Origin of the sequence: Collinsella sp. AM34-10 (genome assembly GCF_003469185.1) — a bacterium.
In the GTDB taxonomy this organism is placed as follows: domain Bacteria; phylum Actinomycetota; class Coriobacteriia; order Coriobacteriales; family Coriobacteriaceae; genus Collinsella.
The window spans coordinates 116,034-173,704 of the sequence record NZ_QSIL01000002.1 but is presented as its reverse complement, the minus strand read 5'-3'; the positions used below and the strand labels follow the sequence as shown (position 1 = coordinate 173,704).

The 57,671-nt window shown below is 60.6% G+C and carries 39 protein-coding genes (2 of these 39 cut by a window edge); 6 read left to right on the top strand and 33 right to left on the bottom strand.

Annotated features, from left to right (window positions below):
- From DW823_RS02895 to DW823_RS02860, 8 genes are all read right to left on the bottom strand, one after another.
- On the bottom strand, positions 1 to 436 hold the 5' portion of the coding sequence (locus DW823_RS02895; RefSeq protein ID WP_118080155.1) for an S-ribosylhomocysteine lyase. 53 nt of this gene lie to the left of the window's left edge; only the first 436 of its 489 coding nucleotides appear in the window; it begins with the start codon at positions 434 to 436; its stop codon lies off the left edge, out of view.
- A 164-nt stretch (positions 437 to 600) separates the two neighbouring features.
- Complete coding sequence (locus tag DW823_RS02890; RefSeq protein ID WP_199574324.1) at positions 601 to 2,091, bottom strand: glycerol kinase GlpK; 1,491 nt, start codon at positions 2,089 to 2,091, stop codon at positions 601 to 603.
- A 56-nt stretch (positions 2,092 to 2,147) separates the two neighbouring features.
- Entirely contained in the window at positions 2,148 to 3,089 is a 942-nt protein-coding gene (locus DW823_RS02885; RefSeq protein WP_118080150.1) for a transketolase family protein, read from the bottom strand.
- Complete coding sequence (locus DW823_RS02880) at positions 3,082 to 3,918, bottom strand: transketolase (RefSeq protein WP_199574322.1); 837 nt, start codon at positions 3,916 to 3,918, stop codon at positions 3,082 to 3,084. Before DW823_RS02880 ends, DW823_RS02885 begins: the two co-directional genes overlap by 8 nt.
- Before the next feature lie 2 nt (positions 3,919 to 3,920).
- Positions 3,921 to 5,321 (bottom strand): L-fucose/L-arabinose isomerase family protein, encoded by a 1,401-nt coding sequence (locus DW823_RS02875; RefSeq protein WP_118080148.1) that lies wholly within the window; start codon positions 5,319 to 5,321, stop codon positions 3,921 to 3,923.
- Positions 5,322 to 5,579: 258 nt separating this feature from the next.
- Positions 5,580 to 6,590, bottom strand: a complete 1,011-nt coding sequence (locus DW823_RS02870; protein ID WP_199409446.1) for a LacI family DNA-binding transcriptional regulator — start codon at positions 6,588 to 6,590, stop codon at positions 5,580 to 5,582.
- 227 nt (positions 6,591 to 6,817) lie between these two features.
- Positions 6,818 to 7,792 (bottom strand): nucleoside hydrolase, encoded by a 975-nt coding sequence (locus DW823_RS02865; RefSeq protein ID WP_118080145.1) that lies wholly within the window; start codon positions 7,790 to 7,792, stop codon positions 6,818 to 6,820.
- 30 nt (positions 7,793 to 7,822) lie between these two features.
- Positions 7,823 to 8,785: a ribokinase gene (locus DW823_RS02860; RefSeq protein ID WP_118080304.1), complete on the bottom strand. Its 963-nt coding sequence runs from the start codon at positions 8,783 to 8,785 to the stop codon at positions 7,823 to 7,825.
- 187 nt (positions 8,786 to 8,972) lie between these two features.
- Between DW823_RS02860 and DW823_RS02855 the strand changes: the two genes are divergently transcribed.
- On the top strand, positions 8,973 to 11,216 hold the full coding sequence (locus tag DW823_RS02855; RefSeq protein WP_118080142.1) for an acyltransferase family protein: 2,244 nt from the start codon (positions 8,973 to 8,975) through the stop codon (positions 11,214 to 11,216).
- Between the two features lie 544 nt (positions 11,217 to 11,760).
- On the opposite strand, the gene DW823_RS02850 is transcribed toward DW823_RS02855, so the two are convergent.
- The 8 genes from DW823_RS02850 to DW823_RS02815 form a co-directional block, all read right to left on the bottom strand.
- Positions 11,761 to 12,957, bottom strand: a complete 1,197-nt coding sequence (locus tag DW823_RS02850) for an Nramp family divalent metal transporter (protein ID WP_118080302.1) — start codon at positions 12,955 to 12,957, stop codon at positions 11,761 to 11,763.
- A gap of 74 nt (positions 12,958 to 13,031) precedes the next feature.
- On the bottom strand, positions 13,032 to 14,876 hold the full coding sequence (locus DW823_RS02845) for a magnesium transporter (RefSeq protein ID WP_118080140.1): 1,845 nt from the start codon (positions 14,874 to 14,876) through the stop codon (positions 13,032 to 13,034).
- A gap of 320 nt (positions 14,877 to 15,196) precedes the next feature.
- Positions 15,197 to 16,603: a polysaccharide deacetylase family protein gene (locus DW823_RS02840; protein WP_233542967.1), complete on the bottom strand. Its 1,407-nt coding sequence runs from the start codon at positions 16,601 to 16,603 to the stop codon at positions 15,197 to 15,199.
- Between the two features lie 72 nt (positions 16,604 to 16,675).
- A complete protein-coding gene (locus tag DW823_RS02835; RefSeq protein ID WP_118080138.1) occupies positions 16,676 to 17,431 on the bottom strand; it encodes a PRC-barrel domain containing protein in 756 nt (251 codons plus the stop codon).
- Positions 17,431 to 17,820 (bottom strand): YtxH domain-containing protein, encoded by a 390-nt coding sequence (locus DW823_RS02830; RefSeq protein ID WP_118080297.1) that lies wholly within the window; start codon positions 17,818 to 17,820, stop codon positions 17,431 to 17,433. Before DW823_RS02830 ends, DW823_RS02835 begins: the two co-directional genes overlap by 1 nt.
- 136 nt (positions 17,821 to 17,956) lie before the next feature.
- Positions 17,957 to 18,802: a hypothetical protein gene (locus DW823_RS09890; protein WP_233542966.1), complete on the bottom strand. Its 846-nt coding sequence runs from the start codon at positions 18,800 to 18,802 to the stop codon at positions 17,957 to 17,959.
- 24 nt (positions 18,803 to 18,826) lie between these two features.
- Positions 18,827 to 20,200, bottom strand: a complete 1,374-nt coding sequence (locus DW823_RS02820) for a hemolysin family protein (RefSeq protein ID WP_118080135.1) — start codon at positions 20,198 to 20,200, stop codon at positions 18,827 to 18,829.
- Between the two features lie 110 nt (positions 20,201 to 20,310).
- Positions 20,311 to 20,994, bottom strand: coding sequence for a hemolysin III family protein (locus DW823_RS02815; RefSeq protein ID WP_199574320.1), 684 nt, complete (start codon positions 20,992 to 20,994; stop codon positions 20,311 to 20,313).
- Between the two features lie 186 nt (positions 20,995 to 21,180).
- Between DW823_RS02815 and DW823_RS02810 the strand changes: the two genes are divergently transcribed.
- On the top strand, positions 21,181 to 22,146 hold the full coding sequence (locus tag DW823_RS02810) for an alpha/beta hydrolase (RefSeq protein WP_118080133.1): 966 nt from the start codon (positions 21,181 to 21,183) through the stop codon (positions 22,144 to 22,146).
- A 132-nt stretch (positions 22,147 to 22,278) separates the two neighbouring features.
- On the opposite strand, the gene DW823_RS02805 is transcribed toward DW823_RS02810, so the two are convergent.
- From DW823_RS02805 to DW823_RS02780, 6 genes are all read right to left on the bottom strand, one after another.
- Positions 22,279 to 23,484, bottom strand: coding sequence for a DUF362 domain-containing protein (locus tag DW823_RS02805; RefSeq protein ID WP_118080131.1), 1,206 nt, complete (start codon positions 23,482 to 23,484; stop codon positions 22,279 to 22,281).
- Between the two features lie 109 nt (positions 23,485 to 23,593).
- A complete protein-coding gene (locus tag DW823_RS02800) occupies positions 23,594 to 26,260 on the bottom strand; it encodes an ABC transporter permease (RefSeq protein ID WP_118080128.1) in 2,667 nt (888 codons plus the stop codon).
- Between the two features lie 8 nt (positions 26,261 to 26,268).
- On the bottom strand, positions 26,269 to 26,982 hold the full coding sequence (locus DW823_RS02795) for an ABC transporter ATP-binding protein (protein ID WP_118080126.1): 714 nt from the start codon (positions 26,980 to 26,982) through the stop codon (positions 26,269 to 26,271).
- 131 nt (positions 26,983 to 27,113) lie between these two features.
- Positions 27,114 to 28,319: an ABC transporter permease gene (locus tag DW823_RS02790; protein ID WP_118080124.1), complete on the bottom strand. Its 1,206-nt coding sequence runs from the start codon at positions 28,317 to 28,319 to the stop codon at positions 27,114 to 27,116.
- Positions 28,306 to 29,493, bottom strand: coding sequence for an ABC transporter permease (locus tag DW823_RS02785; protein ID WP_118080121.1), 1,188 nt, complete (start codon positions 29,491 to 29,493; stop codon positions 28,306 to 28,308). Before DW823_RS02785 ends, DW823_RS02790 begins: the two co-directional genes overlap by 14 nt.
- Before the next feature lie 9 nt (positions 29,494 to 29,502).
- A complete protein-coding gene (locus tag DW823_RS02780) occupies positions 29,503 to 30,441 on the bottom strand; it encodes an ABC transporter ATP-binding protein (RefSeq protein ID WP_118080118.1) in 939 nt (312 codons plus the stop codon).
- A gap of 265 nt (positions 30,442 to 30,706) precedes the next feature.
- On the opposite strand from DW823_RS02780, the gene DW823_RS02775 reads away from it, so the two are divergent.
- Both DW823_RS02775 and DW823_RS02770 read left to right on the top strand, forming a co-directional pair.
- Positions 30,707 to 31,786: a sensor histidine kinase gene (locus tag DW823_RS02775; RefSeq protein ID WP_158567250.1), complete on the top strand. Its 1,080-nt coding sequence runs from the start codon at positions 30,707 to 30,709 to the stop codon at positions 31,784 to 31,786.
- On the top strand, positions 31,783 to 32,412 hold the full coding sequence (locus tag DW823_RS02770; protein ID WP_118080114.1) for a response regulator transcription factor: 630 nt from the start codon (positions 31,783 to 31,785) through the stop codon (positions 32,410 to 32,412). The genes DW823_RS02775 and DW823_RS02770 overlap by 4 nt, the downstream gene beginning before the upstream one ends.
- Before the next feature lie 567 nt (positions 32,413 to 32,979).
- Here the strand turns inward: DW823_RS02770 and DW823_RS02760 are convergent.
- From DW823_RS02760 to bilR, 11 genes are all read right to left on the bottom strand, one after another.
- Positions 32,980 to 33,321 carry a 4Fe-4S dicluster domain-containing protein gene (locus DW823_RS02760; protein ID WP_118080109.1) on the bottom strand — a complete coding sequence of 114 codons (342 nt, stop codon included), beginning with the start codon at positions 33,319 to 33,321 and terminating at the stop codon, positions 32,980 to 32,982.
- A 7-nt stretch (positions 33,322 to 33,328) separates the two neighbouring features.
- Positions 33,329 to 34,417, bottom strand: a complete 1,089-nt coding sequence (locus DW823_RS02755) for a nickel-dependent hydrogenase large subunit (RefSeq protein WP_118080107.1) — start codon at positions 34,415 to 34,417, stop codon at positions 33,329 to 33,331.
- A 5-nt stretch (positions 34,418 to 34,422) separates the two neighbouring features.
- Positions 34,423 to 35,139 carry an NADH-quinone oxidoreductase subunit C gene (locus tag DW823_RS02750; protein WP_118080105.1) on the bottom strand — a complete coding sequence of 239 codons (717 nt, stop codon included), beginning with the start codon at positions 35,137 to 35,139 and terminating at the stop codon, positions 34,423 to 34,425.
- Positions 35,139 to 35,726 carry an NADH-quinone oxidoreductase subunit B family protein gene (locus tag DW823_RS02745; protein ID WP_117797346.1) on the bottom strand — a complete coding sequence of 196 codons (588 nt, stop codon included), beginning with the start codon at positions 35,724 to 35,726 and terminating at the stop codon, positions 35,139 to 35,141. The genes DW823_RS02750 and DW823_RS02745 overlap by 1 nt, the downstream gene beginning before the upstream one ends.
- 12 nt (positions 35,727 to 35,738) lie before the next feature.
- Positions 35,739 to 38,621: a proton-conducting transporter membrane subunit gene (locus DW823_RS02740; RefSeq protein WP_118080103.1), complete on the bottom strand. Its 2,883-nt coding sequence runs from the start codon at positions 38,619 to 38,621 to the stop codon at positions 35,739 to 35,741.
- A 180-nt stretch (positions 38,622 to 38,801) separates the two neighbouring features.
- The gene (locus tag DW823_RS02735; protein WP_117564058.1) at positions 38,802 to 39,197 is read right to left on the bottom strand and encodes a helix-turn-helix domain-containing protein; all 396 of its coding nucleotides are present in this window, start codon (positions 39,195 to 39,197) and stop codon (positions 38,802 to 38,804) included.
- A gap of 454 nt (positions 39,198 to 39,651) precedes the next feature.
- Complete coding sequence (locus tag DW823_RS02730) at positions 39,652 to 50,445, bottom strand: hypothetical protein (protein ID WP_118080100.1); 10,794 nt, start codon at positions 50,443 to 50,445, stop codon at positions 39,652 to 39,654.
- Between the two features lie 40 nt (positions 50,446 to 50,485).
- A complete protein-coding gene (locus tag DW823_RS02725) occupies positions 50,486 to 51,430 on the bottom strand; it encodes a hypothetical protein (RefSeq protein ID WP_118080097.1) in 945 nt (314 codons plus the stop codon).
- A gap of 14 nt (positions 51,431 to 51,444) precedes the next feature.
- Positions 51,445 to 52,284, bottom strand: coding sequence for a hypothetical protein (locus DW823_RS02720; protein WP_118080095.1), 840 nt, complete (start codon positions 52,282 to 52,284; stop codon positions 51,445 to 51,447).
- On the bottom strand, positions 52,285 to 53,334 hold the full coding sequence (locus DW823_RS02715; protein WP_117637158.1) for a hypothetical protein: 1,050 nt from the start codon (positions 53,332 to 53,334) through the stop codon (positions 52,285 to 52,287). It lies immediately after the preceding gene.
- A gap of 361 nt (positions 53,335 to 53,695) precedes the next feature.
- Positions 53,696 to 55,726, bottom strand: coding sequence for a bilirubin reductase, long form (bilR, locus tag DW823_RS02710; protein ID WP_233542965.1), 2,031 nt, complete (start codon positions 55,724 to 55,726; stop codon positions 53,696 to 53,698).
- Positions 55,727 to 56,811: 1,085 nt separating this feature from the next.
- On the opposite strand from bilR, the gene DW823_RS02705 reads away from it, so the two are divergent.
- Positions 56,812 to 57,219 (top strand): tyrosine-type recombinase/integrase, encoded by a 408-nt coding sequence (locus DW823_RS02705; protein ID WP_118080091.1) that lies wholly within the window; start codon positions 56,812 to 56,814, stop codon positions 57,217 to 57,219.
- A 135-nt stretch (positions 57,220 to 57,354) separates the two neighbouring features.
- On the top strand, positions 57,355 to 57,671 hold the start of the coding sequence (locus DW823_RS02700) for an ORF6N domain-containing protein (RefSeq protein ID WP_118080089.1). The gene runs 640 nt beyond the window's last position; only the first 317 of its 957 coding nucleotides appear in the window; the start codon lies at positions 57,355 to 57,357; its stop codon lies beyond the right edge, outside the window.

Sequence of the window (57,671 nt, the reverse complement as noted above, 5' to 3'; positions counted from 1 at the left end):
CGAGATAACGGTGCGCGAGCCAGTTTGCCATGGGGAGGTTCTGGTCCAGATAGTTACCGCACTCCTCGGGAGCGGCACCGGGGACATCGCCCTCAAAGCCGGCGACAAACTCGAACAGCTCACGCACGAGCGGCAAGATCTCCTCACTCGTCACCTCGCCAAAAACGACGAGGTAAAAGCCCGTGCGGCAGCCCATGGGGCCAAAGTAGACAATGCGGCTCGACCACTCGGCATGGTTGCGAAGGAACGTCGCGCCCAGGTGCTCGATGGTGTGGCACTCGGCCGTGTTCATGACCGGCTCCTTATTGGGCGTGGTCAGGCGCAGGTCAAAGGTGGTGACGGCGGCGCCGGTCGCCGGATCGCGGTCGATGCGACTCACATACACGCCGGGCTCAAGCAGCAGATGGTCAACGGAAAAACTCGCGATGCGCTCCATGGCAGATCCTCTCGGTAGTCAATTTAGGACGGGGCTCTTTTAGCTGGTTCGAATGATCGCACCAATCATACCAGTCAAAAAAGCCCCGTCCCAAATGAGCTGCCCGGGACGGGGATCAATGAGTGTTTAATCCCCAGAAAAATCCTTGAGTGCCGCGCAGCCGCCTAGGCAGTGTATGCAATTGTTGATTTGACGGCATGGCGCCAGCCGGCGATCTTTTTGGCTCGTTCGTCGGCAGACATGGCAGGCTCCACGATGCCGCGGGCGCCGTAGACGTCAACGACGTCGCGCGTGTACATGCCCAGCGCAATGCCGCAGGCCCAGGCCGCGCCCAGACCGCTCATCTCGTCGTTGCTCGCAATGCGGATGGGCGAGCCGACCAAGTCGCTCTCAAACTGCATCAGGTACGCATCGCGCGTGGGACCGCCATCAACACGAAGCTCGGAAAGCGCCGCGCCCGAATCCTCGACCATCGCATCGATCACGTCGAAAATCTGGTAGGCGATCGACTCGTCGGCGGCCTTCACGAACTCCGCGCGGCCCGTGGTGCGTGTCATGCCAAAAACGCAGCCCTCGGCGTCACTCGCCCAGTGCGGCGCACCCAAGCCGGTGAACGCCGGCACAAAGTAGACGCGGCTCGCCGGGTTGGCGGCGTAGCACAGGTCGGTGACTTCCTCGGGATTGTTGATGAGCTCCAGGTCGTCGCGCAGCCACGTCTTGACGGCGCCGGCGTAGCTCACGTTGCCCTCGAGCACATACTCGGTCACGCCGTCCATACGCCACGCAAGCGAGCTCGAAAGCCCGTGCGAGCTGGCAACGAACTCGTCGCCAACGTTCATCATGACCGAGCTGCCGGTGCCATAGGTCGCCTTGGCCATGCCGCGGCTGTGGCAGCCCTGGGCAAACAAGGCGGCATGGCTGTCGCCGAGTACGCCGTGAATGGGCACGGTCGCCGGCAAAAAGCCGCCCAGGTCCGTCATGCCGAACAGGCCATCGGAATCGGTCACCTGCGGCAGGCAGGCCGGATCGACGCCAAAGGCCTCGCACACCGGCTCGCTCCAGCAGCCACGGCGCAGGTCGAAGAGCTGCGTGCGGCTGGCATTGGACCAGTCGCAGCGGAACTCCGCGCCGCCCGTGAGCGTCCAGACCACCCAGGCATCGATGGTGCCCAGACACAGTTCGCCTGCCGCCGCGGCCTCGGCAGCCGCGGGAACGTTCGCGAGAATCCAAGCCATCTTGCCCGCCGGATAGTAGGGCGAGAGTACCAGACCCGTCGTGTCGCGCACCAGCTCGGCCACACCCTCGCGCGCGGCCAGCTCGTCGCACAGCTCGCGGGCGCGGGCGCACTGCCACACCACGGCGTCGCACAGCGGCTCGCCCGTCGTGCGCCTCCAGGCAACAGTGGTCTCGCGCTGGTTGGAGATGCCGATGCCGGCGATGTCGGCCGGATCGACCCCGGTCTCCTCCACCACGGCACGCGCCACGGCCAGCACGTTGGCGGCGATCTCGGCCGGATCATGGCTCACCCAGCCGGCCTCGCTGACAATCTGGCGATGCGAGCGATCGGCACGATGGATTAGATGGCCGCCCTCGTCCACCAGCAGCGCCTTCGTGCCCTGCGTGGACTGGTCGATACCGATGATGTAGCGGCCCATGGCCACCCCTTTCAAAACGAATGTGACAAAGGGACTGTCCCTTTGTCACATTCCAGTTACTCTGCGGGCAGGAACTCGGCGACCGTCTTGGCGATTCCCTCGCCCGTCAGGCCGTAGTGCGCAAAGACCTCGGGGCTCGTGCCGGTGATGACCGGCGCATCGGGCAGGGAGAGGCACTTGACCGGACGCGGGCAATGCTCACCCACGACCTGCGCGACCATGGAACCCAGGCCGCCAAAGGGACTGTGCTCCTCGACGGTCACGACGGCACGCGTGGTACCGGCGGCCTCGATCACGGCCTCGGCGTCGAGCGGCTTGACGCAGTACATGTCGAGCACCGTTGCCGAGATTCCCTGCTCGGCCAGCAGATCGGCGGCGTCCACGGCATGGCGAACCATCTCACCGGTGGCGACAAGCGTCACATCGGTGCCGCGACGCACCCAGGTGGCGCGATCCATCTGGAACGGACACTCGTCCTCGGTATACACGTCCTCGACCGGGTTGCGGCCCACGCGGATGTAGGCCGGTTTGTTGTCGGCAACCAGGGCGCGCACGAGCTCGGCGGTCTGGAAGCGATCGCTCGGCAGATATACGCGCATGTTGGGAATCGCGCTCATGGCGGCGATATCCTGCGCGGAGTGATGGCTCATACCGAGGGCGCCATAGGAAACGCCGCCCGAGATGCCGATGAGCTTGACGTTGGTGTTGGAGTACGAAACGTCGACCTTGCACTGCTCATACGAGCGCGTGGTCACAAAGGACGCCGGCGAGGCGGCCCAGGCCTTCTTGCCGCACGAGGCCATACCGGCGGCGATACTCACCAGGTCCTGCTCGGCGATGCCGACCTCAATGGACTGCTGGGGATACTGATCGAAGAACGGCGTGAGCGATGCGGAGCCGCGGGAGTCGGAGCACAGGACGACGATGTCTTTATCGGTTGCGGCGGCCTCGAGCAGCGTGTCGCAGATAACCTTGCGGTTGGCGATCTTGTTAGCCATTGATAGCCTCCTTATGGGCAGCGAAATCGGCGATGATCTGGGCATATTCCTCATCGTTGGGCAGATGATGATGCCAGGAGGCCTTGTCCTCCATAACCGGCGAGCCGTAGCCCTTCACCGTGTTGAGGATGATGACCGTGGGCTTACCCTTGGTCTCGGCGGCCAGCGTCAGCGCGGCGTCGATGGCCTGGACGTCGTTGCCCGGAATGGACAGCACGTTCCAACCGAAGGCGGCCCAGCGCTCCTCCTGCGAATCCTGCTTCATGACGTCCTCGGTGCTACCGCTGATCTGCAGGCGGTTGCGGTCCACGAGCGCGCACAGGTTATCGAGCCGGTAATTGCCGCCGCTCATGGCGCCCTCCCAGACCGAGCCCTCGGCAAGCTCGCCGTCGCCCATGATGGTGTAGACGCGGTAGTCGCGGCCGTCCATCTTGCCGGCAAGCGCCATGCCCACGGCCACGGGCAGGCCATGGCCCAGCGAGCCCGAGTTCATCTCGATGCCCTTGAGCTTGTTGTTGGGATGGCCGATGTAGGGGCTGCCGAACTTGGAGAAGCGGGCCTTGACGTCATCGAGGTCCAGATAGCCCTCGTGGCAGAGCACCGCATAGTAGGCCTCCATTGCGTGGCCCTTGGAGAGCACGAAGCGATCGCGGTTGGGATCGTCGACGGTCTCGGGCGAAATGTTGAGATGGTTGGCGTAGAGGGTCATGAGGGCATCGATCACCGACATGTCGCCGCCGATATGGCCGCCGGCGCCAGCCATGATGATATCGACGCAATCGCGGCGAAGGTCCCAACGCAGGGATTCAAGCTCTTCGATAGTTGCCATTTCTACTCTCCTCGCAGGTAGGCTTTGACGTCTTCTTCAATCGGGTCGTATAAGTCGGGGGCAATGCCGATGTACTTGCACGCCTCGTAGAGCACCGGCACCACGTTGGCGTGAATGGCGACGCAGTGGTGGATGTAGGGACCCTCGACGATCTTGGCCTCGAGGCGCTTGAGGTTGTCGACCTCGACCCACAGGTAAGTGCCCATGCCGGCCGGGCCGTCGATGCCGCGGGCGTTGCCCAGCAGCAGCGAGTACTCGCCGTTGTCGCCGTCAAAGCGGGCAAGGGTGAGGTCGCCGTGCTTGGCCTCGGCCGTCAGCGCGCCGGGGTGATCGAAGGCCAGCGGGTAGGTGAGCTTGGGCTTGACGGCCGCGCAGCTGCAGGGCCAGGGGCCGCAGTGCTGCAGCAGCTCGCCGTTCTCGTTATCGGGATGACGCACGGTCCAGTCGGCGAACATGCCGCGGTGACGGCCCAGGTCGGCGGCTTCGACCATCAGTGCGGTGATGGCGCCGTGGATATCTGTCTCGCATACGATGGGGATACCCATCTCGTTGAGGATGGCGTTGGCGGCGCAGGGCATAATGCCCAACTCGTCCTGCAGGGCGTTCCAGCACTGGATGGCACCGGCGTTGCAACCGTACTTCTCGACCAGGCGCTTCATGGCGATGGCAAGACCGGCAACCGCGGGAACCTTATCCTCGGGGATGCAGATCTCAAAGCTGTCGGCAATGTGGGCGAGCATGGCTGCCATGGCCTGCTCGTCGGCCTGGGCGTCGCGCACGGCCTGGACAAGCTCGGTCATGGGGATGGGCGAAAGCTGGATGTTGAACTTCTCGAGCAGCTCGCCCTCGTTGCACATGGTCGACCAGAAGTCGAACGGACGGGTGGCCATCTGCAGAATACGGGTGTGCTTGAAGGTCTTGACCACGTTGCACACGGCCAAAAAGTCCCAGACGCCGCGCTCGAACTCGGGATCGGTCAGGCGGCAGTTGGTCATGTAGGTGAAGGGAACCTGGAAGCGGCGCAGGACCTTGCCGGTGGCGAACAGGCCGCACTGGCTATCGCGCAGGCGGGTGCCGTCGGGCTCGGGGCGCTCGTCGCGCGGGCCCCACAGCAGCACGGGCAGACCGAGCTCGCGGGCAAGGCGGGCGCAGACGTACTCGGTACCAAAGTTGGCGTGGCACAGCATGATGCCGTCGACGCCCTCGGCGCGGAACTTCTCGATGATAGGCGCGATATGGCTGTCGTCGAACAGCAGGCCCTCGTCGTTGATGTCGTCGATATCCACAATGTCGACGCCGATCTCGCGCAGGCGATCAGCCGTCAGCCCGCGATACTTGATCGCATCCGGCGCGCTAAAGATGCTGCGGCGCGTGGGCACAAAACCGAGCTTGATCTTATCCATGTACGTCCTCCCCTAATCACATGTTCAGTAAACAGATGCGTGTTTCGTTTTGTTCTGTTTACTAAATGTTTTACTCTTTTGTTTAATAGTCTAGCGCGAAAGTCCCGTAAACGGTAGAGAAATCAGCCTAAACGGTATGTAAACAAACTGAACATACAAGGGAAACAAAAAGAGGGCCCCGAAGGACCCTCTCTTAGTAGCGTTAGATATGGCTGCCTTAGCGAGCTTTGCCGCCCTGCGCCCCGGCGTTTTCTTCGCCTAGATCTCGCACACGCTCTGGCGCTCGACAAAGTAGGTCGACACGGCCGTCTTGCAGGTATAGCTCTTGGGGTTGCGGATGTTGCCCACCAGGCGACGCACCGCGATCTCGCCCACCTCGTGCTTGGGAACATGCACCGTGGTGAGCGGCGGGTTGGAGAAGGCGCCCAAAGACAGGTCGTCAAAGCCGATGATCGAGACATCCTCGGGCACGCGAATACCGTGCTCGTTGAACGCGCGCATGGCGCCCACGGCGAGCACGTCGTTCTCGGCAAAGAAAGCCGTCGGCAGATCGTCGCGCGAGACGTTGTCGAGCCACACGCCCATGTCGTGATAAGCGCCCTCGAGCGTGGTACCCAGCGTGACGTGCCATGCCGGGTTGGCCTCAAGATCCGCGTCCTCAAGCGCTTGGCGATAGCCGCGCTCGCGGTCCTTAAAGTTGCGGATCCGAAGGTCGCCCGCCAGATAGCCGATTTGCCTGTGGCCTTTCTCGATAAGGTAATCCACGGCACGCAGCACCGAATCGGTGTTGGCGATGACTACGGCATCGAAGTACTGGCGATCGCTCCAGCCGTCGAGCACAATCAGGTGGGCGGCAGCGTCGGCGAACAGGGCGTAGTCCTCCTCGCCCAGCTCGGTACCCATCAGCACGATGGCGGCCGACGGGTCGGCGATCAGGCCCTCGACCTGCGGGCGCACGGCGTCCAGGTCGCTAAAGTCGAGCGAGACAAAGCTCGTGCTCATGCCGTGGCGACGCGCCTGGCGCTCCACGCCCTCGATGACCGCGGGATGGAAGGTGCTCTCGTCCAGGATGGCGCCCGTCTTGCGCGCAAGCACAAACTGGATGCTCTCGAGCTGCGTCGACTGCTGATAGCCAAGCGACTGCGCGCACTCCAGGATGACCTTGGCGGTCTCCTCGCTCACGCTGCGCTTGCGGTTGAGCGCGTTGGACACGGTTGCGGGCGAAAAGCCGGTAATGCGGCTGATCTCGCGGACGCTTGCTTTAGCCATCGTTCCCCCTAGCATCGGTCGCGGCCGAGCATCGTGGCTTGACCGCCCCGTGGCTCGGCAACTAAACGACCGCAAATTCAATCTAAACAGAATAGTAAATGTTTAATAGCTAGTTTAGCCTGTTGTCAAGCGAAGTGGCACGACTATTCCCCCAACGGGCACATTTAGTCGGTAGCTAAAAAAGCCCCGTCCCAAATTGACTACATGGGGCGGGGCGTGAAAAACATTTAGCCCAGGACGCGGGCCATACGCGCCTTGAACTCGGACAGAAAGCGCGGGGCGTCGACGGTCAGCGCCACGAGTGCGCTCTTGTCGGGGTCGGCCACACGGCGCTCGTCACAGATGGTGCGGCCGCGATACTCGCCCAGCAGGTCGACGCGCAGGTTACAGCCGAGCGCGCCCACGAGCGTGGGGTCGATCGCCACGGCGACGGCAAGCGGATCGTGCAGCGCGCAGCCACCCAGGTAGGGGGCGTTCATCTCGTACGAGCCAATGTAGTGCTCCACCATGCTCGCAAACGCGCAACCGGCCATGGTGCCCGAGCCCGTCCAGCCGGCAATGTCGCGACGCGTGAGCACCACGCGATGCGTCACATCCAGCCCCACCATAGTGAGCTTGCGGCCCGAACGCAGCACGGCATCGGCCGCCTCGGGATCACTTGCCATGTTGGCCTCGGCGCCCGCGCTCACGTTTCCGGGCACGGTAAGCGCACCGCCCATCACAACCACACGACCGATAGACATCATCGCCGCCGTATCTCGCTCCAGGGCAAGGGCCAGGTTGGAGAGCGGGCCGGTCGCCACGTAGATCAGATCGGGGCCATAGGTGCGCGCGGCATCAATCAGGTAATCGACCGCCGCGTTACCGTCGGCCGACGTCGCCCCCACCGGCTCGTACGGCGATGCGGGCACGCTTGCGCCGCCAATGCCGTTCTTGCCGTGAATGAGCGTGGTGGACGCCGGCGGTGTATAGGGCTCAGTCGCCTTAATGGGACGATCGGCGCCCAGGTACACCGGCACCTCGGGACGACCCAACAGGTCGAGCACCGCCAGGCAGTTGTGCGCCGATTGCTCGACGCGCACGTTGCCAAAGCACGTGGTGATGCCCACGAGCTCCACCTCGGGGCTCGCGATGGCATAGGCCAGCGCCATCGCATCGTCCACACCCATATCCAGATCAAGGATCAGCTTCTTGGTTGCCATTGTTCTACTCCGCTTCTCCGTCTTTATCGTTTAACCAAACCAATGTTCAACTTCGGCGCGCGTGGGAATCGATTGCTGAGCGCCCAGGCGCGACACCGTTACCGCCGAGGCGCGAGCACCCGCGGCCATGCACTCAAAGAGCGGCAAGCCCTCTAGGCGAGCCGCCGCCAACGCGCCGATAAACGTATCGCCGGCCGCCGTGGTGTCGACCACCGAGCTCGAAAGCGCCGGCATGCGCAGCGGCTCACCGCCATCGCCGAGCGTAACCGAGCCGGCGCCGCCCAACGTGATGACCGCAGCCCCGGCGCCCTTGTCGAGCAGCGCATTGAGCGCGGCGACGCAACTCGCATCATCCGTGGGCAGAATGCCCGTCAGTACCTGGCACTCGGTCTCGTTGGGGCAGACCAGGTCGACCGCTGGCCACGCTCCTGCCGGCAGGTCGCAGGCGGGCGCCGGGTTAAAGATCGTATAGAACCCCAGCTCGTGAGCGCAAGCAAGCGCCCCGGCCGTCGCCGCAAGGTCACATTCGCCCTGGGCGATAAAGACGCCGCCAGCAGCCGGGGCAATCTCGCTGGCATCGCCGTCGAGCTCGTCGGCCACCAAGCGCCTCAGTGCGCGGGCAACGTCCTCGCCCGCAAGCGCATGGTTGGCGCCCGGCGACAGCACGATGCGGTTGTCGCTCTCACAGCGAATGATAGTCGCAGTACCGGTCTCCACGTCGTCGAGACGTGTCACGGACTCAACGCCCACGCCGGCATCTTGGAGCCCTGCCACAAGCGCATCGCCAAAGGTATCGCGCCCAACAGCGCCGATCATGCACGTGCGCGCACCCATGCGCGCAGCGGCAACGGCCTGATTGGCTCCCTTACCGCCGGCGTTGGTGATAAAACCGCTGCCATCGACCGTCTCGCCCGCGCGCGGCATGCGCTCGCACGCCACCGAAAGGTCCATGTTCATGCTGCCGAACACCGCAACGATGCTGTGATCCGCCATGGAAACCTCCTCGTCTTCAGGCTTTGCGCCCACCATCGACCAACGATTGTGCACTCTCGCACCCCCTATAACTTTAGTCCACTTTGATGTGGACGCGCGCTTGAGGTTGCGCCAGCAGCAAGCATTCACAGGAGCAGGCAGCTACAATGAATATGTGCCGATTATTCTCGTCATTGGATGATGTTTTATGGAGCAATTCCCACAATCGAGCCCACGCGGCCCGCGCCGCGCGCCTGATAACCAGGCGCCGCACGAACGCCCGCACGCCGACCGCCGCACCGGCGAGTCGCGACGCGGCCCGAGCCCGCATCGAACGCCCACCAACAAGGGTGCCTATGCAGCCAAGACCAACACCGGCGCCACACGCTCGTCCGCTACCGACCAGCAGGCGACCGCTCGCCCCAAATCTCGTTACATTCCTGCGCTCGACGGTCTGCGTACGCTCGCCGTCGTCGCGGTGGTGCTCTATCACCTCAACCTCACGTGGGCCCAGGGCGGCCTGCTCGGCGTCACGATCTTCTTCGTGCTTTCGGGCTATCTGATCACGCGCTTGCTGCTCAACGAAGTCGCCAAGACCGGCCGCATCGACCTTAAGAGCTTCTGGATTCGCCGCATCCGTCGCCTGGTCCCTGCCGTGGTAACGGTAGTGTTCGTGACCTGCGCGCTGTGCACCATCTTTAACCACGTGATGTTCACCAAGATGCGCCCCGACATCCTGCCGTCGCTGCTGTTCTTCAACAACTGGTGGCAGATTGCCCAAAACGTCTCGTACTTCAATGCTCTGGGCGACCCCTCGCCGCTCACGCACTTTTGGTCGCTTGCCATCGAGGAACAGTTCTACCTGATTTGGCCGCCACTGCTGTTTGCCATGGTATCCATGCATGTGAGCAAGCCCAACACGCGCCGCGTGGTTCTGGGCCTTGCCGCGGTATCTGCCCTCGCCATGATGGTGCTTTACAATCCCGCCGCCGACCCCAGCCGCGTGTACTACGGCACCGACACCCGCGTGTTCTCGCTACTGCTTGGTGCCTGGATGGCCTTTATCCCCGATCGCGACCTGGCGCCGGTGCGTCTCGCACATCGTTTGGGGCTCAATCGTCTGGCTGGCGCCGCCAAGCACGGCAAGAACGCCGAGGGCAAGCCCGGCGAGAAGGCCGACGAATCAGCCGATACTGCCCCGGCACAGCCGAGTGCCCTCGTGCGCTTTTGGTCCTCGCCCGCATCCATCGATGTGTTGGGCGTCGTGGGTCTGGTTGGCCTTGCCGCCATGGTCGCGCTCACCAACGGCTACACCGCGTTCCAGTATCGCGGCGGCACGCTGTTGTGCTCCATCCTCACGCTCATGGTCATCGCGGCCTGCGTGCAGCCCCAGGGAATGGTTGCCCGCGCGCTGTCCGCCGAGCCGCTCGTGTGGGTCGGCAAGCGTTCGTACAGCATCTACCTGTGGCACTATCCGCTGCTGTTGCTCATGAACCCGGTCGCCAACATCAACGATACGCCCTGGTGGCAGTACATTTTGCAGGTGCTGCTGGTGGTCGCCGTAGCCGAGTGCTCCTATCGCTTTATCGAAACGCCGTTTAGGAAGGGCGCCTTCGGCCGTACCGTCGCCGAATTCCGCGATGGCACCACCACGCCCGCCAACTGGGCACGCGCGCACGTCCCTGTCTGCGCAGTCTGCGCTGTCGTGCTGGTCGTTACACTGGGCGGCCTGATCTTTGTGCCCGAGACGTCTGCGCTGAGCGGTGAGGGCGCCGAAGTTCTGAACAAGGAAGCCAAAAACACCGCGCCCACCGACCAACAGGCGGCCGACGACACCGACAAGGACAACGACGGCTTCCCCGATGGCTCCTACGACCTGTTGATGATCGGTGACTCCGTGTCGCTGCGCGCCGTTGATTCCTTTGACGGCGTGTTCCCGCACAGCCATATCGATGCCGAAAAGGGCCGCCAGTTTGATGCGGGCCGCGCAACATTTGAGGGCTATATCCAGCAGAACCTTGCCGGCAAGATCGTGGTCTTTGCCCTGGGCACCAACGGTTTGGTAACGGACGCCCAGGTCGACGCGATCATGGCCGACGCCGGCGAGCAGCGCATTGTCGTGTTTGTAAACACGCGTAGCCCGCAGCCGTGGGTCGGGTCCACGAACCAGGCCATCGCCAACGCCGCCACGCGCTACAAGAATGTACGCGTTGTCGACTGGTACGGGTACAGCGCCAACCGCAACGACCTGTTCGACGGCGACGGCACGCACCTGTCGACCACCGGCGTGACCGAATACCTCAACCTGATCCACGATGCGGTCAAGAAAGACCTGCCCGTGCACCCCGAGGACCACGTCAACGATCCGCAGCCGGCAGCCGTCAAATCCGCCGCCGACGCACTCGTCAATGCCCTCGCCTACAAACCACACAAGCTGGGCACCGACAAGTAACACGCGGCCAAATCTGCTTCCACCCGCAGGGGGCGTCGGCCGTGGCCGACGCCCCCTGCGGCAGTTAGGGACGCTCCTTTTGCACCGGCACCTTGAGGCACTTCTGGCGCAGCCAATGAAGACCTCTAGAGATGAATTTCAAGCCGCTCCGCCGCTCCAGGCATCGTTTCCGCGCCTCGCGCCTGCCCCAAACAATCAAAACAAGCCCTTTTCGCCGCAACCTCAAAGGTCTGTGGGCAAAAAAGGGCAAATATGAGTACTGTTACCATTTTAGTAGCAGACAAAACCACCCAAAATGGCGTCCGAGCAACCCCTACAACCCCCTAAAGCAGCCAACCTGACTTGTTTAAGGTGTATTGGAGCCAATTTTAATGAACATACTATAGGTTATGTTCATTATCTTCTTGGCCGTAAATGTCATCAGTCTAGCAACAGTACTCATATTTGGCATTTTTTGCCCATCGTTATATAACTGACCCCCTGTAGCGGGCAAAAAAGAGGCCGCAGCCCATGGCCGCGGCCCGCTCGAAACCCAAAAGAGGCGCTACGCGCTGTAGCCCATCGCTTGCAGCACAAACATGACGACCGTCAGCACCGTAATCACGCCGATAGTCGCCCACGTGAGCACGTTCCACACGCGACCGTTGCGGTTGGCCCCCATAATGTGGCGATCCGCCGCGATAACCACCTGGAATACCAAAACTACGGGCAGCAGCACGCCGTTGATGACCTGCGAGGTCATCATAATCTGGAACAAATCGACGCCAGGCATGAGCACCAGCACGGCAGAAATGCCGATGATGGCCGTAATGATGCCGCGATAGACCGGGGCCTCGTCCCAACTGCGATCGGCGCCGCGCTCCCAACCAAATGCCTCGCAGATGGCACTCGACGTAACGCCCGGCAGCACGCAGGCAGCCAAAAAGCTCGCTGCGACCAGGCCCGAGGCAAACAACACCGTGGACCACTGGCCCGCGATAGGCTCCAATGCGCGGGCGGCATCGGCAGCGTCGCTAATCTGAATGCCTGCAGGGAACAACACCGTACCGGTCGTGATGATAATAAAGCCGGCGATGACATCGGCGGCAATCGAGCCGCTCACGGTGTCGATGCGCTGCAGCACGATATCGTCCTCGCCCGCATTCTTATCGACCACGTTGTTCTGCGCCAAGAAGATCATCCACGGCGCGATGGTGGTACCAATCGTTGCGACCACAAGCGACACGTAGCTGGGGTCATTTTGGATGTTGGGCACAACCAGGTCGACCGCCACCTCGCCCCAGCTGGGACCAGCCATAAATGCAGCGACAATGTAGGTCACAAACACGCAGCTCACCAGCAGCAGAATCTTCTCGATGCGCTGGAAGCTGCCCGACATGGTAAGCATCCAAACCAGCAGCGCCACCAGCGGCACCGAGATGCTCGCCGGCACACCAAAGAGGGCAAGGCCGCTCGCGATACCCGCAAACTCCGAAATGGTCACGGCCGTATTAGCGATCAGCAGCGCCGCCATGGCCAGCACGCTCCTGCGCACGCCAAAGCGCTCGCGGATGAGCGACGCCAGGCCCTTGCCTGTGACGCAGCCGCAACGCGCCGCAGTCTCCTGCGTCACGATAAGCAGCACGGTCATGACGGGAAGCATCCACAGCATCTTGTAGCCATAGCTGGCACCAGCGCTGGAATACGTGGCGATGCCGCCGGCGTCATTGCCCGAAAGCGCCGCCAGAAGGCCAGGGCCCATGGCGCCAAAGATGGCCGCGATGGTCAGCTTTTGCTTGGTGCTCGCCTTTTGCTTCGTGTTTTGCACGCGACCACCTAACCCATGACTGACATGGTGAGCAGAACCGCGGCGATGCAGTACGCCACACACGAGATCATGACGGCAATGACGTTCATGGCGGTGCCCGACGTATTGAGGTCGTGCTCGTCACGCCAGAACAGCACCATCAGGTAAATCACGGCGCTCATGTTGCCAATCAGGCAAACGATGGCCGCAATGTTAAAGCAGCCGGTAAAGAGCTGCTCTTCAAACATAGGCGCGTCGAGGAACGCGGCGGTGCGCACCAGCTGGGCGCACAGGTAGGTCACGAGCGACAGAATCAAGCCCATGCCCGTACTCTGGAAGAAGAACCCCAGATACGGCTTGGGCTCATCGTCATGGCCGTCGTACTCCAGGAAGTAGTTCTTGACGAACGACACCATACGCGAGGCAGCCAGCAGCACGAGCGGCATGGCGCACATGGGGAACACCACCAGATGCGCAGAGCCCAGCGCCGTCCCCAGCACTGTTGCCATGATGCACGAGGCAATACCCCACACGACAACCCAGTACTGGCGATGCACAAACCAGCTGAGCACATTCGTCGAGTCGTCGGACGCGCTATCGCCCGAACCGACGCCTGCGATCTGCAGGTCCTCCTGGTGCTCCTCGGCGATAACGTCCATGGCGTCGTCAAAGGTCACGATACCCAAGATGTGACGGTTCTCGTCGCAAACGGGGATGGCGACCAGGTCGTACTTGGTCATCTCGTCCGTTACGTCTTCCTGGTCATCGTCGGGCGACACATACACCAGGTCGCGATAGGCCAGCTGGCCCAGCGTGGCGTCGCGGTCGGCCACGATGAGCGTGCGCAGCGAAAGGACGCCGGTGAGCATACCGCTCGGGTCCTCGGTATAGACGTAGTAGACGCTCTCGAAGTCCTCGTCGAGCTTGCGGATCGCCTCGATGGCGTCACCGACCGTCGCCGTGGCGGGCAGGGAGACAAACTCCGAGGTCATGATGCGACCGGCAGTGTTGTCCTCATAGCCCAGCAGGTTACGAATCGCCTTCTCCTCCTGAACGCCCATCAGGCGAAGAAGCTTCTCGGCCTTCTCGTAATCGAGCTCGTCGATCAGGTCAGCGGCGTCGTCCGGGTCCATCATGGCCAGCATCGACGATGCGTCCGTATCGGACAGGCCCTCGAGCATCTCGGTCATAAGCTCGTCGTCATCGAACTCCGAGATGGCCTCGGCGGCCTGGGCGGTATCGAGCTGCGCGAACACCTGCGCACGCAGGCGCGGGTCGAGCTGTTCGATAATGTCGGCAATGTCGGCGGGGTGCAGCTCGCCGAGCGTCTTGTGCGACACCGACAGCTGGATGTTTTTAGTCGAACGATCGAGCAGGTCCATATAGGACCAGGCGATAATATCCTCGCCGAGCGGTTTGCCCAGGTGCTTCATAAAGCCCTCGACAACATGCTCAAGGGCGGGGCTGATCGCGCGCAGCAGACCGCGGGCGCCAACTTCGGCACCCAGCAGGCGCAGCTGATTTTCGCCCGACATGGAAAACTTGATGTCGTTCACGCGCACGACCTTCATGCCCTGCGTGTCGACGATCTGCTTGTTAAGCACGTCGCGAGCAAGTAAGAGTTCGGTCGGCTGCAAGTACGAAAAACGGATTTCGGTGGCCGGCGACTTAAGGTGTACACCCGTCTCGTCGATACGGTCGACCCATTTGCGCCAGCTGATCATAAACGGCGTCTTGCCGGGTCCGCGGAACGCGAGCGACGTCACGTGCGGAAAAACTTCGCCGGTAGCAATGCCAAAATCGTTCACAACGCCGAGCTTTTCGCCATCGACGTCCAAAACCGGCAGTTTGAGCATCTCACTCAGATAATTCACTGGTGCTCCCCATCATTATCCCTTCGGACTGCGACCATGCCGGCGCGCCGTCCGTGGACTATTAGATATGCATACGCATGCGCGGGCGGCACGCCGCTCGGCGCTCACACCCCGTACATGCGCAAGAAGCACCTGCATGGGGTCATCGACTGTATGGTCGAGGTTTGGATTTCACCTGCAACCTTTCTCTTGACCCTTGTTATCCGCAGTAACTATAGCATCAGCATCGCGCCGTGGCGTCAAATTTATGCTCCAAACATCGCAGGCATATCAAACGCTGACGCATCCGTGACATAGTCATTGGGGACGTTCTTACATGACTAGTCTGTGGTGTCGTCATCTTCGGCGAGCTGGGGGAACACGGCGTTTTTGGGCATGGCGGCCTTCGTCAGCGAGGTGAGCTTTTTGCTCAGCGATGTATCCGTCTTGACCAGATCGCTCAATGTCACGATTTTGTAGCCGTCGGCAATAAGCCCGTCGATAATCTGCGGCAGCGCCTCGAGCGTCTGCTCGGCACATTCATCGTTATCGGTCAGCAACACAATGTTGCCCGGCGTCACCGAATCGAGCACCGTCGAGACCTGCTCGTCGGCACCGTTGAGCAGCCAGTCGCCCGAATCGATATTCCACGAGACCACGGCAGACACCAGGTCCATCGCATCAATCCAGTTTTGCTCGTCAAAGGCTGCGTAGGGAGCACGCAAAAGCATCGTCGACGTTCCGGTCACGGACTTGATCGCCTCGGTGCCCTTCGAAACCTGCTCGCGCACCGCATCGCGGTCCTGGCCCTTGAGCGATTCGTCTCGGTAGCTGTTGGAGCCGACCTCGCAGCCAGCATCGACAATCGCCTTGGCCGTGGCGGGCGAGGCCTCGGCCGCATCACCCGACAGGAAGAACGTCGCGGTGACGCCCTTTTCCTTGAGCACCTGCAAGATCTGCTTGGTCGCTCCGCTCGGGCCCTCATCAAACGTCAGCGCCACGTACTTTTCGTTGCCCTTGGGCGCCACGCTCGCGCACTCGACCACGCAATCGGTGGCGGGCACGACCTCGCCGCGGTCCTGCGTCTTACCCGACTGCTCGCCGACCCACACCTCGGAGCGACCTTGGATGCCCCACGTCTTGACGTACTCGATAGCACCCGTGCCCTCGACCTTGAGCTTGGGCTCGATAACCGTCGCCTGGACCTCGTGCTTCTCATACGTGTCGCGGCCGTCCTTGACCGTCACCTTCTCGCCGCCCGTAAGCTCGCGGCTTTTCCACTTGCCCTGTTTTATGCGCTTGCCGTCCACCTTTACCGACAGCTTTTCGCCGCCATGGCGGGTTAGCACGCTGTCGTCAACGGCCAGCAGATCCCCGGCGTCGTAGGTATCGGTCAGCTCCTGATCGTCGATGAGATTTTGCAGCGTAGATCCGACGCGCACCGCAGTCTCCTGGCCGTTGAGGACGACATCCACGCTGCGGTTGACGTAGCCCACGACGGCAGCGATAAACAGCACGAGTGCGCAGCCCACGGCGATGAGCGCATAGGGCAGGCGAGACGGACGACGGGGCGTGCGGCCGCTGCCGATGCGAGCGCTTCGGTCGCTAAAGCCGCGGCTATGGTTGAGATACATCGCGCCGGGCTTACGGTGACGCTTGCGCTGACCGCTGGGCAACTGCCCCAGGTCGCGGCGCGCCGTCGGACGCGCACCCGAGCGCCCGTTTAAGTTAGATCCGTTTTGGCGCATGTGCCCTCCCCCATAAACGCAGCAAGCCGGAGCAACAGGTCTCCGGCTTGCCTCCCATCAATTGGTACGTCGCTATTTGCTAGCTTTTGACGAGCCCCCGCTCGCCTTTTGATATTCGTCCTTAAAGGCCTTGAACATACCGCGCGTCTTGCCGAGCTGCTTGCCCAGCGCGCGACTGCCCTTGTCCACGGCGACCGAACCCTTGTCATCGAGCACCTTAGCGCCCTTCTTGACCTTATCGCCCACCACGACGCTTGCCTCGGCGGCCTTGGCAGCCGCGCCGCCCGAATACCCGAGCGACTTGACCTCGTCCGAAACGATCATCGCGCCGTCCGCATAGCCGCGCAGCATCGTCGGCGGCATCTGCGTGTCGCCCACCAGCACACTCGAGGCAGTGCCAGTGGTCACATAGAATGTCTGCACGATACCCGAACGCGGCTTGAACTCCACATCCGAGCAATAGCCCACGACATCGCCCGACTCCGTGCGCACGTCCATGCCAACCCAGATAATGCAATCGTCCAGGTTGATGTCGAGGCGCTTGGCCGCAGCGGCATCGTAGGTGCCCTTGACGTCGTCAACTGCGATGGCGCCCTCGTAGACGCCAATGGCATCGAGCGCCACAAAGCGGTCGGGGCGCTCGATCATACCCGCGATATCGGACTGGCGAACCATAAAGCCCACCACGCGTGTGCCGCCCGGGGTAAAGACCGGAAAGTGAATCTTGCCGAGCTTTTTAGGGCTGCGCGGCGTGCCGTCTTTTTTAGTGCGCTTATCCTCGGTAGGCTTGCGATAGATCTTGGCGCCGACAAAATCCCCGGCGCGCATTATGCCTCGGTCGAAGGCTCCGCGGCCTCGGCGTCGGCCTCGACGGCGTTCTCGACCACGACATCGGCGGCGGGCGTCACGTTGCCGCCCGAGATGGCGTCGTTGAGCTGCTCTCGCAGCTGGTCCATGCGCTCGCGGGCAAGGTCAACCTTGGCACGCAGGTCATCGGTCTTGGCATCGACCATCGGGCCAAAATCGTTGACCGCAGCGCGGGCCTCCTCGGCACCGTGCTCGTAGGTGTCGCGCATGTTATCCCAGGCGTCGTTTGCGATATCGGCAGCCATGGCGCGGGTCTCGGCGCCCGAGCGCGGAGCCAGGGCAACGCCGATAATGGCGCCGGCGGCGGCACCGAAGAGCGCACCCGAGATAAAGTTGAAAGTCTTACCCATGTTCATTCCTCTCCTGCGGGCACCTCGGCGCCCACCGTTTGAATGCTGTCCATTATACCCGCAGCACAGCGCCTGCCGCTTTGCTCATCTGCGTACGGTAAAGGCGCAGGTACATGATGGTGATAAGCGGGTGAGCCTACTCCTGCGGCATGGCAGGCATGGCCACCGTGGCGGCCGGGTCCTCGCCGGCGCCGTCAACGAGCGGCAGCGCTCCCTCACGCGCAGGGGCAACCGGAGCCGTCGCCGCACCACCGTAGACGGCAGCGGGGGCCTCATGGCTCTCGGCGGTCGCGCCCTCGGTATCGATTACTTCCTGCGGCTCGTCGTCAAAGCTCGGGACGCCCTGGGGCTCCGCGGGCTCGACCTCGACGGCCTCCTCGGCAGGGGCATCGTTGACAGACTCGGCGGCAGCCTCGGCAGGCGCCTCGCCCTCGGTCGTGTCCCCGGCCTCGCCTTCGGCGTTCGCGGCGGCGACGGCCTCGTGCGGGTCCTTGCCCTCGGCCTCGGCGCGCATACCCAGCACCAGGTTGCGCAGGCCCGCGACCGTTCCTTCCACGTCGGGGGCAGGCTGGTCGGCGTGCAGGTACGCCCAGTCCATCATAAAGGTCGCCGAAGACAGCGCGCCGATGGCCAGCGCGTCGTCGGGACACGAAAGCTCGACCTCAAAGACACGCTCGTCGTGCTCGCTTACGCGGGTGCGGCCGCACGAAATGCTGCCAGCGAGACCGGTCTCGTTCATGAGCTCGACTGTCACGTGCTCCAGCAGATGGCAAAGCTCGGTCTGGCCCATGCAGTCCTGGAATTCGCGACCGGAATCGCCCAGGCACAGATGCTTGGCAATCGCGGGCACCAGGTAATACACGCGCGCCGTGGCCTCGATGTCCTCCGAGGTCATGAGCGGCATGCCGGGGTTCACCAGCACGTGCGCGCAGATCTTGTCCTCGCTGACGGTGACCTTAAGGATGTTGAACAGGCCTGCCATAACTCTCCCCTACTCTTCCTTGCCCTACTCGTCGCCGTCGTGCGGGTCCGCAGAACCCGCGTCCGACGCCGCCGGCTTATCTGCCGAGGACTCGGAATCCTTCTTATCGGTTTCGGCCGGAGCGATCACGCGAATGAGCGAGATGCGCTGGCCACGCATCGACTGCACCTTAAACTTGTACCCCGCAACCTCAAACACCTCTCCGATGTCGGGCACCGAGTCGCAAAGCTCCAAAATCCAGCCGGCGATGGTCTCATAATCATCGCTTTCCTCGAGCGGCCAACCAAGCTCAATCGCGTCATCGCACGAAAAACGCCCATCGACAAGCCACTCGCGGCGCGAAAGGCGCGTGAGGTACTTGTTGTCGGGGTCGAACTCGTCCTCGATCTCGCCCACGATCTCCTCGACGATGTCCTCGATGGTGATGATGCCGGCCGTGCCGCCGTACTCGTCCACGACCACCACGATCTGGTCGTGCGAGGTCTGCATCTCGGACAGCAGCGGCAGGATGTCCTTGGTGTCGGGCACAAAGGTGGCGTCGCGCAAAAAGTCGGCGATGGGCTGGTCGCCCTTGCCGTCGAGCGAAGGCTGGATCAGGTCCTTGATGTGCGCGATGCCGGCGACGTTGTCGGGATCCTCGTGATAGACGGGGATGCGGCTAAAGCCGGTCTGGCGCATGGCGGACAGCACGTCGGCGACCGTCTCGTCGTCCTCGCACATGGTGGTGTCCACGCGCGGCACCATGACCTCGCGGGCAACGGTGTCGCCCAGGTCGAAGATCTCGTGAATCATACGCTTTTCCTCGTCGAGCAGGTCGTCCTGCTCCGAGACCATGTACTTGATCTCTTCCTCCGAGACGTTCTGGCGGTCATCGGCGCTCTTGATGCGCAGGATGCGGGCCAAACCGTCGGAGCAGGCACCGGTCAGCCACACGAGCGGGCGGGCGATCTTTTGGAACACCGAGAGCGGTCCCACGACCTGCTTGGATACGCCCTCGGCGTTAGCGAGGCCGATGCGCTTGGGCACGAGCTCGCCAATCACGATGGACACGAAGGCGACGGCGACGGTGATGATGACCGGCGCCAGGCCGCGCGCAATGGCAGAGAGCGGCGCGATGCCAAAGCTCATGAGCCACGTGGCAAGCGGGTCGGACAGGCTCGTCGAGGCGACGGCGGACGAGGCAAAGCCCATGAGCGTGATGGCGACCTGGATGGTGGCCAACAGCTGATCGGAGTCTGCGGCGAGCTGGACGGCGCGCTCGGCGCGTTTGTCGCCTTCCTCGGCATCGTGCTCCAGCACAGCGCGCTTTGCCGTGGTGAGCGCCATCTCGGACATAGAGAAGTAGCCGTTGATGAGGGTTAAAACGAGGGTAGTGATAAGGGAGATGGTTATGTCCATCGGGAGTTTCTCGAACCTCCAAGATTCGGGACGTTAGGGTAAAACGTTGATGGCGGATACGGCAATTGTGCCAGCGCCCAAACGAGGACGCGGGCGCGAAGGCGTGGTCGCTAGATTACGAAGAGGATCACCGCCATGAACTGGAAGATGCTGCCGGCGAGCACCCACAGGTGAAACACGCTGTGCAGATAGCGTACGTTTTTGGCGATATAGAACGGCACGCCCGCGGTGTAGCACACGCCGCCGACGGCGAGCAGGGCAAGTGCCACGGGGTTGAGCAGCACCACAAGTTCGGGCAGCTTAAAGACAACGAGCCAGCCCATCAGCAGGTAGACCAAGCCACTTACCCAGTGCGGTTGACGCTCGCGCATAAAGCACTCGAGGGCGATGCCGCTAATGGCGATGGCCCATACGGCAAAGAACAGCGCAGGACCGCCGTCGTTTGCGAGCGTGATGAGGCAAAACGGCGTATAGCTGCCGGCTATGAGCAGGTAGATGCAGCTATGGTCGATAATGCGGAACACGCGCTTGGCGCGCGCGGGCTGAATCGCGTGGTAGAGCGTGGAGGCCAGATATTCGAGGATAATGCTGACACCATAGACAATCGCCGCGGCCATGTGGGCCGGGCCTCCGCCGCGCAGGGCGGCGAATACGATCAGGAGCACCAGACCCGCGATACCCAGCAGGCAGCCGACACCATGGGTGACGGAGTTCATGATCTCCTCGCCCACCGTGTAGTGTGGAACGGCCGCGGTCTTGGGCCGCGGCTTAGAACTGTCGCTCGAATCGGACATGCCGGTTACATCCTCCAACGTAAAGAGTTCTCAACACTATATCAAAGCGTCTGGGTACGTGCGAAATTTGCACCATATGTGACCCTTTGTTTACCCATTCTTTGCTTGTTGACGCATCAACGGCGAACGTCCATAATGCGCTTGCATTAAATGTTGATGTATTAACATCTTATAGGAGAATACCGCATGGCTCAAAACGCACGTTCCCATCGAAAGCTCAAGATAGCCGGCATCGTTGCACTGGTGGCTGTCGTCGCGCTGCTTGGATTTGCCGGCAACTTTTTGTTTGACTTCGCGCTGAATCCCCGCGCGCCATACACCATGAAGATGATGCAGGATAGCAAGAACGACAAAGAAGGCGAGCAGCCGGATGCCGAGGAAACCGAGGCGCGGGCATGGTTTAAAGAGAATCGTGAGAGCAGCAGCCTCACCGCAGATGACGGAACCGAGCTCGCCGCTTGGTATTTTGCCGCCCCAGAGACCACACACAATTACGCTGTCTGTCTACACGGATACACCAACGAGCCCATCGGCATGGCCCGATACGCCAAACGCTTCCATGACCGCGGCATGAACGTACTCGCGCCCGCCGCCCGCGCCCACGAGCGCTCCGGCGGCGACTATATCGGCATGGGCTGGCCCGAACGCCTCGACATCGTCGCGTGGATCGAGCGGATCGTTCAGGCTGACCCCGAGGCGCGCATCCTGGTCTTTGGCGAGTCGATGGGTGCGGCAACCGCCATGAACGTCGCGGGGGAATCTCTGCCCGCAAACGTGAAATGCATTATCGAGGACTGCGGTTATACGAGTGTTTGGGACGAGTTTTCCTTGCAGCTTAAGGATGTATTTGGGGTGCCCAGCTTTCCCTTGCTCGATGTAGCAAACTTGGTGTGCAACGTGCGCGCGGGCTACGACTTTCATACGGCGAGCAGTGTGGAGCAACTCAAACACGCGACGGTTCCCATGCTGTTTATCCACGGCGACCAGGACACCTTTGTGCCGTACGACATGCTCGACCAAAACTACGACGCGTGCGCCAGCAAGGTCAAGCAAAAGCTCACCATCCATGGCGCTACCCACGCCAAGAGCGCGCAAGTTGACCCCGAGCTCTACTGGAACACGGTCAACAACTTCCTCGACGAGTATTTTTAGGCGAATAGCACGGTTTACTGGTCTATCTGACCCCCTAGCACTTCCAAAAAGCCGCCCGCGAGAGCTGTGCTCGCGGGCGGCTTTTGCTAACGTTGCGCTACAAAAACGCTTGTTTTGTTCAATAGCTAGGCTCTATTTGACCTCGATGAGCTCATACTTGCTCGTGCCTAGGCCGATCTTCTCGGCATGCGCAATGCAGGTGCGCCAATCGGTGTCGGGATGCGTGATGCAGAAGGGGTCCTTGGCCTGCTCGCCCTCCAGATGCTCGTGGCTATGCTCCATCTTGGCCGCGCTATCGGTGAGCTCGGTGTTGGGCAGCGGTTCGGATGCCATGACGGCATCGGCGCAGGCCTGGTCGATGGCGACCGGGTCGAAGCTCGCGAACATGCCGATATCGTTGACGATAGGCGTGTCGTTTTCGGGATGGCAATCGCAGTTGGGGCTGATATCCATGGCAAGCGAGATATGGAAGCTCGGGCGGCCGTCGACGACGGCCTTGGTGTACTCGGCGATCTTGCAGTTGAGCACGTCGGCCGCGGCGTCATAGCCGGGCTTGATGCAGTCCTGATTGCATGCCGCAATGCAGCGTCCGCAGCCCACGCAGCGATCGTGGTCGATGGCGGCCACGTGGACCGTGCGGGTGTTGCCGTTGGCAAGCTCGCGCTCGCGGGTATCGTCAAACGAGATGGCGTCGTGCGCGCAGATTTTTTCGCAGGCACGGCAGCCAACGCAGTGCTCGGTCGCGACGTTCGGCTTGCCGGCGGCATGTTGCTCCATCTTGCCGGCACGGCTGCCGCCTCCCATGCCCAGGTTCTTCATGGCGCCGCCAAAGCCGGCCTGCTCATGGCCCTTAAAGTGGGTGAGGCTGATCACGATATCGGCGTCCATGAGAGCCTGACCGATCTTGGCCTCGCGCACGTACTCGCCGCCCTCGACCGGGACGAGTGCCTCGTCGGTGCCCTTGAGGCCGTCGGCGATGATGATCTGGCAGCCCGTGGCATACGGGGTAAAACCGTTCTGGTAGGCGGTATCGATGTGCTCGAGCGCGTTTTTGCGGCTACCGACGTAGAGCGTGTTGCAGTCGGTGAGGAAGGGCTTGCCGCCCAGCTCCTTGACGACATCCGCGACGGCGCGGGCGTAGTTGGGACGCAAAAAGCTCAGGTTGCCCAGCTCGCCAAAGTGGATCTTGATGGCGACGAACTTGTTCTCAAAGTCGATCTGCTCAATACCGGCGCGGCGGATGAGGCGCTTGAGCTTGTCGAGCTGGCTCTCGCGAGCATGCGTGCGCAAGTTGGTGAAGTACACCTTAGCGGGTGCTGCGGGTGCAGTTGCGGTCATAGATCTATCCCCTCGGTCTATATGGCGTTACAGACATAGAGGATGGTACCCGTTAAAGTAGGGTCAAAGTCAAGCGCGAAACCTAGTCGTTGGGGAGGTTCTTAAACGACTACTCTTGGACTTTAAGGGCTTCGGCCAGGCTCACGCGCTTGATAGAGCGCGTGTGTAGCAGCGCCACGACCAGATAGGTTGCAAAGCCGATTCCTGCGCACGCCGCCATGGACCACCAGGGCACATAAATCTCGATATTGCCGTTGTAGGCGAGCAGCATCGAGCGGAAGATGGCCGTGAGCGAGCCAATAATGACCGGCAGGCTCAGCACGAGCGACGCCGCCACGCACAGCGTGATCGAGCGGATGTACAGATGCGAGATCTCACCATCGCGATAGCCAAAGACCTTCATGTAACTGATCGACCGGGCGCTATGGTCGATGACCGCCTTGGTCAGCAGGTACATAAACAGCAGGAAGATAAACACCGCGAGCCCGATCATCATGCCGATCATTTTGCTCATCATGCCGATAAACTGGTCGCCCACGGCGCGCATGTCGTCGGGCGTGGTGTCGCCGGCAAAGTAGCGCGCGTCGAGGTCGAGCTTCTCGTCGCTCACATAGCCGTTAAAGTAGGCGGCGTCGTTGTCGAACAGCTCGTTAAAGTCGTTGATACTCATATAGATATTCATGTCCGACTTGGAGCCCCAGGCACAGTCCTTGCCCGCGTACTCAAGGGAATAATGCTCGCCCTCGTACTTGTCGCTGAGCGTGACCTTCTGGCCCTCGCTCCAGCCAAACTTGTCGAGCAGACCGCCGCCAAAGACGACGCGCCCATCGCCGACATCGAGGCCCTTCCAGTAGCGCGAGTTGGGCGAGATGCCGTAGACGGAAATCGTCTCCTGCCCGTTTCCGTCGCCGCGGTCGTACTGCAGCTGGTAGACAGCGTATTTCTCGGCCTGCGCGATTGCGCCCGCGCCGTTGTCGGTCGTATTGACTGGGTGGATATCGTCGTTGTCAGTGTCGATCTTAGAGGCCTTGTCGATCAGGTCAATGGCCTCGTCGCGGTCGCAGCCGAGGGCATCGGCCAGGTCGTCGAGGCGCGCGTAGAGCGCATCCTTCTTGTCCTGGACCTTGGCAAGCGCATCCTGCGCTGCAGTCAGGCTCTCGGCAGACGGAGAGCTGGCCGCGGCATCGGTTGCCGTCTGCGCCGCATCGGCCGCGTCGTCGAGCTCGTCATCCGCATCCTGGGCGGCGGAAAGCAGCGCGCCGTCAACCGACTGCAAGCGCTCGAGTGCCGACCACTGCTCACGCTCCTCGGCAGTGCCCTCGAGCTCCAGCGGAGCCTTGAGCGTGTACTGGTGCTCGGCGACCAGGCTCGTCTCGAGGTTGTCGGCGTAATGCGTCATCGTGGGCAGAATCGCCAGGCCAAAGAGCAGCAGCAGCGAGGCAAACGCAATGCCCACGAAGAGCGTGGCGAAGTTGCCCAGGTTGCGCAGGAAGATGCGCAGGCGAAAGCGCGAGACAAAGCCCATGCGCTCCGGCAGCTGCAGGCCGCGCTTGGTGCCCGATTTGCCGCTCGCCTCGTGACGAAGGAACTGCAACGGCGTCTTGCCCATCTTGCGAAGCAGGCCCACCAGCGTAATGAGGATGAGCGCGGCGGCGGGAACCACGGCGCACTTCACAAAGATCTCCCAGCTCCAGTACACCTGGAAGGGCGGCAGACTGTACGAGCCGTAATAGAGGCTGCGCATAGGCTCGGTAAAGAACGCAATGCCGAGCGCGGTGCCCAAAAGCGCCGCGAGCACACCCACGATGGCGGGAAGCGCCAGGTAGTGGAGTACAATCTCGCGACGGCGATAGCCGCTGGCGAGCAGCGTGCCAATGATGGCGCTCTCCTCCTCGATGGTGGCGTCGGTGAGCACCACAAAGACAAACGCCATGATCACGATGATAATGTCGAGCAGCGTCATCCACATCATGGAGTCGCCGTCCACGTCGTCGCGCGCATAGCCAATGCCTTGGTTGGAATCGACATCGATCAGATCGTCGACGCGCGCATCGGCATCGGTCAGCGCCTCGACCATATCCTGCTCTGCATCGATGCGATCCGCGGTGGGGAGATCGCGGTCGGTAAAGGTAAAGGAGTAGGTGTAGGCAGGCGCGCCACCGGCGTCCTCAAGCGCGGCAAAGCCGGCGTCGGTGACCTCGGCCACGCCGTACGTGATGGTGTTCACCGTAAAGTCCGAATTGTTGAGGAACAGCGCCTGGCTATCGGGCTGGGTCATGATGCCGCAGATGGTGTAGGTGCGACCCTCGAGCTCGACCTTATCGCCCACGGCGAGGTCGTTGTTGGTGGCAAAAACGCGGTCGATGGCAACCTCGTCTTCTGCCTTGGGTTCCTTGCCCTCACAGTAGGACGCAATGTCAACCTTGGTGCGATGCGCGTAGGTGCGCAGGGTGCGCTTGGTGCCGTCGTCACCGGCGGTCTTTTTGATGATGGCGTCGATGGAGAAATTCTTGTAGAGCGTGACGCCGCCGACGTCGTCGGCTGCATCCTCGGCTGCCTTGAGCTGGTCGTCGGTAGCCTCGAAGGAGGTGGTCACGCGGCCGTCCTCGATCGTGTATGCATCGCGCATGTCGTCAATGAGGCAACCGATGGAATGCGCCGCGAGCAAAAAGCCCGAGGTGAGAGCGATGCTCCCGCACATAAGCAAAAAGATGCCCAGGTACTTGCCGATATTGCGGCGCAGCTCGCGCGGGAGACGTTTTGCGAGAGGTGTCATGGCGCCGCCTACCAATCGAGTTCGGCGGCCGCGACGGGCGACTCGTTGAGCTCATCCTCGACGATGCGCCCGTCGCGCAGGCGCAGCACGCGATTGGCCATGCGCGCGATGGCGGCATTGTGGGTGACAATGATGATGGTGCAGCCGTAGGTGCGGTTTACATCCTCCATGAGCTGCAGGATTTCCTTGGACGTCTTATAGTCGAGCGCGCCTGTGGGCTCGTCGCACAGCAGCAGACCCGGGTTTTTGACGAGTGCGCGGCCGATGGCGCAACGCTGCTGTTGGCCGCCCGAGACCTGGCGCGGGAACTTGTTGCGGTGCTCGTAGAGGCCCAGCGAGCGTAGCAGGTCATCAATGTTGAGCGGGTTTTTGGACAGGTGCGCCGTGACCTCGATGTTTTCCTTGATGGTAAGGTCGGGCACCAGGTTGTAGAACTGAAAGACAAAGCCCAGCTCACGGCGGCGATACTCGCCCAGGTCGCCGGCGTTGAGCGTGGTGAGGTCGCAGCCGTCCACCAGAATAGAGCCGGCGTCGGCATCCTCCAGGCCGCCGATCAGGTTAAGAAACGTCGACTTGCCCGAACCCGAAGGTCCCAGCATGACGCAGATCTCTCCGCGGTTGATGGACGTGTCGATGCCGTCGAGCACCGTCAGGCGTGCATCCCCATCGCCGTAGTGCTTTTTGAGATTCTTAACCTGGACGTAGGCTTCCTGCGTTGCCATGGTATCCCCCCCATTGTTAGCCTCGTACTACTTTATAAGCGTAATAGTAAACCTTGGCGAACTATTTTTGGGCGAGAGCGGGGATTTGTTTCAAGACTAGTCGTTGGGGACGCTCTTAAATGACTAGGTGGCTAGGCGCGGGATTTGGCGCGTGCGAGGGCGAAGCCTGCGGCGGCGATGGCCACGGCAAAGAGCACCGTGACGCCTAGGTCGCAGGCGATGTCCCCCAGCACGGCAGACGTCAGGTCCGAGGCAAGCGCCTTGCCGATCGCGTCGTTCACCCAAAACGTCGGCACAAAGTGCGCCACCGTCTGCACGGCCGATCCCATGAGCGACAGCGGCATCCAGGCGCCGCCCAAAAACGTCATGAGCATGCCGAGTAAGTTGCCCACGCCGTTGAGCAGCTCCTCGCGCGCACCCAGGCTCGACAGCGCAAAGCCAACGGCCAGCGGCGTGCACGCCAGGGCAAACGTCGCTGCCAGCGCCAGGCACACACGGCCCACGCCGACCTCGGCGACCGCGCCGGCAAAGCCCACGACACCCATCATGCTCGACACAAACCAGATACAGACGGTGAGCACGGCGGCCGCCGCAAACACGGCAAGCGAGCGCCGGCGCTCGGAGATTGGACCGGCATCCATACGACGCACACGCTCGGGCTCGTTCATGCCCGAGAATACCAGCCCCACCGACACGATGACCGACGAGATAATCGCGTACGCACCAAAGTTGAAGTACGACTCGAGCGTGGCGGCGGCAGTCGAGTCGACCTTGATCTGCTCGATCTCGACCTCGGCACGCTCGGTGGCCGCATGCTCGGCGGCCTTGGCAACGTCGCCGTTGGAGGCGGCGGGCTCAAGCGCCGCCGCAGCGCCCGCGAGCGAGATCCAGCGCGAGGCCTCGGCAGACGAAAGCGCCGCCGCCATGGTGCCGGCACCGTAGGTCACATCGAGCTTGGGCAGGGACTCCCCCGCGCGGGCGGCTGCAACGAGGTCGCTCTCAAACCCCTCCGGGATAAAGAACACGCAATCGGCGCTGCCCTTGGCGCTGTTGCTCTTGGAGAGCGCACCCGCGAGGTCGTAGGTGTCGTCGCCGATGCCCGTGACCAGCTCAAAGCGCGAACCCAGATGCTTGGTAAGCGCACGCGAAAGGTCGCTGTCGTCGCGGTCGACCACGATCACGTTGGCATCGTAGGGCTTGTACTCGGTGAGCTGCGACGAGTTCCAGCTCACCGAGGCCGCAATGAATACGCCCATGAGCGAAATGAACACCGTGTAGATGAGCAGATAGAGCGGGTGCGCGAGCGCCATGCGAAGCGCGGTCTTAAAGGTGCTCATAGCGGCTCCTTCCAAAGATCAGCGTGGCGGCGGCAACGAACAGCAGCGCCATAAGGACCAGTGCGCCGGCGCGAACGGCAAAGGGGCCCAGGTCCTCAAAGAAATACAGGCGGTTGAACATGTCGCAGATAAGCTTGACGGGGTTGAGCCAGCACTCGGCCGGGCAGGCGCGGGCGACGTCGTCGGCAAGCGCCATCGCCGGCTCGCCGTAGAGCCCGGCGAACAGGGCGCACGTGGTAGCAAAGCCCGTAAGGATGCCGGACTTGGACGCCTTGCCGCCCTTAACGGGAAGCGTGCCCACAAAGAGCCCCAGGCCCGTGGCGGCAAGCGCGGAAGCGGCACCGCCCACCAGACACAGCCCCTCACGCCCGCCAAAGTCGACGCCCACGACCAGGCGCACATAGCCGATCGCGATCGTCATCGAGGCAAAGGAAACCAGCCACGAGCCCACAAAGATACCGGCCAGCGACGCCGTCTTGGAAAGGCCGCCCACGCAGCGACGCGCACCAAGGCCCGACAGATTGGGCTGCAGGTCGACGACGCTCAAGGCGGCAAACTCGGCAGACATCATCGCGACCAGGCCAAAGAGCGCATAGTAGTAGATGACCGTGCCATCGGGCGTGGTACGCGTCAGGCTCACGCGACGGGTGCCGCCCTCGAGCGACAGGGCGCGCGCAACCGCCTCCGGGTCGGCGAGCGCCGCTGGGTTGTCCTGGGCAATTTGGGACATGAGCTCGGCATTTTGTGTATACGAGCTTGCCACCGTCTCCAGGATGCTGCGATCGGTGAGCACCGACGACGCACGCGAGCCGTCATAACTCGATAGCAGCGTGAGTTTGGGCGTGCCCGCGTCGTCGACCGTATAGATGCCCGCGACCTCGCCGGCCTTAAGCGCACGGCTCGCGTCGGCTGCGTCGTCGCACTCGTGGATCTCGAGCAGTTGGTCGTCGCCTTCCTTGGCAAGCGAAGCCGCCACGTTCTTAAAGGTCGAGGCGTCCCAGGCCTCGTCCGCCACGATGGCAACCGGCACCGGATCGACCGTGCCGTCGGAGCTGAGGTTCGCAAACATAAACATGAACATCGTTGAAAGCGCAATGGGAAAGATCGCGCCCCAGACCCATGTACTCGGTCGACGCAGTAGCGTCTTGAGCGTGGTGATGATGGTGTTGAACATAGCTGCCCCCTAGTCGCGCAGCTCGCGGCCGGTGATCTCGAGGAACACGTCGTTGAGGGTCGGCGGCTCGCTCCACACGCGGCCGAGTGCCACGTCGGCGGCGCGCAGCGTGTCGAGGATGTCGACCAGGTTGTGCGGACTCGCCTCGCAAGTGCAGACGAGCTCGCCGCCGGACAGTTCGACGCTGAGCACGTGCTCGAGGGCGCGCAGGCGCTCAACCGTGGCAGTCTCGACGGCGCCGACCTCGACCGTCACGCGCTCGCCCATCTGAATCATGCGCTTGAGCTCGTCGTTGGTGCCCTGCGCCAGTACGCGGCCGCCGTCCATGATCATGATGCGGCTGCAAATCTGCTCGACTTCCTCCATGTAATGGCTGGTATACACCACCGTGGCGCCCTCGTCGCGCAGGCGGCAGATGCCCTCCAGGATGGCGTTGCGGCTCTGCGGGTCGACCGCCACCGTGGGCTCGTCAAAAAAGATGAGCTCGGGCTTGTGCGCGATACCGCAGGCGATGTTAAGGCGGCGCGCCAGGCCGCCCGAGAGCTTGCCGGGGCGGAACTTGGTAAAGTCGCCCAGCCCGACAAAGTCGATCGCCTCGTCCACGAGCGCACGGCGGCGCTTGCGGTCGTTGACGTAGAGGCTACAGAAATAGTCGATGTTCTCGCGCACGGTGAGCTCGTCGAACACCGCCACCTGCTGCGGCACCACGCCGATGCGGCGCTTGAGGTCGTAGCGGGCGGGCGTCATGGGCTCGCCGAACAGCTCGATGGCGCCCTTGTCGTAGGCAAGCAGCTGCAGGATACAGTTGATGGACGTGGTTTTGCCCGAGCCGTTGGGGCCGAGCAGGCCAAAGATCTCGCCGGGGGCGATGTTCAGGTTAAAGTGGTCGAGCGCGATAAGATCGTCATAGCGCTTGACGAGGTTTTCGACATGGACGATGTCTGTCATGAGGCGGCCCTTCTGTTGGTTGTGGCCCGGTACGATTGCATCATCGCAGGAGTGGGTGGCGCGCGCCAGTGAGCTTTGTCACGAGTGCGGGGGTCTTGGTCGTGCGGCCTGCCGACGCCCCCGCTTTGCCACGCGGGAGGAATGTCACGGTTGCGCAGGCGGCCCCTCCACCACGCGCGGCTTCGCGTACAATACCCGTATGAACAGGCTTTTCGACAAATCGATTGTTTTGGCGTGCTGTATCGCAGCCGCTACAGGCCTTACTGTGGACGCTCACCTGGTCGCGGCGTTTTGCCTTGGCGTTATTACCACCTCGCTGGCCGAGCTCGCGCAGAAGGAACGCACGCGCCGTGTAAGCGAGGCCGCGAGCTGCGCTTACATCATCGCGGCCGTCTTCGTGCCGCCGTTTGTGCCGTTTGCGCCCCTCGTCCTCTATGACATTGCGCGGCGGGTGCGCCGTGAACGCGTTTGGGTCGCGCTGGGCATTGGCGTCGCCTTTGTCTTTGCGCTCGTCGCGAACCTTCGCGCCGACGCGCTCACCGCCCGAACGCTCCTGCTGACCGCCATCCTTTCGGTTGCCGCCACCTTGCTATCGCTACGTACCGCCCGTTTGGAGCGCGAGCAGCAGCGCATGCGCCGTACCCGTGACGAGCTGCAGGAACGAGCCCTCGCGCTCGAAGCGCGCAACCGCGATCTTGCCGATCGCCAGGACTACGAAGTCGAGCTCGCGACGCTCGCCGAACGCGCCCGCATCGCGCGCGAGATCCACGATAACGTCGGGCACCAGCTCACGCGTGCCTCACTTCAGGCCGAAGCCCTGCGCGTGGTCCACGCCGACGAGCCCGGCGTCGCCGCCGATTTCGCCGACGTCAAGCACACCGTTGACGAGGCGCTCCGGCTCGTACGTGCCAGCGTCCACGCGCTCAACGACAACGCCGTCGACCTCTCCGTGCAGCTCGAACGCATTGTTGAAGGCGCGCGCTCGGACGGCGGCCCGCAGATTGAGCTTGAAGTTATGGCCGAGCATGCGCCCGCAAATGTCGCCAACTGCTTTGCGGCGGTCCTGCGCGAGGCGCTCTCCAACACCATGCGCCATGCTTGCGCCCAGACCGTCGCCGTACGGTGCATGGAGCATCCGTCGTTTTACCAGCTCATTGTTACCGACGATGGAACGGGCGGGACCCGGACGGGCGGTCGTGGCGTCGCCGAGGGCATGGGGCTCGGCTCCATGCGCGAGCGCGTCGAGGCGCTTGGCGGCACTTTCACCGCCGGCCCGCGTGCCGGCTCCCCCGGCTGGCGTGTGTTTGCCACCGTTCCCAAACCGCAAGGAGATGAGGGCCGATGAGACTCATTGTTGTCGACGACGACCGCTTGGTGGTCGATTCGCTCAAGATTATCCTGGGCGCCCAGCCGCAGATCGAGGTGGTGGGCACCGGCGCCAACGGCAACGACGCGGTGGCACTCTACGCCGAGCACGCACCCGATATCGCACTGCTCGACATCCAGATGCCGGGGCGTGACGGACTTTCGGCGGCACGCGAAATCCTTGAGCGTGACCCCGCGGCACGCGTCGTGTTTCTGACGACATTCTCGGATGACGAGTACATTGTGTCGGCGCTCAAACTGGGCGCCCGCGGCTACCTGATCAAAACCGATGTCGCCGCCATTCCGCCGGCGTTGGCGCAGGTCATGGACGGCAAACGCGTGCTCGAGGGTAAGGCGATCGAAGATGTTGACTTTGACGGGATGGGCAACAAGACGGGCGCGCCCCACCGGCCCACGGCCTTTGCCGGTCTGACCGACCGCGAGTTCGAAGTCGCCGAGCTCATCGCCCGCGGTCTCGGTAACAAGGAAATCGCCGCCACCGCCTATATGGGCGAAGGCACCGTACGCAACCACATCAGCTCGGTCCTTGCCAAAATGGGTCTGCGCAACCGCACCCAAATCGCCATCGCCTACCTGCGAGGGTAATTACCCAACGGCCGACCGCCCCGGCATAGCAAAATGACTGCTACCGATTTAATACCATTTCAAAACTATGCCGGTTTACTACGATGAATCGCCCGCCTTCGACCACGGCAAATTGTGCGCTTACAAAACCGCAGGTGGAACGCTTGCAATATTTAGAAAAATGCAGTCATGGTCGGGAATATCGAATTCATCGTAGTAAACCGGCATAGTTTTGTTCGGGCGGCCCTGCACGAGTGCCTCCGCAAGCCTCGCGGGACCAAAATGATCCATTTTCTTCCACCCGCGGAAACCGGCTGACAGCGCCCGCCACGAAATCGGCCCATCTACTACGTTTGACTCGATGCCCCCGACCATACCCCCGTTTTCCAGAAAACCGCAGGCGTTCTACCTGCGGTTTTGTTTTCACATTTTTTGCCGTGGTTGGGGGTTGGCGCCCAAAAGTAGTAGATGGGCCCATTTCGTGGCAGGCGGGTCATTTTCGGGCTGGACGGGTCGCGTGGCGGCCCGCACACGCGTTCGCGCGCGGGGCCGGTGGGGCAATTTTGCCCCACCGGCCCCGTTTTCGCGCTATTCCGGCTTGGTTTCTACCGTGGGAGTCTTATCCGCCGCAACCGGAGTACGGGCGGTGTCCATAGTCAGGCAGTGCTTGGGGCAGCTCTCGATGCACTCGCCGCACACCACGCAGGCAAACGGGTCGATCGACCACGTTCCGCCCTTGCGATCGACCGCGAGCGCGCCCGCCGGGCAGCGACGCGCGCACATACCGCAGCAGATGCACACGTCCATGTCGTTGACGATGTGCCCGCGCAGGCGCTCGGGCGCTGCGAGCTTCTCCTGCGGATAGCACACCGTTACCGGCTGCTTGACCATAGAACCCAAGGCCGTCTTGGCAAATGTCAGTAAACTCATGCCGCGCCTACCTTTCCGTGCAGCTAATGCAGGGGTCGATGGTCAGGATAATCATAGGCACGTTGGCAAGAAGCACGCCCTGCAGCGCATGCGTCAGACCCGCCAGGTTCTGCGACGTCGGCGTGCGCACGCGAAAACGGTCCAGGTTCTTGGTGCCGTTGCCGCGCACATAGTAGTACGCCTCGCCGCGCGGCTGCTCAATCACAACCTCGCCGCGCGCGCCGTCGGCCGGCGTGAGCTTGGTGCGCCCGCCGATGCCGTCGTGCGGAATCTTGCCGACAAGCTCCTTGATGATGTCCATGGCCTGCGTGACCTCGGCACAACGCACCTGGCAGCGGGCATAGCAGTCGCCATCGGTAGCGACAATTGGCTCAAACGCAGCCAGATCCGCATAGGCGCCGTCGCCAAACATGCGCACGTCATAGTCCACGCCCGAAGCGCGCCCAAACGGGCCGACCATCGACAGATCCAGCGCGTCTTTTTTGCTGATCACCCCCACGCCATGTAGGCGTTCGCCGCAGCTGTCGTCGTCCAAAAACGTATGCACCAGGGCCTCGTAATCGGGACGCATGGCGTCGAGCGTCTGGACAATGCCCGCCAGCTCGGAATCCTCAATGTCGTGTTTAAGGCCGCCGATTTCGTTGATCGACAAAATCACGCGGCCGCCGCAAGTGCTCTCAAAGATCTTGAGAATCTGCTCGCGCAGGGTCCACGAACGATAGAACAGCGCCTCGAAGCCAAAGGCATCGGCGAGCAGGCCCAGCCACAGCAGGTGCGAGTGAATGCGCGAAAGCTCATGCAGAATGGTGCGGATATACTGCACGCGCCCGGGCACCTCGATGCCGAGCATGCGCTCGCAGGCGCTGGCATAGCCGTAACTGTGGCCCACGGCGCAGATGCCGCAGATGCGCTCGGCGATGTAGCCAAACTGGTGCATATCGCGCTTTTCGGTGAGCTTCTCGAGTCCGCGGTGCACAAAGCCAATCTGCGGAATTGCCTCGATGACGCGGTCGTCCTCGATCACCAGGTCCAGATGAAGCGGCTCGGGCAGCACCGGGTGCTGCGGGCCAAACGGAATAACGGAACGATGTGCCATGGACCTTACGCCTCCTCTTTCTGCTTGTCGCGGGCGGCCTTGGCGGCAAGCGCCGCACGGACCTTGGCCGCTTTCTCAGGATCCATGGCGGCGAGCTTTGCCTCCATCTCGGCGGCCTTGAGCGCGGCCTTGGCAGCGGCATCGTCATGCTGAGCATCGGAGCCGGCAGCCGCAGCGGGCTGAATAGAGGCGCCCGCAGCATCGCCGGCGCCCGCAGCGCCCTCCCCCGCAGCAGCCGTGGCAGCGGCGGCTTTCTCGGCCGCGGCCTTGCGCGCCTTGGCCTCGGCGGCGGCACGGACCTTCATGGCCTTCTCGCGCGCGGCCTTCACCTCGGGCGTGATAACGCTCATGGGCTCGGCAGTCGAAACCTGGTAGAAAAAGCCCTTAAAGTCGATCTGCATGTCGGTGACGGCAAGACCAAACAGGTCGTGGGCCTCGTTCTCAAACGGGAACACCGCGGGGTAATACGAGCTGATGGACGGAATCTCCTGGTACTGGTCGATACCCTCGACCACCAGGTTCTCAATCGCATAGTTTCCGTCCCGCGCGATCTGCTCTTGCGCAGCGCGGACGTTGATAAACGTATAGACCAGGCGATACGATCCGTCGTCCACACAGCGCTCGGCATGCATCTGCACAAAGCGCGCGCCGGCGCCCTTGAGCGCCTGCACATGCGCCAGGAGCTCGTCGATCCCGACGGTGGTATAGATTGCCTTTTGCATTACTCGGCCTCCTTCGCAGCGGCGGGCGCGGCGGGCTTCCCGACAGGCGCGTCACCGGCACCATCAGTCCCGGCCCCCGCGGCCACAAACCCGTCCTCGCCCAGCTCAACGCCACCGTCCCAGGTTGCGGCGCCGCCCACGGTAAGCGGATCGCCGCCAGCACGCATCACGGCCTCCTTCTGATCCAGGATGCCGCACGCCTCCACAATGGCGTCAATCACCGTCTCGGGACGAATGGCACATCCGGGCGCGTACACGTCCACGGGAATTGCGCGGTCCACGCCGCCGATCACGTTATAGGCATCGCGGAATACGCCGCCCGAGCATGCGCAGATACCGCAGGCCACCACGCACTTGGGCTCGAGCATCTGGTTGTAGATCTGGCGCACGACGGGCAGGTTCTGGGCATTGACCGAGCCCGTCACCAAAAAGATATCCGCATGCTTGGGGTTGCCGGTGTTGACCACGCCAAAGCGCTCCGCATCGAACAGCGGCGTGAGCGAGGCCAGCACCTCGATATCGCATCCGTTGCAGCTCGAGCCGTCGTAATGAATAACCCACGGCGAGCGCGACATTTTATGATCCATGGATGCCGCCTCCTAAATAAACACGTCGACGAGGATGGGCATAAGGTTGAGCAGGCCAAACACCAGCGCCACGCCCCATCCGAGCTTAAAGCAGCTGCGCCAGGTGCTGCGTGCGAAGGTGTTGTCGATCAGCACCTCGACAAAGTACGTCGCAGCCATCACGACCAGGGCTACGACCCAGCTCACCGGGTTGTCCCAGACAAAGAACATGCCCACCCACATCAAAAACAGCACGGTCTCGCACCAGTGCATAAGGGTCATCTTGGCCAGCGTGCCGCCGCTCATCTCGGTGGCGACGCCCTGGACAATCTCCTGATGCGCGTGATGCGAATACGAAAGATCGAACGGCGACTTGCGCAGCTTGATGGTAAGCACCGCGAGCAGCGCCAGGAAAATGGGCGCGCTGTACACGATGATGGGGGCCGACTGCCCCGTCACGGCAATGGAATCGAAGCTGTCGGTGGCAAGGTACAAGCCCACGCTCATCAGCAGAACGGCGGGCTCGTAACTCATAACCTGCAGCAGCTCGCGGTCGGCGCCAACCTGGGCAAACGGGCTTTGCGTCGAGGCGGACGCCAGCACCACAAAGATCGCGGCGAGCGTAACCATAAAAGCGCACAGCAGCGTGTTGGAACCCGACACAAAGATGCCGCCGCCCACCACGGTAAAGATGAGCGCACAGGCCATGTAGGTATCGTCCATGGTGTTTACGCTGGCAGGGGCCTTGCGCAGGAGCTTGGCAACGTCGTAGAAGGGCTGCAGCAGACGCGGCCCCACGCGGCCCTGCATTCGGGCGGACAGCTTACGATCGATACCATCGATCAGGCCGCCCACAAGCGGCGCCAGCAGGACAAACACCACGGTGCCAATAAATATGCCCACGACGCCCGAACCTTCAAAATACTTGCCGCGCAGCACCGAGGGCGCGCTCATGGCAAGCCGCTCGGGCCCAATCCACGCGCAACACAGCAGGGCAAACAAGATAATGCTGCAGCACACGACGCTACCCGCGGGGCCAATACGCTTCTCGCCAAGGGCGTCCTCCGAGTACCAATTGCGCTTTTCGGCCTTTACCTCGTGTCCCATCGAGCCGCGGAAATGGCGATATTTGTCGGTTCCCACGCCCGAAAGATATACGTTTACGTGCGGTTTGTTGCTCACGCGGAATGAAGTCAGCAGCACCACGGCGATAAACGCCACGATAACCACCATCAGATACATGGCGTCCTTGCCGATAACGTACGGCACGCGGCCAAACACCATGGCCAAGTAAGGCGACACCAGACCGCTCGAGATAACCGGGAACGCCACGCAGCACAGAATCAGCAGCGCGGCGATGGTGTTAAGCGCCATCCATTCGGTCTTATGGACATTGACCTCAACGTTTTGAGCCGTGGGGTCGACGCCCGAAAGCTTGGCAAGCCACTTGCCCCAGAAGAAGAACGTCGCGGCCGAGCCAAAGGCAAGCACCATGATCATGAGCACGTTGCCGGTCTGGGCAAACGCCACCAGGGCGCCCCACTTGGACACGAGCATGCCAAACGGTGCCACGAACATGCCCATAATGCCCAGCATCATCAGGCGCGTAAGGTGCGGCATGCGGCTGAACATACCGTCCATGTCCTCGATATTGCGGCTGCCGATATGATGCTCGGCCGTGCCCACGCACAGGAACAGCAGCGACTTGGCCACCGTATGGAACAGGATCAGGAAGATGGCCGCCCATACGGCCTCGGGCGCGCCGACGCCCAGGCAGGCGCTGATGAGGCCCAAGTTGGAAATGGTGGAGTACGCGAGCACGCGTTTGGCGTTGCTCTGCGAGATGGCCACGAGGGCTGCCAGCAAAAACGTGATGGCGCCCACACTCGTGACCATAAAGCCCGTCACGGGATAGATGGCATAGAGCGGGCTGAGCTTGACCATCAAAAACACGCCGGCTTTGACCATGGTGGACGAGTGCAGCAGGGCGCTCGTAGGAGTGGGGGCAACCATAGCACCGAGCAGCCAGGTATGGAACGGCATCTGCGCGGCCTTGGTAAGGGCGGCGAGCGATAGCAGGACGACCGGCATCACCAGTAACGCGGACTGCGCGGTGCCGGCGCCGGAAAGCTCGATCATGCCCGAGATGGTCAGCGGCATGCCGCTAACGTGCAGATACATGAGGCCCGCCAAAAACGCGATACCGCCCAGCATGTTGAGGATGATCTGGGTGAAGGCGTTTTTAATGGCCTCGGGCGTGCGCGTATAGCCAATCATAAGAAACGAGCACACGGTGGTGATTTCCCAGCCGCAGAACAGCCACTCCAGGTTATCGCTCGTCACGATGACAAACATGGCCGAGAGGAACAGGAACATAAGCGCCAGGAACTGCGGGCGACGGTCGGGCGCGGTCTGCCCGCGCAGCGCTGCCTCGTGCTCGTCGTGCGCCTGGAAGTCCTTCATGTAGCCCAAGGCATACACGCAGATCAGACTGCCGACGATGCCGACGGCGAGGACCATAATCACGCTCATGTAGTCTAGGTAGAGCGGCGTCGCCGTGACGGCTTCGGCCGCGGGCAGCGTCATGGCTGCAAAGGCGAGCGAGCCCACCAGCTGGATTATGCCGAGCACCGTGGTGAGCGCGTTCCTATATTTGTACGCGTTGTACAGGATGACGGCGCACAGGATGACGTCGATGACGGAGCTGATGACGGAGAGCATGTGCGAGGTGCCCGGTGCCACCTCGAAGCTCTGCGGGCCCGTGCCAAAAAACATGACGGCGACTACAACCGTCACCGCCATAATGATGCCAGAGCCTACAAGCCCTAGCGCATCGCGGGCGCGGTCACCGCGCGCGAGCAGCATGCCCAGCGCCGGTACCAGCGGAAACAGGGTAAGGAAATACAGTAGCGTCATACCATCACTCCCCCATGCAAAAACGCTGCAATTGTTTAACGTTATAGCTCAGTTGAGGAGTAGCGGCGGCGGGTTTTCGGTCAACTGAGGAGTTTTAGGCGTACGGGGTAAGGGCACGCCCGCATTGGAGCAGAGGGGCGGCAAGAAAAATGCGCCCCTGTGGGTGCACCATCCCGTTTGCTATTCCGCCTTTTTAACGCGCGGCTTGCGACCGCGCGGCTTATCGACCAGTGCGGACTCACCGCTCTCGCGGTACTGACGGCACCAAGCCTTGACCGAAGACTCGCTAGGAATCTTGTGCTTGATCATGGCCTCGCGAACCGTTAAGCCGTTTTCCAAGCGGTCCTTGACCACGGCGAGCTTAACTTCGTACGAATAGGTGTGATGATGCGAACCGGCGTTGAGAACGGCGTCGGCACCGCCCACGGCATATGCGCGGGCCCACTGACGAGCCGTGGCCTGGGGAATGCCGAGCTCCGCGGCGAGGGCGCGATGACCGACCCCCTCTTGGAGGACCTCGACGGCGCGCTGCCTAACCTCGGGCGCATGCGTGCGAGTCCTTGTTGCTTCCGACATACCTGCCACTTCTTAGCCTTAACCGTTAATCTGCTTTCTTACGTGCATGTTAGATAGTAGCATTTTGCTGTTTGCGCGTAACAGTTAATTGAAAATCGCACGGCGGCATCTGGGCATTTGCCATTAATTTGCAACAGTTCTTTAGGTTTTATTTACGCAGCTAGTTAGCTCGCGGCTCATTGACGGTGTTTTACCAACCAGATTGGTATCTTTTTGTTTGGCTGGTATGGTTTGTGTAATTATTAACCCCTCTTCAGCCCGCACCTACATGTCAACTTTCCACTTACTTTCCAGCTTTCCACCTAGCTTTCCAGCTTTCCACTTAACTTACCACCTAAGGTGGAAAGCTGGAAAGCTAGGTGGGAAGCTGGGGCAGCAGCAGGCCAGGAGAACAAGAAAAGGGGCGGCAACCGGGTGGTTGCCGCCCCCTTTGCGAAGCCAGTTGGCTTCGGAACTAGTGGTCGATGCCGTTGAGGTTCACCCTCGTGAGCGTATAGGTCACATAGTCGGGCGATTGAGGCGTTGCGCTCGCCACGTCACCCTTAACCAGGCTCGCTGTCATCACCAAGCGATAGTTCGCGTAGAACTGCTCACGCTGTTCAACCTGCGTGTTGACCTTAACGGTAAAGGGCAGGCTAAACGTCGTATTACCGTTCTTCGTTTTGAACTTGCCGTTCTCCTTCGAGTCAGTGAAGGTGATCGTGCTACCGGAGGGAGCGACCGCGGCAAGCTTACTCTCCGTCACTGTTACGTAGTTTGAGATATCATCCGTTACGCTCTCATACGTGCCGTCGGTTCCGCGGCGCTGAAGCGAGAGCGTGTACACAACAGAGTCTGCGTTCGCAATTGCCTCGGCGGCGTTGCTGAGTCCACCCAGTTCATACGTGGCACCCAGACCAATCGTGCCATTCGCGATCGGACGCAGGTCGCCCACGTTAATGCCAAGCTGCGACTTATCTGGCGCAGAAAGCGTAATGGTCGTATCACCCGTGTCCATGCGATAGTACCCGACGTTACCGCGCTTCGTCTGCGTCAGGCTCGAGGTATTAAGGCCTTCCTTACGCGTCGAAAGCTTGGCGGTATAGGACATCTTGGTACAGGCGTCCTCGCCAGACTGCTTGGACAGGGAGATAACCTTGTTGCAGCCGTCCGGCGTAAGGCGAATCTCTTCCACTACCGTACGCACGGTAAAGGATCCGCCCGCTGCACGCTTGCGGATTCCGGCAAGGTCATGGTCGAGCGTGAGCCTCAGTGAGTCATCACCCGTATCCGTCACAATCTGTGTAAACGCAGGCGTCGAAGCGTCATACGGCTCCCAATCGCTGCCACTCCACCTGTAGTTCTGATTGCCGATGGCAACATAGAACTTCGCAATTGCCGAAGTTCCGCTCGGGAAACTGCTTACTCCCATTAGGTTGTTGTTGGCGCCATAGCGACACAGCGATGTATCGAGCTGATAGAACAGATGGTCGCTCTCTGTATAGTATTGGCTCGGGCTAAACGTAACCGTATCCATGACATCGAGAGAAAGAACGTAGGCGGCACCGTCCTCCGACTTCGAAACCGGAATGCACGCCCCATCTTTTTTGTCGACTACATTCTGCTCATAATTGGACAAGATGCTGTATGTCGATGCCGTACTGTTTTGAATATCGTCGCTGCCATCGGTGCGTAAAACATGATGCAGATTCCAAGATATGCGGCCACCCGAAGAATTCGAGTCAATAGACGAAGCCGTAAAACCGTTGATACTAGCTTGCGTCACGCCGTCGCCCGACTTGGGCACGTTGACAACTAGGTAGACGCTCTCCGATGCACGCTTCTCTCTGCCGGTATCCTTCTCCTTGGGTACCTTTAGCGTATAGCGACTGTTGCTGGGAACGTCAGCACCCGCAACCTTAAACAGCGTCCACTTGCCATCGAGTTTCGCTTTAGCGGTCGCCTCTGCCTCGTTATCACACACGGTCCATGTGCCGGCGCCATCCTGCGTGGCCGACACACCCAAGATCTCGCTCAGCCATCGCTCCTGATATGGATTGCCCGCAGAATCCTTAAAGCCGTCGTTTCCGCTCAGGGAAACGCTCGTTGCTCCGCCTTCGCCCACCGTATAGTGATACTCTCTGCCACCGGCCTTGCCATCAACGTTCGCATCGGTGAGCGTAAGCTGGGTGCCCTGGGGCAACCTTCCGTCGGCACCATTGAAGAGGACACTCTTGCCGAGCCCCTTCATCGAGCCGCCAGCAGCCATATAGCTGTCCCAGCCAAAGTCGACTTCCTTCCCATTGGCAGAATTGTATGTCCAGGTAAGCAGACCCGTCATCGGCTCGCCAAAGCTCGTAAGCACGTGTGCATCTTTTCCAAGGTTAGCGTAGTCTTTTTCTTTAAATTGAGTGCCGTAATCATACGTTGCAGTGAAATCGATCTCGAGCTTGCGCTTAACGATGATCGGCACCTGAACGTTGTAGCTCTGACCCGCCTCGGTAAAGGTAACGGTCAGGAGCGTAAAGCGACCTTTGCCGTTGTCCCAATCGGAGCTTGGGCTAAACGACATATTGTTCTTGCCATTGTTCACTACGCGAAGCGTGGGATTGTTCGACGCGTCACCGTCTTTAACGAACACACCGTCCTTGAGTTGGAAAACCTCTGCTTTGGCCGTCACGTGCGGATTGGTGCCATTCTCGTTATTCAATCTGCAGGCATCGGAGAAGCCGCCGTTCGTGACGATGTTTAGATAGCTCTTGACCGTCGTGTTGTCGTTGCCAGAGATCACCAAAACGGGGAAATCCGCTGTGGCTTGGTTGCTGCTTGTATCATTATTCGAATTGAACTTACTGGCCACGGATGAGGCATCGTAGCTCGACTTATTTTGATAGGCGCCGTTGTCATTAATGCCGCCGATATTCGTGTAGGTGTAGCGATCGGCAACACCGGTGCCTGCCTCGCTCTGGACGGTCGCCGCGGTGTCGATGGTGGCGCCGTCGCCAAACAGGTAGCGATCGGTGGTGTCGTTGTCGGAGGCACGCGCCGCCAGCGTGCTTACGGGGCTCGTGGTCACATACGGGCTCGCTGCCGTGGTGGCGGTATTGTCCGCGCCGTAGAGCGTGATCCCCTTGTCAGGTGCTTCCAGTGTGTCGTTATAGTCACCAAACGCGATATACGACTTCATGTTTACGGCGGCCGCATTGGTCGTGTAAACCATCGGCGGCAGATCACGCGTGGTCTTGCCGTTGCCGAGCTTTACGTTCACGCCCGCTGCGGAGAGGCTATAGCCGTTTGTGTCAACCTCGCCTAAGAGCACGCCCTGCTTAGAGCCCAATTTGTAGGTATTGCTGTCCATGAGCACGTTTACCAGATGGAACTGGCCGCGTCCGTCGCCCGCAATGCCGCCGTTGGAGGTTCCGCCAAACGTTGTGTTAGATACCTTTGTGTTGGTGACGTTGATGACGTCGGCACCGCTGTTAATCGCGCCAAGTAGACCGCCGCTCCACCTGCCCTTGATCGTGGCGCTCTCAATCGCGATATTGTTGCAGGCTATGTTCACATTGCTGAAGTAGTAGCCGATAAGTCCGCCCGAGCATTGGTCGGTGCCGGCAATGTTGATATTCTCGACGCTACAGTCCTCAAACCAGTACGTGTTGGGGCTGCCACTGCTCGTGACCTCGCCAATCAAGCCGCCCGCATTACGGATGCTATTGTTCGTTCCGGTGGCATCGCCGATGATGGCGCTCTTGGCATCGCCTCCGGCATCAATGCGCACGTTGCTTATAGAAATAACGCCTCTATAGGCGCTTCCGACCACACCGCCGGCGCCCATGTACTTATCGGTGTTCGACCCGGTGGCGAGTACATTTACCCCAGAGATGACTGCCGTGCTCGATGCGACGGCTTCCGTGATGCCAATTTTGGTGTTCACCGATACGTTACTGGAGGTATAACCGAACACGCCGCCCACGTAGGGTGTTGTACCCGTGGCGGTTATGGTCGAGTTTTTGCCAATAGCCTTCTCGTATACCCCTGTGGCCGCGGTTGTCCACACGCCGCACGGCGAGGCGATCGCACCCACATAGCCACCGACCTTCTTCTCGCCCGTGACGTTAAGGCCGGTGTACGAGCAGTCGTAGAGCTGCACAGGAGAGGACGTTCCCCCATAATTCACAATCGAACCGTTGGCGCCATCGGTGCTGCGCGACATAAGGCCAGCACTTCCAATGAGGCCGCCAGCCGTGCAGCCTCCGACTACGGTGCTGTTAGAAATGCCGACGTTTTTGAACACGCCATAGGCGACCTCGCCCGAACCTCCCTGGTTTGCAGTTGAGCCCGCAAGGCAGCCGACTCCCACCGAGCCGCTATTTTCATTGCTCGTCGACTTGGACTGCTCTACCCCGGTCGAAGATACATAGGTAAGCGAAATGTTGCAGTCGCTGAAGTTGAGATTGTTTACGTTTGCGTTGTCATTCGCTTCGATGCTTCCCTTATTGAATGCATTCGAGTAGAACTTGATAGTGCTGAACAGGCCGCCTACGCCCGCCACGCAATAGTCGTCATCCACGTATTCGCGCGCGTTGTTTGACACTTTGATTGTTGCGCCGTTGCCGTTGACAGTGGCAATGCCCGGAGTAATGAAATCTTTATCATTTACCTTTTTGTCGGTCGCACATGCATTTGAGTAATAGCGGCCCGAAAGACCCAAGAAACCCGAGCCATACTTCCTCATGTCATAGTCATGGGTCTTGCCTTGCTCAAACTCCAGGTCCATGCCGCAAACGCCCATCGCGCACACATAGCCCGTGCGCCAATCGGTCGCGTATTTCTTCACCAAATAGGGCGAATTAATATCTTGTCCGTCTTCGCCGTTTAATGGGCCTTGGTATTCCTGGTTGCCTGGCGCCTTAAGGTCGTCATTGATCGAGATCGCGAAATCGCCCTTTGCTGCTTCAGCAGGATTTCCAACCGCAGCATACTGCGCATTGCGAACCTTGCCATACCGTTCATTTCCGAACTTGTATCCCGTTGAGGGAATGGCGCCTTTGACGCTACTGCCCTCATATGCATGCGACCCGCGGTACGTGCCTTTGTCGTCTTTCGAATCGGTGTGAGCAGCACCAGCGCCCGCGCCGCTATTGATGATGGCAGACAGCACGAGCAGGCCCTGTCGATCTTTGACTGTAGTTTTAGGAGCCTTGTTGTTTTGCTGGCCGGCATCCCAGCTGAATTTCACGTACGTATCGGTCGTGGTTACGCAGCCGGTGTCATTCACATCAAGCTTGTTGATCTTGTAGTTAGAGTCTCCGTTCTCAACGTCGCAGCCCTCGCTAAAGGCATAGCCATCAATCACACGACCAACGTAGGGGTTGTCGTACAGCTTGAAGTTCGCACCGCCTTCTCCAGCACTTTTGAATTTTGTTTTAGTTCCTGCTCGCCAAGATGCCTTCGACATATTACGGAAAATCACGCCGCCGCCCGCAATGGCGCCGACGTAGCCGCCAATGGGAACAAGATGCGGCTTAGTTCCGCCACCAGCAACCGTAAACCCGGTTGTAGGGCTATCGGCCGTCGTCCCATTAACGACCACGCCATCAATAATGTTATCGCCGCCAAGAATGCAGCCGATAACGCCGCCGAAAAACGCCGTCGGAACACCATCCGCATCCTTGGCAGAATAAGTAATAGTCGCTTGTGCATCCACATAGCGAATGTTCAGGTTGCGCACCACGCTGCCATAGCTGTAAGGAATAAGGCCGCGTAATGAGCCAGTATTGTTTTTGATTACAATCGTTGCAGCCGTGCCGTTCACGTCGCCAACGATGACGCCGCGGAACGGGTATGCCGAGGTGCCGAATCCGGCGAACGCCGAGCCATCGAGCTCAATTGTGTTATCCGCATCCGACTTGGGCTCAATGCTGTAATACGCACTTTGCAGATACCGACGCATTGTATCGTCGGAAAGCACATCATTGGAGTCGGTCGCGTCGTCGACCTTCTTCTCCCACTTCTTCTTGGTGTCGTTCGTCTGCTTATAGACATAGGTAACTTCATTATCGACGCTGCCCCCGTTTCGACGTTGGCAAAGCGCCGATTGGTCCTTTACGATAGTAACTTCCCAGCCGTCAAGAGCGGTGCCGTTGTTGATGTAGTTCGCCGCCGCATTGAACTCCGATGCCGAGGTAATCGCGTACGGGTCGCCATAGGTGCCGCAACCCATCGTGAAGTTAGGAATGCGCTGGTTGACTTTGATTTCGTGGTACTGAACGCCGTTCTCGGTGGCTTTTCCCTTGGCTACATAGGGAAGATAATTGCTGAACCGTTGTGCTTCAACGTTTGCCTTCTCGGCATTATCCGTCTCTACCAAGCCTTCATCGGTGCCATACGTCACTTCGTCGTAATACCAAAGCTGCTTGCCAGTGTATTCCTTGCCTTGGGCATCGATTTCGCTTCCGTACGTCACATTACCGGCCACGGCATCGGCCTTGGTAAAGGTATAGTCCGCAGTACCCGTGGTTGTATAGCCAAAGCTCTCCAGCAGGCTCGCGTGGGTGAAAATCGTATTGCCCTTCTGGCTAGGCAGGCTTATTTGCTCAAACTTTGCTGTGACCTGATCAGAATTCTTGTCATAGCCCAGATAGCCGAACAAACTTGACGCCGCGGTTTTATTGACGCCAGAATTGTCAGCATATTTAGACGTCGTTACATTTTTGACATCCAAATTGACGTACCTTGTTATGGCGTTTATCAGCAGCGGCGCATACTGCTTGTCCACCGCTCCGTCGACCTGCAGGCCGTTGAGCTTCAGTGTGTCAATTGTGATCGCTGCCTTCTTATCGCCAGATGCTCCGTAGGCACAACGAAGTACGAGCGCACCCGATACACTCTTGGGGTCAAGTCCTTTTGCGTCATCATTTTTAGCTCTGCCCACTGTTCCTGAAAGCGTTACGCTGCTAACGGTGAGGCTCCTGTTGCCAATCGTTCGAATAAGACCGCAATGCATATTCTCATGCTGAGTAGCCGAGTCGTTGCTTTTATTGCCTTGCTGTTCATCTTTTATTTTCGAATAGCAAAAGATGATCTCTACGTTTTGGATGGTCACATTGTTGTCGCTAACATTTGAGGGATAGTAGCTATAGCCCGTCAAATCGATAGTGACCGGATTGCCGCTCTTGGGGCCGATTACGTTATTGGTAAAAATCTTCTCTTTGTCACCGGTAAGATACGTACATGTCGAACTTGGGGCGTATTTCCTCGCCGCCCACAAAACAAGGTGCTCGGGCGTATTCATTACAGACGCATTGAGGTCTTTCACCCGAGTCAAAGCCCTGTCCAGATTGTAGTAATAGCGAACAGACCCGTTCGTTTTGTGATCCTCGCCCTCGCCGAAAACCGTTCGATTTCGATAGCTATTGTCCTTGGCGGGATCCCCGCTCATGTCTAACGTATCAGCCTGGGTATGAAGCGAAACGATCGCATTGCAGCCGTTATCCATCAACTTGCTTCCGGGCTTCACGCCATTAGCGACCCATTCATCAAACGTCGTTACCTTTGGAGCGACAATGGACGCCCCGCCCACAGCATAAGCGGTTTCCCAACTGGCCTTGTCTTCCAGATATAGGCCAGTGTAGGAGATTTCGGCGCCAAAGCTATTGGCCGAATCGGACGTACTGCCTCGAGCAATAAGAGCGCCAAGCGTAGTGGCGCTCTCGGTATTGAAAGAAGCGCCCGCCAAATTGACAGCGTAGTCATTAATGATCCAATGACCGCTCGTGGCATATACAAGACCGCCGACCTCAACTGAGCCATTCGCAGTCACAGTAGTTTCATTCGTCTTAAGAGCGTAGGGCCTATCGTCGGAACTCGCAGAGGAATCGCCAATGGTAACGATGGCGTTGCCCCAGCTGTAGCCCAGAAGGCCGCCGGCGCCATGGTACTTGTCGCCGTTCTTGCCCACGGCCATATCGAACGAGTCGTATGCGAGCCCCATAATGTTGACGTTCTTGACAGCCGAACTGACTATCTCCTTTTTGACATTATAGGTACTCTGAACAATACAGCCGATAAGGCCGCCGACTTGGGCGATCTTGCCATCGGCACAGTCACCAGTATTGATTGAGCCACCAACTTCGAGGCTGGTCACATTGAATGTCGAAGTTACATCACCCACATAACCGATGGCGCCGCCGATGCGGGTGTCGCCCCTGAGCGTATTGCCTGTAGCAATAGCCGTTTGTGCTTTGCTATTGCCACCGAAATCAACGCTTGCAGCCGCCGATACACTACCCGCAATACCACCGATGTTCGCATCGTTACCGAACGTATCATCACACGTGATCTTTGTCTCGCACGCTACGCCCGACAACGTCAGTTTCTCGTCGGCGGTGCCCGTAATTGACGCCGCAAGCGAACCGGCATCGACGCTGAGGCCGTTGTCGAATTTCATGAAGCCACCGATGGTGAGGTTGCTCACCTTCGCGGCACCGCCAATGGCATTGAACAAGCCCAGACGACCATGGCGGTAAATCTTACCGTTGCCGTCACTCGTATCGCCGGCGGCAAGCGTCTTCCCGTCGCGCGTGCCATACGGCTCGCCGACGGCAAGGGTTACTTTATGATTATTGCCGTTGAACGTTCCCGAAAACGATACGCCGTTGTTCAGGCTGTCAAGGCCAAGACCCCCAATGCCCGTGCCCGACAAATTGACATCGCAGTTCAGGTTGATTACCGTTTGGCTCCCAAGAAGGTCAGCCATGTTTGAGGTCGGGCCAAACACGCCGTTATACAAGCCGCCGGTCTGAATCGACAATGCTAGGACAACAAAATCCTGTATGTCGTCGATGTCGAGCGTGTGGTCCTGGTTCCACTTGTCGCTGTCGGCGCCATTTACATAACCAACCTGCCAACTATAGTTGGCCGATGAAGGGCCTTCAGGCTTATGCGTAGTTTCGTTGAGCTGAATCAGGTTCCATTTTAGCTTCGATCCGTCGAGCCTTACGACCTCCCCATAGCCCTTAGAGGCATCTTGGGCTCCGCCAAGATCATCAATCTTGGGTGCATCCTTACACCGCTTGTATATCCAGTAGTCTTTTTCATTGGAATTCGTCGGCTCGCTGTCGCTGCCCGTGCCGCGAGCGAACACAAGCGACGGATAATCGGAACGCACCATGGCTATTTGCGCGGTAGCATCCCCCGCGCCAAAATGCATGTTGGAAAAATCGGTTTCGCCCCCAAGGCGTATCGTGGCCGTCCAGCACTCCGCGGCAATGCCAGCGCCCTTGGCGATGCTGCCCTCATTGCTCACGGTAATCCCGTTGACATCCGCGACGCTGTTTTTGTCGATGCAGCCGACCGCTCCGCCAAAGCCGTTGCTCGTTGAAGCGACCTGGGTGCAGTTGACCGTAGCATTATTAATTTCAAGCGCGGCGGGCATAGCGGACGTACCAAGCCATCCAACAATGCCGCCAGCAAAATATGGACTCTTAACGAGCGAAAACTTAGTCGTCACGCCTTCAACTTTCAGAAGGCTTAGAGGACTCGTCTCTTCGGTCGAATTCGCAGCGCCGCTCACAAAGCCAATAAGGCCGCCGAAGGCAGCATTACTGGCGTCGTCCCCAAACGTGCCCTTGAATGAGCCGTCCTTGAATGACACAGAAACGCTTGGATCGTCCAGCGCCAGCACGCCGAAAACCGAGCCGGCTCCGTCAACCGCGCCCTTTACATGCGCCGCGCCCGCAAGCGTAACGCCATTACCCGTATCGATTTGGTTATTGCCAGTAAACTCAACCGACTGCATAAAGCTGACCTTGCCTATAAAGCCGCCGGAGATTTTGCTATTCGAATCGCCAATACGCTCAGGACACGCCACCTTTGCGCCCTCGGATTGCGAAAGGCTCAGGTTGGTCGCTTGTCCGATGAAACCGCCGCTGGCGGAGGTGCTCTTGACGGCGAGCGCGTGTAGGTCGAGAGCCTCCGTGACGTTGACCATGGCACCCGTGCTCGAGCCAACGAGTCCTACAACGCCACCGGCGGAGCCGTTCGTAGACTGGACGGTGGCGGTGGGAACGTTTGCCAGAGTGCCAATGCTCAGGGTCGCACCGTCCTTGACTTCGCCTACGAGCAGGCCAGCGTTGCCAGAGCTCGTTTTGACGGCTCCGCCTGAGGTCAGATCGTTGGGGAATGTGACGGACTCAACCGTCAAGCTCCCGCTCTCGACCGTGTTGGCAATCAAGCCAATGTTGCCCGTCGCATTCGCGTTGAGATTCTTTCGAGAATCGGTGAGGCTATAGGTAACGTTCGCAGCAAGGTTGCCCGTCGTCGCACCCAGGAGGGGTGCCGTCAAGGCGGAAGTCGTATCCTTCACATCAACGTTCACGGGTTCCACGATGTCAACCGACGCGTTAAGCGTCTTGCTCTCTTCGCTGTTTTCCGCACCGCTGACCTTCGAAGCGACCATCGGCGCGCTATAGCTAGTCGCGCCCACCCACTTCATCTTGACCATATTGTTTTGGTCGGTCAGCTTGAGGCTATTAAAAACCGTCCGATCAGTCGTGAGCTCGACGGGACTATCAACGCCATTCAGCGACCTATAGATCCTGCCTTCAAACGGATGCTCATCGCTGCCAAAGCCCTGGAAAGACATGCCGTTATTAGCCGACTCGGTGAGCTTCGCATCGCCCGTGATGATAACCTTGATCTGCGCATCATAGTAAAGCGAAGCGTCGGCGTTAGACAGGGCGGCGAACGCCTCCGACGACTTGACATTGAGGCTTTTGATTCCACTGTTATCTTCTTTGAGCTCGATGCCTTCCGCACCATTAGCCTCGAGCAGCTCGACAAGCTTTTTCAAATCCGTGATCGTCGCACCCGCCTGGGCCTCAGCGTCCTCCGAAGTCGCATCATCGGCATCTTGCTCGGCGTCGTCAGCGGCGGCATCGTCAGCGGCATCGTCGCCTTCCGTCTGGTCGCCCGTGGAATCGGAACCCATGGCGCTATCGGTGGTATCGCCTGCTGCAGCGTCATCCTTCGCCGCGTCATCCCCAGCACTGTCGCTGTCGGCGCCGGTATCACTCGACCCAGACCCGATCGTGACATCGCCGTTGGTCTCGCCGCCCTCGGCAGTATCCAACGCCTTCGCAGATGCGGCAGCAATCTCGTTCGAGATGTTCTGCCCGCCTGCCGCCACAGCAACCACCGTGGGCGAGCATGCTTGGAGCACCATGACCACCGTCATGAACTCTGCGAGTATGCGCTTTGCCGTTCTCATCGATTCCGTACCTCTTATCCTAAAAACTCTGCTTCCAGAGTTATTGAGTCTCCGTCGTGCCCGTTTGGGTGGTTCCGCTCACGCTAATGCCCAGGTCACCCCAGCCACCGGGCGTTTTGCCGTCCGCTCGGTAAAAGTTGACGACCATCGAACCCGGCTCCATGGTGAACGTAGCCTTGCGAGCTGCAGCATCCACCGTCGCGCCATGGTTGATCTCAAAGAACGGGTCGATCTCCACGTTCTCCCCCCACGCGAGCGTGACGTTTGCCGGTGCGCCCGTAACCGTCACGCGGTAGTTGTACGCAGCGTAATCAGCAAACTTGCCAGCCTCATAGACCAGCGCGCCCTCAACCGCAGCGGTCTTGACCTCGGCCCTCTTTGACGGCACGACTTTCGCCGCCAGACAGGCTAGCTCGGTGCCGGGGCTCTGCTCCGATACGACCGTGGCCTTAATCACAAAGTATGCTTGTCCCAACTTACCCTCGGGGAAGGTCACGGTGTAGTCGTTCTTGGTAGGTTGATTCTCCGGAAGCGTGACGCTGCTACCGGGCTGGGGCGCATAGCTCCACGTGGCGCCATCGAGCCCGTGCCCCTCGACCGTCAAGGTGTATGTCACATTTTTGTCGTTGCAGAAGTTGCTGTTGCCCAGCAAGTAGTTGTAGATGCTAAAGGTAAAGTTGCACTGCCTGTTGTTGGGATACACCGTAACGGAGCGCTGGGCACGGGCGAGCTCGTCGGGGCTAGGCGCACTCATATAGCCCGTGAGCAAATCGCTTGCAAATAGGCTCTGCGCAGTGCCCGTTGCGGCGACGGACTTTAGAAATCCGTTGGCGGTGTAGGCGGAATAGGTAAAGTAACCACCCGTCACGAGCGCCACGGCGCAAACAAGTGCGATTGCCGCCACAACCAGCTTATTCTTGACTAGGCTTTTGCTTTTTGCCAGCTGCTCGCGCTCGGCATCCTGCTGCCTCCCTTGCTTCTCCATGTGCGCCCCCTCTCCTACTTACCGCTCGTGTTGCGCGCGATCAGGTAGATCACGTCGGTCTCTTTGGTGCTCTCGTCCCACGAAAGCTTGATGATGAAGTTAAGCGTGTCGTTGCCAGTCGAGCCGTCGAGCGTCTTGGCATTGAGCTCGTCTTTGTTGAACACCTTGTATCGGTAGAGCGGGCGCGCGTTGCGCTGGACGCTTTGATAGTCCTTGAATGTAGGGTCGCTTGCGCCGGGGACCGGCTCGGTTGCCAGGCCATCACCCGCGTCGTTGATGGGCATGAAGCTCGTCAGCAGGTTCTCTCCGGTTGCTTTCCAGCTATAAGATTTGCCGCCTGCGGTACCGCTCACGTCGGGCGTCTGGAGCGCAGACGTGTTCTCGGCTCTGTACAGCTCAATAGTAAGACCTTTAATGTTGGTCGTATTCGCAAGCTGCAGCTCAAACCCATCGCCGCCCGTCTGCACGCAAAACGGGCGCTTGAGCGTCACCGTGTTGCCGGTCTTGGTATCGCCGTATTCGGGGTTGTAACTCAGGTCGATCTGCTCGGCTGCCGTAGCGTTGGGGCCCAGCACCTTGAGCTCTGCCGGCTCCTTGATCTTGCCAACGGTGGAGCCGCGATTGGCATCGACGAACCATCCGAGCGTCAATCCCAGCAACACGAGAAGCACGGCCACCAGACCCACGATGGCAAGGGATTCGCGACGGTGGCCGCTCACCCAAGCCTTGATACGCTCGATGCGGCCAGCCGGACGCGCTTCGCCGTGCGAGCCGAACCCGTTGCCGCCGGGGTGTGCCGCTCCTTCGTTGTGTTTGATATCGCCCTGCTCGCGGGCATTAAGCTGCTCGTCCATTTATTTATCCGCCTCCTTGGCGGTAAAGCGCACGCGAATGTACTTGACGTTCTTGCCGATAATCTCGTCGGCGTTGTTGTAATAATTGGCGCAGGTTTCCACATCCGCAGAGGACATGCCGGCTCCGACAGGCGGAACCGCGCTAGGCGCCTGACCTGGCACGCTCGTGCTATCGGCGCGGAAATAGCACGCGTGGTTATTGTTGATGTCGCCGACGAGGGTCGTGTATCCCCCCTCGTCGCCTGTGTTAGCGAAAAGGTTGCCACCGTAGCCGGCGTTGCCCGTGCGAACATAGCTCTTGAACTGCTCCGGCCAAATCCAGTAGAGGGTTTTGGTGACGGTTTCGGTCGTATTGTTTGAGCCCTCAGCACGAAAGCTCTTCGCCGGAATGGTAAAGCTCTGCGTGATGACGGTGACGCTCGCTCCGTCCTGGGTCACCGTGGTTGTCGTGGGAACCAGCGGATTGGAGTAAAAGCCAGAGGTGTCTTTGCCCTGGAAAACCAAGATATGGCCGCGCACCAGATTTTTAAGCGAGTTGATGATCTCTTCATTTTTCGATGCGTCCGTAGCAGTGCCGTCCGTGCCCGCAACGCTCGTCTGGACAGAAATCTCCCAGGTCATCTCCACCGTAATATCGTGCAGGTCGTTGCAGAGCGGCTTGACGTTGAGCTGAAGCTGGCCCGCCGACCCCGGAGAAAGACTGCCATCGGCACTCATGTTATTGAGGTTGAAAAGATTGTTCACGGCAAGGCTTGTACTGTCCGACGCGTAGTTGTCCTGGGCGTCGTACTTACCTGCCGTGCCGCCCTGCGTTCCCGAGAGCACAAACCGTGGGCCCTTCGCCCCGATCGTACTCCCCGTGGCACTCACTCGGTTATTCGCGGCAAACCAGGCCAGGCATGCAAAGATGGCAACGATGGCGGCCAGCACAAACAGACCGCTCACCAGGAAATCCTTCCAGAAATCCTTGAGGGTCCGCACATGCTCGTCGGCAGCTTGGCGGTACTCGGCCGCCGTCTTGTGCTGCTGGAGCTCGCTATGTCGGTCCATGCCACTCATCGTTTGCGTTTGCCCTGCTAGCGGGCGTGCCATCCTTTCCGCTCGGTCGCGTTTATCCGTTGTTCGCAGGTAGAGAATTCAGGCAGAATACAACACCGTACGATAAGGTAAAAGAATAGCATTGACCTGCGGCTTGCTCCACAACGCAAGCCTTAATGATGTCTTAAAGATTACGAACAGCAGCCACGCCCATATGCCAAGGACTTGGTGCAAACTAATCTGCCCCCTGCACCAAAACCGGGGTGGGGCCCGCTGTTCTTGCAGGCCCCACCCCGGTTGATGGTCTATGTGCGCAGGGACGCAGTCGGGCGGGGCGGATCCGTGCTACCGCCCCGCCTGGCCGCGAAGTTAACTACAGCTCGTTGGCCGCGTGATATGCCGTGCGAATGGCGCTCGCAATGTCGGCGGTGCGCTCGCCCGAGCAGTCGCCCACGCAGGTCACGGGCACCGTCACGCCGTCCAGGTCAAACGCGTTGGCCCTGGAGCCCACGGCCATCACCACGTAATCGCAGGCGATCTTCACCGGCTCCTCGGCGCCGTCCTCGGTGGTGCGAACAGCCTCCACGCCCTCGTCGGTAATGGCGGTCAGGCGGGTCTTCACGTGCTGCTCCACGTTGTGCTCGGCAAAGTCGCTCATGATCAGCGGCAGAATGGTCTCGGACTCGCCCGCGGCAATCTTGTCGAGCATCTCGACGATCGCCACCTCACAGCCGTGCTGCAGCAGGTACTCGGCAGTCTCGGTACCCACCAGGCCACCGCCAATGACGGCGACGCGGCCCGTAAGCTCCGCCTTGCCGGCCAGCACGTCCCAGCTCGAGACGACCTTGTCCGAATCGGCGCCGGATACGGGAATGACCACGTCGTGCGCGCCCACAGCCACAATCGCGGCGTCGGCGGCGTTGAGGTCCTCGGCGGTAGCGGCATGGTTGAGCTCAACCTTCACGCCCAGGCCGGGCAGAATCTTCTCGTAGTACTCGACCGAGCGCATGATCTCGTCCTTGCGCGGAGGCGCGGCCGCCAGCACAATCTGGCCGCCCAGATGGTCGCTCGCCTCATAGACGGTCACATCATAGCCACGCTTGGCCGCCACGCGCGCGGCCTCCAGGCCGGCAATGCCGCCGCCCACCACGGCGATCTTCTTGTCGCCCTCGCCCGGCTTGATGGCGATGGTCGCCTCGTCGCCGTTCTCGGCATTGAGCACGCACGAGATGTACTTGCGGTTTTGAATCGCATCGACGCAGCCCTTGTTGCAGTTGAGGCACTCGCGGATGGGCTCACCCGTGGCGGCCTTCAGCGCAATGTCGGGGTCGCACATGAGCGAGCGGCCGTAGGCGATGATGTCGGCCGCGCCATCCTCCAGGATCTTCTCGCCGGCCTCGACCGAAACCACGCGGCCGACGGTTGCCACCGGCACGGAGACCAGGGCCTTAACGCGCTCGGCCACAGGCAGCGTCCAGTTGTAGGGCATGGCGCCCATGGGCGGAATGGTGTCGCCCATGTTACCGGTGTGGTTGGCCTGTGCGACCTGGATCATGTCGATGCCCGCGCCCTCGAGCAGCTTGGCGAACTCGCAGGCCTCGTCGGGCTGCAGGCCACCCTTGCCGCGCGGCGTGCCGTCGGGGTTCTCCATGATCACGGGGAGCTTGTACTCCACCATCAGCTGCGGCGCGGCTTCCTTAATGGAAGCGACGACCTCCAGCGCGTAGCGGACGCGGTTCTCGAACGAGCCACCGTACTCGTCGGTGCGCTGGTTGAGGATGGCCGAACATAGCGAACCCACCAAGCGGTCGCCGTGGACCTCGATGGCGTCGATGCCAGCCTGCTGCGCGCGGGCGGCCGAGGCGGCGATAGCCTCCTTGATCTGGGTGAGCTGTTCCACGCTCGCCTCGTTCACAAAGTGCTGCATGTCGTGGTGCAGCTTGGCGTAGGCCTGCTTGCGAATCTCGTTGGACTCGGCCATCTTGGCGGCAAAGGTCTCCTCATCGCCGGCGGCCTTGGCCTCCTGCGCGGCCTTGGCGGCGGCCATGGAGCCCATGACCATGCGGCCGACGCCGGGGACGTCGTACTCGGGGTGGAACAGCTGCAGCGCGACCTTGGCGCCGTGCTTGTGGACGGCGTCGGCCAGGGCCTTAAACGTGGGGATCTGAGCGTCGGTCGCCAGCTTGGGCGTGGGGCTTGCGGTCATAACGGGAGCGACGTCGCCGATGACGATGTAGCTCACGCCGCCACGGGCCAGGCGCTCGTAAAAAGCCAGGCTGCGCTCGCCGATGGAACCGTCGCGCTCCTCGTAGCCGGTGGTTAGCGGCGGGAACATAATGCGGTTCTTGAGCTCAAGGGGGCCAACCGTAATGGGCTGGAGCAGCTTGGATGCAGGTGCGGTCATGGACATTCCTCTCTTGTAGGCGCGGCGGCGATGTTGCCGCGTAGTTGTCTAGAGGATATGGCATGGGAGCACAGTGGCGCAACGGAAATCGGCAGACAGCAGGTAGCGGCAGGTGGATGGGGCGGGGCCGGCTGCCGGTTTGTCTCGATCTGTAACAGTTACTCAGCAAAACCGGGGTCTACCTGTTACAGATCAAGACAAACGGAAGCGTTCCGTCGGAAAATCTCGATCTGTAACACCTACAGACCAAAAATGACCCTAGATGTTACAGATTGAGACATTTCTCTCAACCCATCCTCAACAATCTAGATCTGTAACATCTAGACCGACTTTTGGTTCCTACCTGTTACAGATTGAGACAACAGAAACCGTCCCAACAAAACATCTCAATCTGTAACATCTATCGGCCAAAAACGACCCCAGGTGTTACAGATCGAGACAAACCGAACCGTGCTGCCGGAAGATCTAAATCTGTAACAGCTACTCGGCAAAATCCGTCCCTCGTGTTACAGATTTAGATAAACGGAAACCGGCGCGCTGGCCTGTCTCGATCTGTAACATCTAGCCACCCAAATCGGGCCCACCTGTTACAGATCGAGATTTTGTTTGAGAGGCTAGAGACCAGAAGCCCGAGTGGAAAAGCGGACAGGCCGACGGCATCGCCCCGCCGTCATACCGAGGACCGCGCCACGGCAGCCCGGGCGTGGGCCAACCCCGCAATTCCGGACATTTCATCCCTTTTCCGGACATTTTTAGCCCGTTTCCGGACATTGTCCGCGAATGTCCGGAAACGGGACCGTCATGTCCGGGATGGGATTTGGCCAACGGCAGCCCCCCAGTAAAGGTTCCCAACCCCACAGCAGAGTTCCCTAATTCACGCCGCGCCGGTGCACGCCGGCATTAGTTAGCCATGGGGAGCGACAAAGGGGTAACCCCTTGGGTCATCGATGCCACCGCGGCCAAGGTGCGACATTACTGCGACAGAGGTGCGACATTACTGCGACAAAGGTGCGAAATAGACCGACCATTCTATTCGACCGACGAGCGCTTCGACCGGATATTCCGCCCGCTCGAAGGCGAGGCGGATGCAGGTTCAGGGCCTCTCCCAGACCCCGGACACCCCGGTGTGCTCGGACAGCGACTTCGGCTTCCACGACCCCGGCAACTTCTCGACGTGGCAGAAGGGCTACTTCATCGAGCACGGCCTCGGCAGGATGGAGGAGGGCGGCCGCAAGCGGAGGCGCTACGTCGGCTACGATTTCCACGAGCTGAGGCATACGCAGGCCACCTTCCTGATCGGCAACGGCATCGACCCGAAGAGCGTGCAGGGGAGGCTCGGCCACGAGGTGTCGAGCATGACGATGGACGTGTACGCGCGCATGATGGGAGGGAACGACCGCGAAGCCGCCGATCTCCTGGAGATCCAGCGCGGGGCGGGCGCGCCCATCACCATCGACGGGAGCCGGATCACCGTCATGGCGAGGGAGGCTTAGGGCAGACGTCGCCACGACGAAGCACACTCCCTCCCTAACGTCAGGGGTCATCGCCGCTGGACCGGCAGGCGACAAAGCCCAGGATGATAAAATGCTTTCGACGCAGGAGCGTCCCCATCTTTGAATCGAGGAACCATGAGCGATTTTGATGCCGAGGACGAATCGGTCGAAACGAGCGCGTCGATAGCCCTGCCCGATTCCGCAAACATAGAGCCCCTAATCCATACCGTCCGTGGGCAGCAAATCATGCTCGACACCGATCTCGCTCGGTTATACGAGGTAGAGACAAAGAATCTCAACCGCGCCGCCGCACGCAACGCCGACAGATTCCCCGAGGACTTCCGTTTTCAACTGACCAAGGAGGAGGACGAGTCTTTGAGGTGCCAAATTGGAACCTCAAAGACCATGGAGGGCCGCGGCGGGCGACGTTATCTCCCCTATGCCTATACCGA

Coding starts and splice junctions, on each gene's coding strand:
- DW823_RS02890 (WP_199574324.1), bottom strand. CDS start 2,091: ATGGGCCGCTACATCATCGGTATCGACCAGTCCACGCAGGGCACGAAG.
- DW823_RS02885 (WP_118080150.1), bottom strand. CDS start 3,089: ATGGCTAACAAGATCGCCAACCGCAAGGTTATCTGCGACACGCTGCTC.
- DW823_RS02880 (WP_199574322.1), bottom strand. CDS start 3,918: ATGGCAACTATCGAAGAGCTTGAATCCCTGCGTTGGGACCTTCGCCGC.
- DW823_RS02875 (WP_118080148.1), bottom strand. CDS start 5,321: ATGGATAAGATCAAGCTCGGTTTTGTGCCCACGCGCCGCAGCATCTTT.
- DW823_RS02870 (WP_199409446.1), bottom strand. CDS start 6,590: ATGGCTAAAGCAAGCGTCCGCGAGATCAGCCGCATTACCGGCTTTTCG.
- DW823_RS02865 (WP_118080145.1), bottom strand. CDS start 7,792: ATGGCAACCAAGAAGCTGATCCTTGATCTGGATATGGGTGTGGACGAT.
- DW823_RS02860 (WP_118080304.1), bottom strand. CDS start 8,785: ATGGCGGATCACAGCATCGTTGCGGTGTTCGGCAGCATGAACATGGAC.
- DW823_RS02855 (WP_118080142.1), top strand. CDS start 8,973: ATGGAGCAATTCCCACAATCGAGCCCACGCGGCCCGCGCCGCGCGCCT.
- DW823_RS02850 (WP_118080302.1), bottom strand. CDS start 12,957: ATGGGCCCTGGCCTTCTGGCGGCGCTTTCGGGCAATGACGCCGGCGGC.
- DW823_RS02840 (WP_233542967.1), bottom strand. CDS start 16,603: ATGCGCCAAAACGGATCTAACTTAAACGGGCGCTCGGGTGCGCGTCCG.
- DW823_RS02835 (WP_118080138.1), bottom strand. CDS start 17,431: ATGCGCGCCGGGGATTTTGTCGGCGCCAAGATCTATCGCAAGCCTACC.
- DW823_RS02830 (WP_118080297.1), bottom strand. CDS start 17,820: ATGGGTAAGACTTTCAACTTTATCTCGGGTGCGCTCTTCGGTGCCGCC.
- DW823_RS09890 (WP_233542966.1), bottom strand. CDS start 18,802: ATGGCAGGCCTGTTCAACATCCTTAAGGTCACCGTCAGCGAGGACAAG.
- DW823_RS02820 (WP_118080135.1), bottom strand. CDS start 20,200: ATGGACATAACCATCTCCCTTATCACTACCCTCGTTTTAACCCTCATC.
- DW823_RS02815 (WP_199574320.1), bottom strand. CDS start 20,994: ATGTCCGATTCGAGCGACAGTTCTAAGCCGCGGCCCAAGACCGCGGCC.
- DW823_RS02810 (WP_118080133.1), top strand. CDS start 21,181: ATGGCTCAAAACGCACGTTCCCATCGAAAGCTCAAGATAGCCGGCATC.
- DW823_RS02805 (WP_118080131.1), bottom strand. CDS start 23,484: ATGACCGCAACTGCACCCGCAGCACCCGCTAAGGTGTACTTCACCAAC.
- DW823_RS02800 (WP_118080128.1), bottom strand. CDS start 26,260: ATGACACCTCTCGCAAAACGTCTCCCGCGCGAGCTGCGCCGCAATATC.
- DW823_RS02795 (WP_118080126.1), bottom strand. CDS start 26,982: ATGGCAACGCAGGAAGCCTACGTCCAGGTTAAGAATCTCAAAAAGCAC.
- DW823_RS02790 (WP_118080124.1), bottom strand. CDS start 28,319: ATGAGCACCTTTAAGACCGCGCTTCGCATGGCGCTCGCGCACCCGCTC.
- DW823_RS02785 (WP_118080121.1), bottom strand. CDS start 29,493: ATGTTCAACACCATCATCACCACGCTCAAGACGCTACTGCGTCGACCG.
- DW823_RS02780 (WP_118080118.1), bottom strand. CDS start 30,441: ATGACAGACATCGTCCATGTCGAAAACCTCGTCAAGCGCTATGACGAT.
- DW823_RS02770 (WP_118080114.1), top strand. CDS start 31,783: ATGAGACTCATTGTTGTCGACGACGACCGCTTGGTGGTCGATTCGCTC.
- DW823_RS02760 (WP_118080109.1), bottom strand. CDS start 33,321: ATGAGTTTACTGACATTTGCCAAGACGGCCTTGGGTTCTATGGTCAAG.
- DW823_RS02755 (WP_118080107.1), bottom strand. CDS start 34,417: ATGGCACATCGTTCCGTTATTCCGTTTGGCCCGCAGCACCCGGTGCTG.
- DW823_RS02750 (WP_118080105.1), bottom strand. CDS start 35,139: ATGCAAAAGGCAATCTATACCACCGTCGGGATCGACGAGCTCCTGGCG.
- DW823_RS02745 (WP_117797346.1), bottom strand. CDS start 35,726: ATGGATCATAAAATGTCGCGCTCGCCGTGGGTTATTCATTACGACGGC.
- DW823_RS02740 (WP_118080103.1), bottom strand. CDS start 38,621: ATGACGCTACTGTATTTCCTTACCCTGTTTCCGCTGGTACCGGCGCTG.
- DW823_RS02735 (WP_117564058.1), bottom strand. CDS start 39,197: ATGTCGGAAGCAACAAGGACTCGCACGCATGCGCCCGAGGTTAGGCAG.
- DW823_RS02730 (WP_118080100.1), bottom strand. CDS start 50,445: ATGAGAACGGCAAAGCGCATACTCGCAGAGTTCATGACGGTGGTCATG.
- DW823_RS02725 (WP_118080097.1), bottom strand. CDS start 51,430: ATGGAGAAGCAAGGGAGGCAGCAGGATGCCGAGCGCGAGCAGCTGGCA.
- DW823_RS02720 (WP_118080095.1), bottom strand. CDS start 52,284: ATGGACGAGCAGCTTAATGCCCGCGAGCAGGGCGATATCAAACACAAC.
- DW823_RS02715 (WP_117637158.1), bottom strand. CDS start 53,334: ATGGACCGACATAGCGAGCTCCAGCAGCACAAGACGGCGGCCGAGTAC.
- bilR (WP_233542965.1), bottom strand. CDS start 55,726: ATGACCGCACCTGCATCCAAGCTGCTCCAGCCCATTACGGTTGGCCCC.
- DW823_RS02705 (WP_118080091.1), top strand. CDS start 56,812: ATGCAGGTTCAGGGCCTCTCCCAGACCCCGGACACCCCGGTGTGCTCG.